The 44,321-nt window shown below is 66.2% G+C and carries 39 protein-coding genes; 14 read left to right on the top strand and 25 right to left on the bottom strand.

Annotation, left to right across the window (positions count from 1 at the left end; genetic code table 11):
- The first annotated feature begins 117 nt into the window (after positions 1 to 117).
- Both N5J29_RS17140 and N5J29_RS17145 read left to right on the top strand, forming a co-directional pair.
- A complete protein-coding gene (locus N5J29_RS17140; protein WP_053516953.1) occupies positions 118 to 1,809 on the top strand; it encodes a proline--tRNA ligase in 1,692 nt (563 codons plus the stop codon).
- A gap of 222 nt (positions 1,810 to 2,031) precedes the next feature.
- Entirely contained in the window at positions 2,032 to 2,412 is a 381-nt protein-coding gene (locus tag N5J29_RS17145; protein ID WP_053516955.1) for an H-NS histone family protein, read from the top strand.
- Between the two features lie 54 nt (positions 2,413 to 2,466).
- On the opposite strand, the gene N5J29_RS17150 is transcribed toward N5J29_RS17145, so the two are convergent.
- Positions 2,467 to 3,726, bottom strand: coding sequence for a threonine/serine exporter family protein (locus tag N5J29_RS17150; RefSeq protein WP_065182498.1), 1,260 nt, complete (start codon positions 3,724 to 3,726; stop codon positions 2,467 to 2,469).
- A 92-nt stretch (positions 3,727 to 3,818) separates the two neighbouring features.
- On the opposite strand from N5J29_RS17150, the gene N5J29_RS17155 reads away from it, so the two are divergent.
- From N5J29_RS17155 to N5J29_RS17170, 4 genes are read left to right on the top strand one after another with little or no spacing between them, the layout of a single operon-like run.
- Entirely contained in the window at positions 3,819 to 4,940 is a 1,122-nt protein-coding gene (locus tag N5J29_RS17155; protein WP_053516957.1) for an ABC transporter permease, read from the top strand.
- A gap of 1 nt (position 4,941) precedes the next feature.
- Positions 4,942 to 5,769, top strand: coding sequence for an ABC transporter ATP-binding protein (locus N5J29_RS17160; RefSeq protein ID WP_053516958.1), 828 nt, complete (start codon positions 4,942 to 4,944; stop codon positions 5,767 to 5,769).
- A 3-nt stretch (positions 5,770 to 5,772) separates the two neighbouring features.
- Complete coding sequence (locus N5J29_RS17165) at positions 5,773 to 6,699, top strand: MlaD family protein (RefSeq protein WP_053516959.1); 927 nt, start codon at positions 5,773 to 5,775, stop codon at positions 6,697 to 6,699.
- Positions 6,696 to 7,337, top strand: coding sequence for an ABC-type transport auxiliary lipoprotein family protein (locus N5J29_RS17170; protein ID WP_053516961.1), 642 nt, complete (start codon positions 6,696 to 6,698; stop codon positions 7,335 to 7,337). Before N5J29_RS17165 ends, N5J29_RS17170 begins: the two co-directional genes overlap by 4 nt.
- Positions 7,338 to 7,345: 8 nt before the next feature.
- Here N5J29_RS17170 and N5J29_RS17175 read toward each other — a convergent pair whose 3' ends face one another.
- The 7 genes from N5J29_RS17175 to rfbB form a co-directional block, all read right to left on the bottom strand.
- The gene (locus N5J29_RS17175) at positions 7,346 to 7,933 is read right to left on the bottom strand and encodes an alpha-ketoglutarate-dependent dioxygenase AlkB (RefSeq protein WP_164152899.1); all 588 of its coding nucleotides are present in this window, start codon (positions 7,931 to 7,933) and stop codon (positions 7,346 to 7,348) included.
- A gap of 48 nt (positions 7,934 to 7,981) precedes the next feature.
- The gene (locus N5J29_RS17180) at positions 7,982 to 8,614 is read right to left on the bottom strand and encodes a CoA transferase subunit B (protein ID WP_074901895.1); all 633 of its coding nucleotides are present in this window, start codon (positions 8,612 to 8,614) and stop codon (positions 7,982 to 7,984) included.
- Position 8,615: 1 nt separating this feature from the next.
- The gene (locus tag N5J29_RS17185) at positions 8,616 to 9,347 is read right to left on the bottom strand and encodes a CoA transferase subunit A (protein WP_053516964.1); all 732 of its coding nucleotides are present in this window, start codon (positions 9,345 to 9,347) and stop codon (positions 8,616 to 8,618) included.
- Positions 9,348 to 9,437: 90 nt separating this feature from the next.
- Positions 9,438 to 10,337: a dTDP-4-dehydrorhamnose reductase gene (rfbD, locus tag N5J29_RS17190; protein ID WP_164152898.1), complete on the bottom strand. Its 900-nt coding sequence runs from the start codon at positions 10,335 to 10,337 to the stop codon at positions 9,438 to 9,440.
- Positions 10,334 to 10,891 carry a dTDP-4-dehydrorhamnose 3,5-epimerase gene (rfbC, locus tag N5J29_RS17195; RefSeq protein WP_053516966.1) on the bottom strand — a complete coding sequence of 186 codons (558 nt, stop codon included), beginning with the start codon at positions 10,889 to 10,891 and terminating at the stop codon, positions 10,334 to 10,336. The genes rfbD and rfbC overlap by 4 nt, the downstream gene beginning before the upstream one ends.
- Positions 10,888 to 11,775 (bottom strand): glucose-1-phosphate thymidylyltransferase RfbA, encoded by an 888-nt coding sequence (gene rfbA / locus N5J29_RS17200; protein WP_164152897.1) that lies wholly within the window; start codon positions 11,773 to 11,775, stop codon positions 10,888 to 10,890. The genes rfbC and rfbA overlap by 4 nt, the downstream gene beginning before the upstream one ends.
- 14 nt (positions 11,776 to 11,789) lie before the next feature.
- The gene (gene rfbB, locus N5J29_RS17205) at positions 11,790 to 12,845 is read right to left on the bottom strand and encodes a dTDP-glucose 4,6-dehydratase (RefSeq protein WP_164152896.1); all 1,056 of its coding nucleotides are present in this window, start codon (positions 12,843 to 12,845) and stop codon (positions 11,790 to 11,792) included.
- Between the two features lie 259 nt (positions 12,846 to 13,104).
- Here rfbB and N5J29_RS17210 point away from each other — a divergent pair, with 259 nt between their 5' ends.
- From N5J29_RS17210 to N5J29_RS17230, 5 genes are all read left to right on the top strand, one after another.
- Positions 13,105 to 13,851, top strand: a complete 747-nt coding sequence (locus tag N5J29_RS17210) for an electron transfer flavoprotein subunit beta/FixA family protein (RefSeq protein WP_053516970.1) — start codon at positions 13,105 to 13,107, stop codon at positions 13,849 to 13,851.
- Positions 13,851 to 14,792, top strand: a complete 942-nt coding sequence (locus tag N5J29_RS17215; RefSeq protein ID WP_164152895.1) for an electron transfer flavoprotein subunit alpha/FixB family protein — start codon at positions 13,851 to 13,853, stop codon at positions 14,790 to 14,792. The genes N5J29_RS17210 and N5J29_RS17215 overlap by 1 nt, the downstream gene beginning before the upstream one ends.
- 143 nt (positions 14,793 to 14,935) lie before the next feature.
- Complete coding sequence (locus N5J29_RS17220) at positions 14,936 to 16,294, top strand: phosphomannomutase/phosphoglucomutase (protein ID WP_053516973.1); 1,359 nt, start codon at positions 14,936 to 14,938, stop codon at positions 16,292 to 16,294.
- 14 nt (positions 16,295 to 16,308) lie between these two features.
- Entirely contained in the window at positions 16,309 to 17,718 is a 1,410-nt protein-coding gene (locus tag N5J29_RS17225; RefSeq protein ID WP_065175349.1) for a mannose-1-phosphate guanylyltransferase/mannose-6-phosphate isomerase, read from the top strand.
- Between the two features lie 3 nt (positions 17,719 to 17,721).
- The gene (locus N5J29_RS17230; protein WP_164152894.1) at positions 17,722 to 19,152 is read left to right on the top strand and encodes a UbiA family prenyltransferase; all 1,431 of its coding nucleotides are present in this window, start codon (positions 17,722 to 17,724) and stop codon (positions 19,150 to 19,152) included.
- Positions 19,153 to 19,261: 109 nt separating this feature from the next.
- Here the strand turns inward: N5J29_RS17230 and N5J29_RS17235 are convergent, their stop codons facing one another.
- The 15 genes from N5J29_RS17235 to N5J29_RS17305 form a co-directional block, all read right to left on the bottom strand.
- Entirely contained in the window at positions 19,262 to 20,398 is a 1,137-nt protein-coding gene (locus N5J29_RS17235) for a glycosyltransferase family 4 protein (protein ID WP_164152893.1), read from the bottom strand.
- A 2-nt stretch (positions 20,399 to 20,400) separates the two neighbouring features.
- Positions 20,401 to 20,748 (bottom strand): EamA family transporter, encoded by a 348-nt coding sequence (locus N5J29_RS17240; protein ID WP_053516976.1) that lies wholly within the window; start codon positions 20,746 to 20,748, stop codon positions 20,401 to 20,403.
- A 61-nt stretch (positions 20,749 to 20,809) separates the two neighbouring features.
- Entirely contained in the window at positions 20,810 to 23,008 is a 2,199-nt protein-coding gene (locus tag N5J29_RS17245; protein WP_164152892.1) for a hypothetical protein, read from the bottom strand.
- Positions 23,009 to 23,102: 94 nt separating this feature from the next.
- Positions 23,103 to 24,005: a GDP-mannose 4,6-dehydratase gene (locus N5J29_RS17250; protein WP_053516979.1), complete on the bottom strand. Its 903-nt coding sequence runs from the start codon at positions 24,003 to 24,005 to the stop codon at positions 23,103 to 23,105.
- Positions 23,989 to 25,023 (bottom strand): GDP-mannose 4,6-dehydratase, encoded by a 1,035-nt coding sequence (gene gmd, locus N5J29_RS17255; protein WP_053516980.1) that lies wholly within the window; start codon positions 25,021 to 25,023, stop codon positions 23,989 to 23,991. The genes N5J29_RS17250 and gmd overlap by 17 nt, the downstream gene beginning before the upstream one ends.
- A complete protein-coding gene (locus N5J29_RS17260) occupies positions 25,020 to 28,700 on the bottom strand; it encodes a glycosyltransferase (RefSeq protein WP_164152891.1) in 3,681 nt (1,226 codons plus the stop codon). Before N5J29_RS17260 ends, gmd begins: the two co-directional genes overlap by 4 nt.
- On the bottom strand, positions 28,697 to 30,118 hold the full coding sequence (locus N5J29_RS17265; RefSeq protein WP_164152890.1) for an FkbM family methyltransferase: 1,422 nt from the start codon (positions 30,116 to 30,118) through the stop codon (positions 28,697 to 28,699). Before N5J29_RS17265 ends, N5J29_RS17260 begins: the two co-directional genes overlap by 4 nt.
- A gap of 9 nt (positions 30,119 to 30,127) precedes the next feature.
- Complete coding sequence (locus tag N5J29_RS17270; RefSeq protein ID WP_053516984.1) at positions 30,128 to 31,390, bottom strand: ABC transporter ATP-binding protein; 1,263 nt, start codon at positions 31,388 to 31,390, stop codon at positions 30,128 to 30,130.
- Entirely contained in the window at positions 31,387 to 32,181 is a 795-nt protein-coding gene (locus N5J29_RS17275; protein WP_111186692.1) for an ABC transporter permease, read from the bottom strand. The genes N5J29_RS17270 and N5J29_RS17275 overlap by 4 nt, the downstream gene beginning before the upstream one ends.
- A 37-nt stretch (positions 32,182 to 32,218) precedes the next feature.
- Positions 32,219 to 33,517 (bottom strand): glycosyltransferase family 4 protein, encoded by a 1,299-nt coding sequence (locus N5J29_RS17280; protein ID WP_239519823.1) that lies wholly within the window; start codon positions 33,515 to 33,517, stop codon positions 32,219 to 32,221.
- A gap of 8 nt (positions 33,518 to 33,525) precedes the next feature.
- Positions 33,526 to 34,698: a cystathionine gamma-synthase gene (locus N5J29_RS17285; protein WP_065175355.1), complete on the bottom strand. Its 1,173-nt coding sequence runs from the start codon at positions 34,696 to 34,698 to the stop codon at positions 33,526 to 33,528.
- A gap of 123 nt (positions 34,699 to 34,821) precedes the next feature.
- Positions 34,822 to 36,192 (bottom strand): pyridoxal-phosphate dependent enzyme, encoded by a 1,371-nt coding sequence (locus tag N5J29_RS17290; protein WP_053516986.1) that lies wholly within the window; start codon positions 36,190 to 36,192, stop codon positions 34,822 to 34,824.
- A 304-nt stretch (positions 36,193 to 36,496) separates the two neighbouring features.
- Positions 36,497 to 36,733: a YdcH family protein gene (locus N5J29_RS17295; RefSeq protein WP_053516987.1), complete on the bottom strand. Its 237-nt coding sequence runs from the start codon at positions 36,731 to 36,733 to the stop codon at positions 36,497 to 36,499.
- 324 nt (positions 36,734 to 37,057) lie between these two features.
- A complete protein-coding gene (locus N5J29_RS17300) occupies positions 37,058 to 37,942 on the bottom strand; it encodes an OmpA family protein (RefSeq protein WP_053516988.1) in 885 nt (294 codons plus the stop codon).
- A complete protein-coding gene (locus tag N5J29_RS17305; protein WP_053516990.1) occupies positions 37,939 to 38,304 on the bottom strand; it encodes a DUF4398 domain-containing protein in 366 nt (121 codons plus the stop codon). The genes N5J29_RS17300 and N5J29_RS17305 overlap by 4 nt, the downstream gene beginning before the upstream one ends.
- A 121-nt stretch (positions 38,305 to 38,425) precedes the next feature.
- On the opposite strand from N5J29_RS17305, the gene N5J29_RS17310 reads away from it, so the two are divergent.
- The 3 genes from N5J29_RS17310 (at position 38,426) to N5J29_RS17320 (ending at position 42,445) form a co-directional block, all read left to right on the top strand.
- The gene (locus N5J29_RS17310) at positions 38,426 to 39,553 is read left to right on the top strand and encodes a PilT/PilU family type 4a pilus ATPase (protein WP_053516991.1); all 1,128 of its coding nucleotides are present in this window, start codon (positions 38,426 to 38,428) and stop codon (positions 39,551 to 39,553) included.
- A gap of 131 nt (positions 39,554 to 39,684) precedes the next feature.
- Positions 39,685 to 40,968 (top strand): putative DNA modification/repair radical SAM protein, encoded by a 1,284-nt coding sequence (locus N5J29_RS17315; protein ID WP_164152889.1) that lies wholly within the window; start codon positions 39,685 to 39,687, stop codon positions 40,966 to 40,968.
- A complete protein-coding gene (locus N5J29_RS17320; protein ID WP_164152888.1) occupies positions 40,949 to 42,445 on the top strand; it encodes a UdgX family uracil-DNA binding protein in 1,497 nt (498 codons plus the stop codon). Before N5J29_RS17315 ends, N5J29_RS17320 begins: the two co-directional genes overlap by 20 nt.
- 32 nt (positions 42,446 to 42,477) lie before the next feature.
- On the opposite strand, the gene maiA is transcribed toward N5J29_RS17320, so the two are convergent.
- The gene (gene maiA / locus N5J29_RS17325; RefSeq protein ID WP_164152887.1) at positions 42,478 to 43,146 is read right to left on the bottom strand and encodes a maleylacetoacetate isomerase; all 669 of its coding nucleotides are present in this window, start codon (positions 43,144 to 43,146) and stop codon (positions 42,478 to 42,480) included.
- Positions 43,147 to 43,160: 14 nt separating this feature from the next.
- Positions 43,161 to 44,150 carry a fumarylacetoacetate hydrolase family protein gene (locus N5J29_RS17330; protein ID WP_164152886.1) on the bottom strand — a complete coding sequence of 330 codons (990 nt, stop codon included), beginning with the start codon at positions 44,148 to 44,150 and terminating at the stop codon, positions 43,161 to 43,163.
- Positions 44,151 to 44,321 lie beyond the last annotated feature (171 nt).

The following is a 44,321-nucleotide window of genomic DNA, read 5'->3' on the forward strand; positions in this document are numbered from 1 at the left end:
CGCTTTGGCATTTGACGTTGCGGTTGCTTGAAGCAGGTGCAGGGCGCAGCCCTGCCGATACCCTCCCCCCGCCCGGGCTGGCAGAATAGGGATCTCTGCCGTAGACCGAAGCCGACGATGCGCCTCTCCCAGTTCCACCTGCACACCACCAAGGAAACCCCCAGCGACGCGGAGCTGACCAGCCACCGCCTGATGCTGCGTGCGGGCATGATCCGCAAGCTCGCCTCCGGCCTGTACACCTGGTCGCCGCTGGGACTGCGCGTGCTGCGCAAGGTCGAACGCATCGTGCGGGAGGAAATGGATCGCGCCGGCGCCGTGGAGTTCCAGATTCCGACCATCCAGCCCAAGGAGCTGTGGGAGCAGACCGGCCGCTGGCAGAAGTTCGGGCCGCAGCTGCTGAAGATCAAGGATCGCAAGGACCAGGTGTTCTGCTACAGCCCGACCGCCGAGGAAGCCGCATGCGACTTCGCGCGCAGCGAACTGTCCAGCTACAAGCAGCTGCCGGTGAACTTCTACCAGATCCAGACCAAGTTCCGCGATGAGATCCGCCCGCGCTTCGGCGTGATGCGTGCACGCGAATTCCTGATGAAGGACGCCTATTCGTTCCACCTGCACGATGAGTGCCTGGTGCGCGAGTACGAGAACATGAAGGCCGCCTACAGCCGCATCTTCACCCGGCTGGGCCTGGACTTCCGCATGGTGCAGGCCGATTCCGGCGCGATCGGTGGCGACGCGTCGCAGGAATTCCATGTGATCGCCGATTCGGGCGAGGACGCGCTGGTGTTCTCCACCGGCTCGGACTACGCGGCCAACATGGAAGCGGCGATCGCCGCGGAACCGGCACCGCGCGCGGCAGCCGGCGAGACGATGCGCAAGGTCGAGACCCCCACCCAGAAGACCTGCGAGGACGTTGCCGCCCTGCTCGGCATCGCCCTGCAGCGCACGGTGAAGTCGGTGGCGCTGATGACCGCCGAAGGGTTCGTGCTGGTGCTGGTCCGTGGCGACCACGAGGTCAACGAGATCAAGCTGGGCAAGGTTGCCGGCCTGGAAGAGCAGCGCTTTGCCAGCGAAGCGGAGATCGCCGAGTACCTGGGCAGCGTGCCCGGCTTCCTCGGCCCGGTTTCACCGGCCAAGGCGATCCGCGTGGTGGCCGACCGCGAAGTGGCGGCGATGTCCGATTTCGTGGTCGGTGCCAATGAAGCGGGCTTCCACCTGGCTGGAGTCAACTGGGGCCGCGACCTGCCGGAACCGGAAGTGGTCGATATCCGCAACGTGCGTGCCGGTGACCGTGCGCTGGACGGCGGCGAGTTGAAGATCGCCCGTGGCATCGAAGTCGGCCACGTGTTCCAGCTTGGCCGCAAGTACGCCGAAGCGCTGGACGCGACCGTACTGGACGAGAACGGCAAGGCCGCAGTGATGGCAATGGGCTGCTACGGGATCGGCATCTCGCGCGTGGTCGCTGCCGCGATCGAACAGAATCATGACGATGCCGGCATCATCTGGCCGGACGCGATGGCGCCGTGGCAGGTGGTGGTGTGCGTCATCAACCCCAAGGGCGATGCCGCTGTGGCCGAAGCCGCTGCCGGCCTGCTGCAGGAACTGCGCGATGCCGGTCTCGATGCCGCGCTGGATGATCGCGGGCTGCGCCCGGGTGCGATGTTTGCCGACATGGAGTTGATCGGCATCCCGCATCGCGTGGTGGTCAGCGAGCGCGGCCTGGCGGCCGGCACGTACGAGTACCGCTCGCGACGTGCCAGCGAAGCCGAAAGCCTGGATAAGGCTACCCTGCTGCAACGCCTGCAGGGTTGAGTGACCGGACCGGGGCATGCCCCGGTCTTTTTCTTTGTACCGGCGGTGGGCCGGTGAATATGCAGCTGGACATAATCCGGTCAAAATGGTCACGATGCAGTCTGTCCATCGCCATACCCTGACCTGCATGATTTGTACTGGATTTAATTCATCATTATCCTGTGCGCCGACGCCACGGACCGGCTCGTCCCTGTCCCTTATTAGTTTCCGGAGTAACCGTAGATGAGCATCGACCTGACCGGCCTGTCGGCACGCGAGCTGGGCGCATTGATCCGCACCGCGAAAAAGCAGCAGACCATCGTCGCCAAGCGTCGCCCGATCGCCAAGGTGCGGGCCCAGCTGAGCAAGCTGGCCAAGACCGAGGGTTACACCATCGAGGAGTTGTTCGGTACCGCTACCACGGCTGCCAAGCCACGCGCCCGCAAGGCAGCGGCGCCGTCCAAGACCGCCGGCCGCAAGCTCGGCAAGGTCGCCCCGAAGTACCGGAACCCGGCCAACCCGAAGGAAACCTGGACCGGCCGTGGCAAGCAGCCGCGCTGGATGGCCGAGCTGACCGCCAAGGGCAGCAAGAAGCCGGAAGATTTCCTGATCAAGAAGGCCTGAGGCCGGATCGGAAAGAATGAAGAACGCCGGCGCAAGTCGGCGTTCTTCATTCCATCACAACGTCTTGCGCGCCGGCATCAAGAGGTTGCCGAACAGCAGGCCCGCCACCAGCGCCATCACCACGTTGAGCACGGTCAGGAACACGCTCTGGCCGGCACCGACATCCTGCTGCTGGACGAGCGTCAGCACGCCACGCAGGCTGGTGCTGCCAGGGACCATCATGATGATGCCCGGCAGGCGGATGATCGCACCCGGACGCCCGGCCAGCCGACCGAACAGGTTGCCGCCGGCGGTCAGCACCATCGCCGACAGGAAGATGCCTGCCGGTGCCCCCCAGGCGTGCCCGCCAAACTTGGAAATGGCATAGCCGGCCACGGACGCGGCAATCACCCAGGGATAATCGCGACGGCTGGCCTTGAACAGCATCGCGAAGGCGAAGGCCGCGGTCAGCAGCGACCCCCACTCCACCCACGGTCCCTGCGGTCGCGAGGCACGGATCACCGGGTCCAGGCCCAGCACATCGGCCAGGGTCACCGCGATCATCGCGCCGACGCTCAGTTTCATGATCGTGGTCAGCGCACCGGCAAACCGCGCGGTGCCTGACACCCAGTGCTGGCTGGCCAGTTCGTTGACCGCATTGGTCAGCGACATGCCGGGCAGCAGCACCACCAGCGAGGCGATGATCACCGTGTTGAGGTTGAGCGCGCCGACAAACGAAGCGATCAGGGTGGCAACCAGGCCGGCCAGCAGCGCGGCCAGCGCCTCGGCGGCCTCGCGGGTCGCCGGGCGACGGTCGGTGACCATGCCGAGCAAGCCGATCATCAGGCCGATGACACCGGCGGTGGCGATGTCCAGCCAGGGCAGCTTCCACATGCCGGCGACACCGGCCGCGCCGAGCGTGAACGAGAGGATGGTGCGGAGCTTGCCGCGACGGCCGGGATCCTTGTCCAGCTGACGCAGCGCGGTGTGCCCCTGCGCGATGCTCATCCGCCCGTTGGCCACTTCCTCGGCGATCCGGTCGGCGACACTGAGCTTGTGCAGGTCGTTCTCGCCCGGTGCCAGGCGGATCACGCGGGTGATGTCGCTGGAGCCGATCGCCTGGGCCGGGTCGCTGAAGCTGAGGATGATGCCGGTGGGGTTAGACCACGGTTCACAATCGAGATCGAGCTGTTTTGCCAGTGCGACCACGGCCGTTTCCAGACGCTGGGCCGTGGTGCCGTAGCTGTGGAGGCGGCCGGCGATCTCGGAAACGAAGGCCACGCGCTGCGCGTAGGTGGCCTGGGGCGTGGGGATCGTGTGAGCGTCTGCGGACATGCGCCGTAGTATTACCTAGGCCGGGCCCCGCCGGAGGAATTCATCCTGGTTTAACGCGAAGCACAATACAGAACGGTTATGCTGCGACCCGAATGGCCCACGTGACCCAGAACCTCGCCCCCCAGCTCGAACAGGACGCCCACGACCCCGGGCTGATCCGCCTGTCCGGCCACTGGACCTTGAAGACCGCGCTGGCCGCGGCCGAGGTGCTGCGCGCCGTTCCCGACAAACTGACCGGCATTGACGCCACGGGCATCGAGCAGCTCGATTCGGCCGGCGTACTGCAGCTGTTGCGCGTGGCCCATCGCGCCGACCTCGGCGAGGATGCGCTGCAGTTCCGGCCGGATCACCAGGCACTGGTGTGCACCATCGAGGAAGTGGCCGACGACCGGCCCAAGCCCAAGCGCGACTTCGGCGTGCTGGCCGCGCTGGAACGGCTGGGCGTCAGCATGCATGGCACCGGCCACAACATCGTGGCCCTGGCCAGCTTCCTCGGCGAGGCGATGGTCAAGACCGCTCGCCTGGTCAAGCAGCCGCGGCGCTTCCGCCTCACCGCCACCGTGCACCAGATGGAGCAGGTGGGCCTGGACGCCGTGCCGCTGGTGGCGCTGCTGTCCTACCTGGTCGGTGCGGTGATCGCGTTCCTGGGCTCGACCATCCTGCGCGACTTCGGCGCGGAGATCTACGTGGTCGAGCTGGTCAACATCGCCTTCCTGCGCGAGTTCGCCGTGCTGCTGACCGCGATCGTGCTGGCCGGCCGCACGGCAAGCGCGTTCACCGCGCAGATCGGCGCGATGAAGGCCCGCGAGGAGATCGATGCGATGCGCACGCTGGGCCTGGACCCGATCGACCTGCTGGTACTGCCGCGCCTGTTCGCGCTGCTGGTGACCCTGCCGCTGCTGACCTTCATCGCGATGATTGCCGGCCTGGCCGGCGGCATCACGGTCGGCGCGTTCGATCTGGACATTCCGCCGCAGATGTACATCGCGCGGATGCACGACACGATGGAGGTGCGGCACATGCTGGTCGGCCTGTCCAAGGCGCCCGTCTTCGCGGTGGTGATCGGCCTGATCGGCTGCCTGGAGGGCCTGAAGGTCACCGGCACCGCGCAGTCGGTCGGCGAGCGCACCACATCCAGCGTGGTGCAGACCATCTCGCTGGTGATCATCATCGACGCCTTTGCGGCGTTGTGGTTCATGCATATGGACTGGTGACATGAACACGACCTCCGGTTCCGGCACCTTCGAGATGCGTGATGACGATGGCCATGACCTGGCCATCCGCGTGCGCGGGCTGGTCAACCGCTTCGGCAGCCAGACCGTCCATGAGGACCTCGACCTGGACGTGCGGCGCGGCGAGATCCTCGGCGTCGTCGGCGGCTCGGGCACCGGCAAGTCCGTGCTGATGCGCTCGATCCTGGGCCTGCGCGTGCCGGATGAAGGACAGATCGAAGTGCTCGGCCGCGATGCGCGTGCCGACGATGCCGAAAGCCGGCTGCATATCGAGCGCAACACCGGCGTGCTGTTCCAGGATGGCGCGCTGTTCTCCTCGCTGACCGTCGGCGAGAACGTGCAGGTTCCGCTGAAGGAGCATCATCGCGACCTTCCCGAACGCTGGCACTACGAGCTGGCACTGCTGAAGGTGAAGCTGGCCGGCCTGCCCGCCGATGCGATCAACAAGCTGCCCTCGCAGCTGTCCGGCGGCATGCGCAAGCGTGCCGGCCTGGCCCGCGCGCTGGCACTGGACCCGCCGCTGCTGTTCCTGGACGAACCGACCGCCGGCCTGGACCCGATCGGCGCGGCGGCCTTCGACCGGCTGATCAAGACCCTGCAGGAAGCGCTGGGCCTGACCGTGTTCCTGATCACCCATGACCTGGACACGCTTTACGCCATCTGCGACCGCGTCGCCGTGCTGGCCGACCACAAGGTGATCGCCAACGCACCGCTTGCGGAAATCGAGAAACTGGATCATCCGTGGATCCAGGAATACTTCCACGGACCACGTGCGCGTGCCGCGCGTGGTGAACAGATCGAGAGTGCCTGAGCCATGGAAACCAAAGCCAACTACGTGCTGATCGGCGCGTTCACCCTGATCACCGGCCTGGCCCTGCTGGCCTTCGGCCTGTGGGCGGCCAAGTACTCATCCGACCGCACCTGGCAGGAATACCGCGTGGTGTTCCGCGAGGCGGTGACCGGCCTGTCGGTCGGCAGCCCGGTGCAGTACAACGGCATCGCGGTCGGCTCGATCATCGAGCTGAACCTGGTACCGGACGATCCGCGCCAGGTGGTGGCGCGCATCCGCCTGAACTCCACCACGCCGGTGAAGACCGATACCCGTGCCAAGCTGGCGATCACCAGCCTGACCGGTCCGTCGATCATCCAGCTCAGCGGCGGCACGCCGCAGTCGCCGGCACTGACCACGGTCAACAAGGACCCGGCGCCGATCATCCCGACCACGCCTTCGGCACTGCAGAACATCACCGATGTGGCCAACCGCATCGTCGAGCGCATGGACCAGATCCTCAGCGATCGCAACGTGGCGTCGATCAACGCGACCCTGGCCAACCTGGAAACCATCAGCGGCGGACTGGCCGACCGCGACCAGGGCACACAGGCGCTGCTGCTCAGCGCGCGCGATGCCGCACGCAGCCTGGACACCACGCTGAAGACCACCAACGGCACCATCGAGCGCCTCGACAGGAACCTGGTGCAGCAGCTGCCGGGCATCATCGACAAGCTCGACGCTACCCTGGTCAAGCTCGATTCGGCTGCCGGCAATGCCGATTCGATCCTTGGCGAGAACCGCGCCGCGATCAACAGCTTCGCCAATGACGGGCTCGGCCAGCTGGGCCCGACCCTGACCGAACTGCGTGGCCTGATCCGCGACCTGCGCCGGGTCAGCGACCGCCTCGAGAACAACCCCGCGCGCTATCTGCTCGGCCGCGATGCCCCGAAGGAGTTCGAACCCAAATGAGCCCGACCCTCTTCCCGCGCCTGCTGCTGCCAGGCCTGGCCCTGGCGCTGCTGTCGGGCTGCTCGATCCTCGGCAGCGGCGACAAGAATCCCGTCACCCTGTACTCGCCTGCCGTGCAGGTGAAGGTCGATCCCAGCTGGCCCCAGGTCGCCTGGCAGCTGGTGCTGGCCAAACCCAGCGCGGCGCGCATGGTCGACAGCCCGCGCATCAACGTGCGTCCCACGCCATCGGAGCTGGAGATCTACAGGGGCGCCAGCTGGGCCCAGCCGGCCACCGACATGATCGAGGACACGCTGCTGCGCGGTTTCGAGGACTCCGGCCGCATCAACGGCGTGGCCCGCACCGCCGCCGGTATCCGCGCCGATTACAAGCTGTCCACGGACATCCGTCGTTTCGAGTCGGACTACCAGGGCCAGACCACGCCGACGGTGGTGATCGAACTCAATGCCAAGCTGATCCACGTGGCCGACCAGCGCGTGGTCGCTGATCGCACCTTCCGTCAGGCGCAGCCCGTTGGCAGTACCGATGTGCCGGCGGTTGCGGCGGCGTTCGAACGTGGCCTGCAGCAGATCGCGCAGGACGTGGTCGGCTGGACGCTGGTCAGTGGGCAGAACGACAGCGCCGCAGCACCGCGCTGATCCCCCGCTCAGCGCGGCGTGATCCAACGGAATGTCAGGTTGATCCGCTCGCCCTGGGCCCGCGCCATCTTCGGCAACGCGTGCTGATAGAAGCGCTGGGTGCTGCCGGCCATCAACAGCAGATCGCCATGGCCCAGCAGGAACTCCGCCTTGCGTGCCGGCTCGTCGCGTCGTCGCAGCAGGAAACGCCGCGCCGCACCCAGGCTCAGTGAAGCGATCACCGGCGCCGGTCCCAGTTCGGGTTCGTCGTCGCTGTGCCAGCCCATGTAATCGCCACCATCGCGGTATCGATTGAGCAGCACGCTGTTGAACCGGCCGATACCCTCTTCCTGCAATCGCAGGCGCAGCGCCTGCAAAGCCGGCAGCCAGGGCCGCGGGACGAACTCGGCGCCGGAATACCGGTAGCGCGCCTGCGGATCGCCGATCCAACTGCTCAGCCGCGGCGAATCCACCCAGTGACCGAACATCCGGATGCGGTGCACATCCCAGGCCACCTGTTCGCCCAGCGTCCGCTGCAGCGCATCCGCCCGATCCGGCAGCAGCCAGCCCGGAACATGACGGACGTCGGCATCGGGCAGCTCGTGTGGAAACAGCATCGGGATCGCCAGGCAGTGTCGGGGCGGCACGAGGCCGCCCCGCCGGACTCAGGCACGCCGGAACGGCACGCCGGTCTTTTCCTTCAGTTCGTCCTCGCCAACCCCCGGCGCGGTCTCCACCAGCACCAGACCGGCATCGGTCACGTCGAACACAGCCAGATCGGTGATGATGCGGTCGACCACGCCCACGCCGGTCAACGGCAGCGTGCATTCGGCCAGCACCTTGTGCTCGCCGTTCTTCGCGGTGTGCTCCATCAGCACCACCACGCGCTGCACGCCGGCCACCAGGTCCATCGCGCCGCCCATGCCCTTGACCATCTTGCCGGGCACCATCCAGTTCGCCAGATCGCCCTTGTCGGTCACCTGCATCGCGCCAAGAATGGCCAGGTTGACGTGACCGCCACGGATCATGGCGAAACTGTCATGGCTGCCGAAGTAGCTGGCACCGGCGCGCGCGGTCACGGTCTGCTTGCCGGCGTTGATCAGGTCGGGATCGACCTCGGCTTCGGTCGGGAACGGGCCGATGCCAAGCAGGCCGTTCTCGGATTGCAGCCACACGTCCACGCCTTCGGGAATGTGGTTGGCGACCAGGGTCGGCAGGCCGATGCCCAGGTTCACATAGGCACCGTCGGTCAGTTCACGGGCGGCGCGGGCCGCCATCTCATCGCGGGTCCACGCCATGTCAGTTGCCCTCCGCACGCACGGTGCGCTGCTCGATTCGCTTTTCAGGATGCGCGTTGTGCACGATGCGATGCACATAGATCCCCGGCAGATGCACCTGGTCCGGATCGATCGCACCGACCGGCACCACCTCTTCCACTTCGGCGATGCACACCTTGCCGGCCATCGCGCAGGCAGGATTGAAATTGCGCGCGGTCTTGCGGAACACCAGGTTGCCGGCTTCGTCGGCCTTCCACGCCTTCACCAGGGCAACGTCGGCACGCAGCGCGGTTTCCAGCACATAGTGCCTGCCGTCGAATTCGCGGGTCTCCTTGCCTTCGGCCACCACCGTGCCGTAGCCGGTGGCAGTGAAGAAGGCAGGAATTCCGGCGCCGCCGGCACGCAGGCGCTCGGCCAGGGTGCCCTGTGGATTGAATTCCAGCTCCAGCTCACCGGCCAGGAACTGGCGCTCGAACTCCTTGTTCTCGCCCACGTACGACGAAATCATCCTGCTGATCTGGCGTGTTTCCAGCAGCTGGCCCAGGCCAAAGCCATCGACACCGGCGTTGTTGGAGATCACGGTCAGGCCCTTGACTCCACTGTCGCGCAAGGCTGCGATCAGTGCCTCGGGTATGCCACACAGGCCGAAGCCGCCGACGGCCAGCGTCTGGCCATCGGCGACCACGCCCTCCAGCGCCTGGGCCGCGCTGGCATAGCGCTTGCTGCGCTTGCCGCCGGTATTGGACTTGTCCATCGCTTTGCTGTCCCACACGGTAAGGATGCCCGCATTCTAGCGGCACACCCGCATCCGGCTGGGATGCGCCGCAGCAATTGCGGCGTGCCCTCAGCCGCGCGCGATCGCGGCCATGACCTGCTTCAGGCCGTCCTGCCACGGCGGCAGCACGATGCCCAGCGCCTGCTGCAGGGCGCTGTTGTCCAGCACCGACCAGGCCGGCCGCCGCGCCGGGGTCGGATACTCGGCACCCGGAATCGCTTCAACCACCGGCGCCCTGTGCAGGACACCCGTTGCCAGCGCTTCGGCGAAGATCGCTTCGGCGAAGCCGTGCCAGCTGGTCTGGCCACTGGCGGTGAGATGCCAGGTGCCGGAGAGCGCGGCAGGATGCTGCAGCGCGAGCGCGGTGACATCGGCGATCAGCGCGGCCGGCGTCGGCGTGCCGATCTGGTCGGCCACCACACGCAGATGGTCGCGCTCCGCGCCCAGGCGCAGCATCGTGCGCAGGAAGTTCGCGCCATGCTCGGCATACACCCACGCGGTACGGAAGATCAGGTGGCGGCCGCCGGCAGCGCGCACGGCGTCTTCGCCATCGCGCTTGCTGGTGCCATACACACCCAGCGGCGCGGTCGGCTCGTCCTCGCGATAGGGCGCGGAACCTTCGCCGTCGAACACGTAGTCGGTGGAGTAATGCACGAACGGCACGCCCTGCGCCTGGCACCAGCGCGCGATCACGCCCGGCGCCTGCGCATTGGCGGCGAAGGCAGCTTCGATGTCCTGCTCGGCGCGATCCACGGCGGTATAGGCCGCCGCATTGACCACCACCGATGGCTGCACGCGATCCAGCAGCGCCGGCAGGCTCCCGGGCTGGCCGAAGTCCGCCGTCTCGCAGGGGCTGCCATCAGGGAGCCGGCCACTGCGGGTGGTGGCGACCACCGGCCCCAGCGGCGCCAGCGCGCGCAGCAGCTCCTGGCCGACCTGGCCGTTGCCACCCAGCACGAGAACCGTCATGGCGCGAAGACCGGCAGACGTTCCTCGGCGATGTCCTTCAGGAACGGCGCATGTTCGTCCTTGGGCGAGAGCGTCGGCGCGCCCACCGGCCAGTCCACTGCGATGTCCGCGTCGTTCCAGCGCACTCCGGCATCGGCTTCCTTCACGTACACATCGGTACACAGGTAGTGGAACAGCGCGGTGTCGGACAGCACGGCAAATCCGTGCGCGAAGCCTTCCGGAATCCAGAACTGGCGCTTGTTCTGCGCGCTCAGCACCACTGCTTCCCATTGACCGAAGGTGGGCGATCCGCGGCGGATATCGACAGCCACGTCGTACACCTCGCCTTCCAGCACGCTCACCAGCTTGCCCTGCGGTCGCGGCCACTGGTAATGCAGGCCGCGCAGCACGCCCTTGCTCGATGAGGAGACATTGCTCTGCACGAAGCGGTCGGGCAGGCCCAGCTGGCCGAATCGCGCCGCATTCCAGCCTTCGAAGAAGAAGCCGCGCTCGTCACCGAACACCGCCGGTTCAATCACCACACATCCCGGCAACCGGGTTTCAATCACTTTCACGGAACCACTCCACGCAATGCGAGTGTGTGCAGGTACTGGCCGTAGCCATTCTTGATCAACGGGGCGGCCAGCGCTTCCAGCTGCTCGGCATTGATCCAGCCCTGCCCGAACGCCACTTCTTCCGGACAGCAGACCTGCAGGCCCTGGCGCGTCTGGATGGTCTCGATGAAGTTGGACGCTTCCAGCAGCGACTGGTGAGTGCCGGTATCCAGCCATGCATAGCCACGCCCCAGCGCCTCCAGATGCAGGCTGCCCGCACCGAGATAGCGCTGGTTGAGATCGGTGATTTCCAGCTCGCCGCGCGGCGAAGGCCTCAGCTCGGCCGCATAATCGCTGGCGTTGCCATCATAGAAATACAGGCCGGTGACCGCGTAGTTGGAACGCGGGTTCTGCGGCTTTTCGACCAGGCCGACAACCCGGCCGTCCTTGTCGAATTCGGCCACGCCGTAACGCTCGGGATCGTTGACCCAGTAGCCGAACACGGTCGCGCCATCGGTGCGGGCATCGGCACGCCGGAGCACGTCGCGCAGGCCGTGGCCATGGAAGATGTTGTCGCCGAGCACCAGGCAGCTGGGTTTGCCGGCGACGAACTCGCGGCCGATCAGATACGCCTGCGCCAGCCCATCCGGACTGGGCTGCACGGCGTACTGGATGTCCATGCCCCACTGCGAGCCATCACCCAGCAGCTGCTGGAACAGGGCCTGCTCATGCGGGGTGTTGATGATCAGCACTTCCCGGACGCCGGCCAGCATCAGCACGCTGAGCGGGTAGTAGATCATCGGCTTGTCGTACACGGGCAACAGCTGCTTGCTGACGCCCTTGGTGATCGGATACAGCCGGGTGCCGGTTCCGCCGGCGAGGATGATGCCCTTGCGCTGGGTCATGACGTCTCCTGGGTTCAGGCCGTAGTGCCGATGCGCTGCAGGCGGTAGCTGCCGTCAAGCACGCCCTCGACCCAGTCCTGGTTCTCCAGGTACCAGTCAACAGTGAAGGCGATGCCCTGCTCGAACGTGTGCGCCGGCTGCCAGCCCAATTCGTTCTTCAGCTTGCTGGCATCGATCGCATAGCGACGGTCATGGCCGGGGCGATCGGCCACATGGGTGATCTGGCTGCTGCGCGGCTGCCCGTCAGCGCGCGGACGGCGCTGGTCCAGCAGAGCGCAGATCGCATGCACCACCTCGATGTTCTGCCGTTCCGAATTGCCGCCCACATTGTAGGTCTCGCCCACCCGGCCCTTGGCCAGCACGGTGCGGATCGCCTCGCAGTGATCTGACACGAACAGCCAGTCACGCACCTGCCTGCCGTCGCCGTAGACCGGCAGCGGTTCGCCGGCCAGCGCCTTGGCGATCACCAGCGGGATGAGCTTTTCCGGGAAGTGGTAGGGGCCGTAGTTGTTGGAGCAGTTGGTGGTCAGCACCGGCAGCCCGTAGGTGTGGTGGAACGCACGCACCAGGTGATCGGACGCGGCCTTGGACGCCGAGTACGGCGAGTTCGGCGCGTACGGGGTGGTCTCGCTGAACGCGCCGGTCTCGCCCAGCGTGCCGTACACCTCGTCGGTGGACACATGCAGGAAGCGGAACGCTGCGCCGCGCTCGGCCGGCAACGCCTTCCAGTAGTCGCGCACCGCTTCGAGCAGGCACAGGGTCCCCACCACATTGGTCTGGATGAAGGCCCCGGGGCCATCGATGGAGCGGTCGACGTGGCTCTCGGCTGCGAAGTTCAGCACCGCATCGGGCTGATGCTCGGCGAGCAGGCGGGCGACCCGCTCACGGTCGCCGATGTCCCCGTGCACGAACACGTGGTCCGGATTACCTTCCAGGCTGGACAGCGTCTGCAGGTTGCCGGCGTAGGTCAGTGCATCGAGGTTGACGACCTTGACGCCACGGGCCACGGCCTCGAGGACGAAATTGCCGCCAATGAACCCGGCGCCGCCGGTGACAATCCAAGTTGGCACTACCCGTTACTCCTGTTCGATCAAGGCTCCCGCGCCGCCTGGCAGTCGGGTGCAGCGCAGCAGGATACATCGGGCCCACCTTTACCACTGCCTCTGACGGGTGAACAGAGCCCCTTCCCTGAGGGAGCATTAGTGCGCCGCAGCACAACCATACGCATTCGCATGGTTGCCCCAAGCCAGCTAGAATCAGGATCCCACCCCCGAACCGGTTGCTGTCAGGACCGGACGTTCTCCCTGTTACTGAAGGACCCCGTACCAGATGAAAATCCTCGTCGCATACAAGCGCGTGGTGGACTACAACGTCCGCATTCAGGTCAAGCCGGACGGTTCCGGCGTGGTCACCGATGGCGTCAAGCTGTCTCCCAATCCTTTCGATGAAATCGCCCTGGAAGAAGCCCTGCGCCTGCGCGACAAGGGCATCGCCACGGAGGTGGTGGTGGCCACCATCGCCCCGGCCGACGCCCAGGCGCATCTGCGCAACGGCCTGGCCATGGGCGCCAACCGTGCCGTGCACGTGGTCACCGACCAGGCCATCCAGCCGCTGACCGCCGCGCGCACCCTGCTCAAGCTGGTCGAGAAGGAGCAGCCGGACCTGGTGATCCTCGGCAAGCAGGCCATCGACGATGACGCCAACCAGACCGGGCAGATGCTGGCCACGCTCTGGGGCCGCCCGCAGGCGACCTTCGCCAGCAAGCTGGACATCGCCGATGGCAAGGCCACGGTGACCCGTGAGGTCGACGCCGGCCTGGAAACACTGGAAGTGGATCTGCCGGCGGTCGTCACCACCGACCTGCGCCTGAACGAGCCGCGCTTCATCAAGCTGCCGGACATCATGAAGGCCAAGGCCAAGCCGCTGGAAACCCTGCAGCTGGCCGACCTCGGCGTTGAAGCCGCCGACACCTTCAAGACCACCCGGTACGCTGCGCCGTCCAAGCGCAGCAAGGGTGTAATGGTCAAGGACGCGGCCGAACTGGTGGCCGCACTCAAGCAGAAGGGGTTGCTGTAATGAGCAAGATTCTCGTCATCGCCGAGCACCACGACGGCAAGCTCAACGCCGCCACCGCCAAGACCGTCAGCGCCGCCGCTGCCATCAGCGGTGCCAGCATCGACGTGCTGGTGCTGGCCGCCGATCCGACGGCCGTCGCCACCGAGGCCGCCAGGATCGCCGGCGTCGCCAAGGTCCTGACCGTGGCCAACGCCGCCAACGCACAGGCCCTGGCCCAGGTGCTGGCGCCGCAGATCGCACAGCTGGCCAAGGGCTACAGCCACGTGTTCGGCCCGTCCACCACCTTCGGCAAGGACCTGATGCCGTGCGTGGCCGCCCTGCTGGGTGTCAACCAGGTCTCCGACCTGATGGCCGTGGAAGGCAGCCACACCTTCAAGCGCCCGATCTACGCCGGCAACGCCATCATCACTGTGGAAGCCCCGGCCGACCAGGTCGTGGTCGCCACCGTGCGTGCCGCGTCGTGGCCGGAAGCCGCGCAGGGCGGCAGCGCTGCCATCGAATCGGCCAGCGTCGATGCGGCACTGCCGACCCACACCCGCTTCGTCGGCCTGGCCGCCGGTGCCAGCGACCGTCCGGACCTGCAGAGCGCCAAGCGCGTGGTCTCCGGTGGCCGTGGTGTCGGCTCGGAAGAGAACTTCAAGGTCGTCTTCCAGCTGGCCGACAAGCTCGGCGCCGCCGTCGGCGCCTCGCGCGCCGCCGTCGATGCCGGCTACGTGCCCAGCGACCTGCAGGTCGGCCAGACCGGCAAGATCATCGCGCCGGAGCTGTACGTGGCCGTCGGCATCAGCGGTGCGATCCAGCACCTGACCGGCATCAAGGATGCCGGCACGATCGTGGCGATCAACAAGGACGGCGATGCGCCGATCTTCGAGATTGCCGATATCGGCCTGGTCGGGGATCTGTTCACGATCCTGCCGGAACTCGAGGCCGCGCTGGGCTGAGCGCCCGCCCGGGGTGCCGCGTAATCAACAGGTTACGCGGCATTCCCTTCCTTCTGGGGCCCGCAGGGACGCTGGCCTGGCTCACCCGTCCTTGCAGTGCCTGTCGCTATAATCCGGGGTCAACCCGTGTAAGGACTGCATTGATGACGCTCCCGTGTTTCAAGGCCTATGACATCCGTGGCCGCGTTCCGGATGAACTGGATGAACGCCTTGCCCGCCGCATCGGCGCCGGCACTGCCGCGTTGCTGGGCCCGGGACCGGTGGTGGTGGGACACGATATCCGCCTGAGCAGCCCCGCCCTCCTGCAGGCCGCCATCGAAGGCCTGACCGCCAGCGGCCGCGATGTCATCGACATCGGCATGTGCGGTACCGAGGAGGTCTATTTCCAGACCTTCCACCGCAAGGCCGCCGGCGGCATCATGGTCACCGCCAGCCACAACCCGATGGACTACAACGGGATGAAGCTGGTGCGCGAGGAGTCCAAGCCGATCAGCGGCGATACCGGCCTGTTCGACATCCGCGACTTCGCCGCCTCGGAGGCGCCGCTGGGAACCGGCCAGGGCGAGGTCCGCCAGGACACCGACAAGTCCGCCTACATCCAGCACCTGCTCGGCTACGTCGACGTGGCCGGCCTGAAGCCGCTGAAGATCGTCACCAACCCCGGCAACGGTGGCGCTGGCCTGGTGATCGACGAACTGGCGCCGCACCTGCCGTTCGAGTTCATCCGCATCCAGCACGAGGCCGATGGCAGTTTCCCGAATGGCATCCCCAATCCGCTGCTGCCGGAGAACCGTGCGGCAACGCGCGATGCCGTGCGCGCGCACGGTGCCGATTTCGGCATCGCCTGGGACGGCGATTTCGATCGCTGCTTCTTCTTCGACGCCGACGGCAACTTCATCGAGGGCTACTACCTGGTCGGGCTGCTGGCGACGGCACTGCTGGCCCGCCAGGCGGGCGGCAAGATCATCCACGACCCGCGCCTGACCTGGAACACCGTGGAAATGGTCGAGCAGGCCGGCGGCGTGCCGATCATGAGCAAGACCGGGCATGCGTTCATCAAGGAGCGCATGCGTGCCGAAGATGCCATCTACGGCGGCGAGATGAGCGCCCACCATTACTTCCGCGAGTTCGCCTACTGCGACTCGGGCATGATCCCGTGGCTGCTGATCGCGCAGCTGGTTTCCACGACCGGCAAGTCACTGGGCGAGCTGGTGGCCGATCGCATGAAGGCCTATCCGTGCAGCGGCGAGATCAACTTCCGTGTCGATGATGCCAAGGCGACCGTGGCGCGCGTGCTGGCGCATTTCCAGCAACAGCAGCCGGTACTGGACCATACCGATGGCGTCAGTGCGGATTTCGCCGACTGGCGCTTCAACCTGCGCAGCTCCAACACCGAGCCGCTGCTGCGCCTGAACATCGAAACCCGTGGCGATGACGCCCTGCTGCGCGAACGCATCGCCGAGCTGACCGCCCTGATCGGCGGCACGCCGGCAAACCATTAACCGAAGGACGCACCATGAATCCCATCGTTCCCGTCATTCTTTCCGGCGGCTCTGGCACGCGTCTGTGGCCGCTGTCGCGCGAAGCGTATCCGAAGCAGTTCCTGCCGCTGGTCGGCAACGACACGATGCTGCAGGCGACCTGGAAGCGCGTTGCGTCGATTGCCGGCGCGGCACCGATCGTAGTCGCCAACCAGGAACACCGTTTCATGGCGGCCGAGCAGCTGCGCGAATGCAAGGTGCTGCCGCAGGCGCTGATCCTCGAGCCGGTCGGCCGCAACACCGCGCCGGCGATCGCCATCGCCGCGCTGCAGGCACTGTCGGCCGGCGATGACGCGCTGCTGCTGGTGCTGCCGTCGGACCACGTGGTCCGCAACGAGGCGGCGTTCCATGCCGCGGTCAAGCAGGCCGCCGTCGCGGCCGAATCCGGCAAGCTGGTCACCTTCGGCATCGTGCCGACGGCGCCGGAGACCGGCTACGGCTACATCAAGGCCGCCACGGGTGAAGGCGTGCGTGCCGTCGACCGCTTCGTCGAGAAGCCCGACCTGGCTACCGCCGAACAGTACGTGGCATCCGGCGAGTACTTCTGGAACAGCGGCATGTTCCTGTTCAAGGCCTCGCGCTACCTGAAGGAACTGGAGACGCTGCAGCCGGCGATCCTCGCCGCCTGCCGCAATGCGCTCGACAAGGCCGCACGCGACAACGACTTCATCCGCCTCGACGCCGAGGCCTTCGCTGCCAGCCCGAACGACTCGATCGACTACGCGGTGATGGAAAAGACCGCCGATGCCGCCGTGGTACCGCTCGACGCGGAATGGAATGACGTCGGCTCGTGGTCGGCATTGTGGGAAGTGTCCGACAAGGATGCCGACGGCAACGCCTGCCATGGCGATGTCATCGCCCTGGACTGCAAGGACAGCTATGCCTATGGCAACCGCCTGATCGCGATGGTCGGCCTGCAGGACGTGGTGGTCGTGGAGACCGACGACGCCGTGTTCGTCGGCCACAAGGACCGCGTGCAGGACGTCAAGGAGATTGTCGGCCGGATCAAGCGCGAGGGCCGCAGTGAAGCTGCCGCGCACCGCAAGGTGTACCGTCCGTGGGGCGCCTACGATTCCATCGACAACGGCGACCGCTTCCAGGTCAAGCGCATCACCGTCAAGCCGGGCGCGACCCTGAGCCTGCAGATGCATCACCACCGCGCCGAGCACTGGATCGTGGTCAGCGGCACGGCCGAGGTGACCCGGGGCGACGAGGTCATCCTGCTGTCGGAAAACCAGAGCACGTACATCCCGCTGGGTGTCACCCATCGCCTGAAAAACCCGGGCAAGCTGCCGCTGGAGTTGATCGAAGTGCAGTCGGGCAGCTACCTGGGCGAGGACGATATCGTTCGTTTCGAAGACCAGTACGGCCGCGCGGGAGGCTGATCGGTGAGTGCTTCGGGTGCCGGCCGTTCGAGGCCGTTGTGTGTTGATCTGGACGGCACCCTGCTGCGCAGTGACCTGTTGTACGAGACCTTCCTGAGGATGCTGGCACGGCAGCCCTGGATGCTGTTCGTGCTGCCGTTCTGGCTGCTGCGTGGCAAGGCGCACCTGAAGCACCAGCTGGCGGTGCACGGTGCCGGCGATCCGGCACTGCTGCCGTACGACCCGCGCGTGGTCGAACTGCTGCGGACCAGCAGTGATCGCAGGCGGGTCCTGTGCACGGCATCGGACGCGGCACTGGTGGAGCCGATCGCGCGCCATCTGGGCGTGTTCGACGACGTGTTCTGCAGCGATGGACACACCAATCTTGCCGGCCATCGCAAGGCCGATCTGCTGGTGGAGCAGTTCGGCGAGCGCGGTTTCGACTACATGGGCAACGCGCGGGTCGATCTGGCCATCTGGAAGCACGCGCATTCGGCCTGGGTGGTCAACGCCAGTGCCGGTGTCGCCCGCGCTGCGGCGCACTGTTCGGAGCTTGCCGCCCACTGGCCCCGCGAAGGCGGCGGCCCACGCGCCTGGCTCAAGGCGATGCGTGTCCACCAGTGGCTGAAGAACGTGCTGGTATTCGTGCCATTGCTGGCGAGTCATCGTTTCCTGGAGCTGGAGACCACGCTCAACGCGGTGCTGGCGTTCATCGCCTTCGGGCTGTGCGCATCCGGCGTGTATCTGTTCAATGATCTGCTGGACCTCGACTCGGACCGGCAGCATCCGCGCAAGCGCAAGCGCCCGTTCGCCTGTGGCCGGCTGGATCTGCGTTCGGGGCTGCTGGCCACGCCGGTACTGACCCTGGCCGGCTTCCTGCTGGCGGCCATTGTCGCCCCTGCATTCCTGCTGGTACTGGCCATCTATTTCTGCCTCACCCTGGCCTATTCCCTGCGGATGAAGCAGGTGGTGATGATCGATGTGGTGATGCTGGCCGCGCTCTACACCATCCGCATCGTCGGCGGTGCCGCGGCAATCGACGTCACGCTTTCGTTCTGGCTGCTGACCTTCTCGATGTTCATCTTCCTCAGCCCGGCCATGCTCAAGCGCTACACCGAACTGCGCATGACGCTGGCCAGCGGCAAGGAGAAGCCCAGCGGGCGTGGCTACCACGTCGAGGACCTGGGACTGGTACAGGCCCTGGGTACCGCGTCGGGCATGGCGTCGGTACTGGTGCTGTGCCTGTACATCAACGCGCCGGAAAGCCAGGAGCTCTACGGGCATCCGCTGTTCCTGTGGCTGCTGTGCCCGGTCCTGCTATACTGGATCTGCCGCACCTGGCTGCTGGCCCACCGTGGACAAATGCACGACGACCCGGTCGTGTTCGCAGTGAAGGATCCCGGCAGCCTGATCACGGTGCTGGTGGGTGGCCTGTCGGTACTGGCGGCGATCTGAATCAGGCACATCACGGCTGCGCCACCGGCGCGCAGCCCGTCATTCGAGCGCGGGGAATGACGGTGCCAGCGCTGCCCGCAGGCAGCGCTGGCAACCCGGCCAGGTGGGATCAGGCCGGACGCTCGGACCCGGTACGATCCAGCAGCATGGCTTCCTGCAGGTCGTAGAAGCGCCGCAGCGGATAGGCCTGCAGTGCCTGTGCGCGTACCTCGGCACGGCTTGCCGCATCGCGGCTGGCCATCAGGCGCAGCATCGCTGCCGCCAGTGCCGGTGCATCGCCGACCGGCACCACTTCGCCATTGCCGGTGTTCTGCACGATGGTGCGCACGCCCGGCAGGTTCGACGCGATCACCCGTGAACCACTGAGCATCGCCTCCAGCTGCACCATGCCGAACGCTTCATAGCGGTTGACGCTGGGCAGTACCAGCACATCGAGCTGCGCATAGAACGCCTGCAGTTCCTGTTCGCTGACGCGACCGCGCACGTCGACCGCATCCCCCAGCGCGGCGATGCTGCCGTGGATGGCATCCATGATGCCGCCGCCGGCGATGTTGTGGGTATCCCCGACCAGCACCAGGCGGACACGGTCGCCATGCAGGGCATGGACCTGGCTGAAGGCCTCCAGCAGGACGGGCAGGCCTTTCTCGGCGACGAAGCGGCCCACGAAACCAAAGCGGAACACCCCGTCGGTACTCGCCGGGCGATCCTGCCAGGGCATCGCCTTCATCGGCGCCAGCACTTCATGCTGCTTGTGACGGATACCGGACAACCAGGCCGATGAGCTCGCGTAATCGTGGGTGAGCACCCCGACATCACGGGCGCGCCGCGTGGCCAGCCAGCAGGACACACGGGTCACGTTCACCGCCAGCCGGTCCAGCAGTCCACCCACCACGGCCATGTCGCACTGGTAGTTCACCACCAGCTTGCGGGCCGGGACCAGCAATGACAGCAGGCCCGACTCCAGCATCGGCATATGCAGGTTGACCACATCATGCTGCCGCGCCAGTCGGCGGAACCAGGTGATGAACTTCCAGCTCAGGACGCCTTTGTGCATGCGGGCGAACACCGGTGCGCGCACCACGCGCACGCCGTTGATGGTCTCTTCCACCGGCAGGGATGCATCGTGCTGGGTGGTGAGCACGGTGACCTCGTGGCGATGGGACAGGTCCTCGGCAAGCATCCGCGCGAATTCAGTCACCCCGCTCATGTAGGGCGTGTAGTAGGTCAGGACGATCAGGATCTTCATGCTCAGCTCGCGCTCACCAGTACCACGCCCAGCACGATCAGGCCGATTCCGGCCATGCGCAGTGGGCCGATGTGCTCGCCCAGGAACAGCACGGCAAGCACCGGTGTCACCACGTAGGTCAGGGCGATCATCGGCTGCAGCTTGGTCAGTGGCATGTACTTGAGCAGCACCACCCACGACACCAGCGGGATCATCTGCAGGATGAAGCCGGTCACCAGTGGCAGGTTGAACGCAGACGACAGCATGGGCAGGAGGCCGTCGGAATAGGTGACACGCCCTGCCCCGACCTTCAGCAGGACGGTTCCACAGGCGCCGAGGATGACCAGGCCGAAGACGATCAGGAGTTGCATGGGAGACCTCTTGCGCCGTGGCCGTGGCCCGACGCTGTTCGATGGATGATTGCGAAGACCGTCATTCTGCCGGCTCGGCAGGCACGCCGCAGCTGATGCGGGCGTGGGACACGTTGGCGAACAGAGGCCGGGGATCGGTTGATAGACCCAACGCCTGCGGCGACGCAACCGGCCAATCCGGCGCGAGGACGACCACCGAGCTGCCGCCGGCCAGCGACAAACTGACCTCGCCCTGGTGCCCGTCGACGGTTGCTGCTTCCACACCGTTGACGGTCACATGGATACGTCCCTCGGCGGGTGGCTGCAGCAGATCCAGATCAACCTGCAGTCGTGCGTCCGCACATCCTTTGGGCACGAAGGTTTCAAGGCTGAAGGCGCCGCGGGTCCAGCAGTGATCCTGTTCGCAGGTGTGCCAGCCCGTACCCGCCTGGGCCAGCGGCAACTGACCGGACTGCAGCGAGAACAATGCGAATGTGGGATCTTCCAGGAGCGGGGCAGTACCCGGCGGCAGCGCTGGGCCCGTCCCGGGCTGCCTGAGTACCAGCAGCCAATCGGGTGATTCGGCACCGCGCAGGCTGTCATTGAACAGGGCATCGCTGTACCCCACCGGAGCGTCGCCACGGTCGGCAATGCGCGCGCGCACCCCGCGCCGATGCAGCTCCAGCACAGCAAAGTCCTGCTTGACGTAGCGCTCCGGCCCGTTGACCCCGGACGTGTCGATGACAACCTCATCGCCCTTCTGCGGCAGCCTGATCGCTTCCGAGAGGGCATGGGTGATACCCGAAGGCACATGCGAGACCAGGATCGATCGCGAACGCACGGCGTAGGCCGCCGACAGCGCCCCCAGCGTCGCCATCAGCAGCAGTACCACACCTGTGCGGCCGCGACGGCGCGCATGGCGCAGCAGAAGCCAGCTCAACAGCGCCACCCATGCCGGCCCGAGCACCTGCACCAGCTTGTGCTCGCCATACTGATAGCCATGGCTCTGCACATAGGCAACCAGCACCATGCTGGCTGCCAGCAAGCCGACGAAGAACCGCCAGCGTCCTTCCCGGATGGAAAGCCATGCAGTGGACGCCATCAGCACCAGCCCGAGCATGATGGCTTCCGGATTCACGGCAGGTTCGCCGGTCATCAACAGGCCGGCGAAGGGAGCCGACAGCCACCAACCCCAGAAGGGCTGCCGGATGTACCAGCTGGGCCACGACGACTGCGCGACGATGCCACTGACCTGGGCATAGGATGCCATCAGCTCGGGCAGCATCCGGTTGAGGACGATCGCGCAGGCCAGCATCGCCAGCAGGCCGCCCAGCAGGAACACCCGCCAGGAACGCAGCCACATGGCCGTCACCAGTACGGCCAGGGCCACGATCATGCACGCATGCACCGCCGCTTCGCCGTATGCCATGCCGGTACAGCCCGCGGCTGCACCCAGCATGATCCACTTTGCACCCAGCGACTGCATCGGCGTAAGTGCCCACAGCACGATCATCATCAGCAGGGCGCCCGCCATCGCCGTACCGATGTTCTCGTTGACCACCGCAAGCATCATGCCGGTACCCAGCATGCACAGCACCGCCAGCAGGAAGGCCACCGCGGTTCCCCGCGGCCAGCGACGCGCGCCGCCGAAGCGGCCTGCCATCGAGGGCAGCATGCCGAGCACCGGGAACAGTGCGGCGGTGCCGATCATCGCCCGCACCTGGTTTGGGCCTGCCTCCGGCACGAAGCTGGACGCCAGTGCCAACAGGCTGTACGCCCCATTGCGCTGCACGATGCAGCCGTTGCCGATGAACTGCATGCCCTGACCGCATTGCCCCAGCGCCCACTCGCGGGCCACCGTGGCCTGCTCGACCCAGAGCGGGTGTTGCATGGCCCATTTGGCACCGCCGTAGAAGAACACCAGATCATGGTTGGTGCCTTCAAGCATCCACAGATGCCGGGAGGCGAACATGAGATTCCACCATGCGACCAGCAGAACGCCCGCAAGCAGACTGATCGTGAACGCCCAGATCGACGCATGGGCGAGCGGATCGGCGAAGCCACGGCGAAGCGCCATGAGGGCTCCCACGGCCCCGCTGATCAGGAAACAGGGAAACACCACGTAGCCGGGCAGCCACGCATTGGCATTCATCAACAGAGCCAGTACGCACACGCTCGCAAGCAGCAACGCCTGGACCGGCCCGATCCGCCGCAGATGCGGGCTCACGCGGATGCCGGCGACGGCCAGCAGAGTCGAGCTGCCGATGACAGCAAGACACATCGCCAATACCGGCGCAATCAGTTGCCAGACATAATGCACTGCGTGTTCTCCCTGCACTGAAGGCGGGATCCGCCGAAGCGGACCCCGCGCTCTTTCAGGCCTCCGCGCGGGCCTGGTACATCCAACGAAGCGTCTCGCCCAGATCGAAGTCCGGCAATGAGCCGACCGCGGCCCGCAGCTTGCCGTTGTCACCACGCAGCGACTTGACCTCGTTGGCGCGGACGAAGGCGGGATTCACTTTCACTTCGATGTCGCGGCCGGAGATGCCACGCATGCGTTCGATGACCTCATGCAGCGAATGCTCCTGGCCGGAGCAGACGTTGTAGGTCTGGCCATTGCCCGGTAGTGCCAGCAGGCCTTCGTAGGCAGCGGCCACGCCCCGCACGTCATTGAAATCGCGCGAGACATCGGTGTTGCCCAGCTCGATCACATCGGCACCGCGGCGGAAGTGCGCCACGATCTTCGGAATCAGGAACTTCTCGTCCTGGCCCACGCCGGTGTAGTTGAATGGACGCACCAGGGTCAGCGGAAGCTGATCGATCCACAGCGCCGCCATGGCCTCCATCGCCATCTTGCTGACCGCGTAGTCGTTCTGCGGCGAAAGCGGCGCCTGCTCGTCGAGCACGCCGGACGCGTTGCCGTAGACATTGGCACTGCTGGCCAGCAGTACATTGCTCGGCGCCTCGTCCAGAGACGCCAGCGCTTCCAGCAGATTGCGCGTACCCACCACGTTGACCCGGTAGATCTCGTCGGCATCACCGTGGGCGACGAACGAGATCGCAGCCAGATGGACCACGCGCTGCGGACGCACTCTGGCGACGTGCTGCTTGAGCGCAGCACGGTCGAGCAGATTGACCGACGTTGCGGTGTCGCCGGAATGCAGATCATGCACATCGCAACCGGCAGCACGCAGGCGCTCGATCACGTAGCGCCCGGTGAACCCGGACGCCCCCGTGACCAGCACGCGCTGGCCTGACAACTCAGAACGAGAAGCCACGCTCGTTCCTCTTGAGGTCAGCCTCGACCATCATCTGGCACAGCTGTTCCAGGCTGGTCTGCGGCTTCCAGCCAAGGATGCGCTCGGCCTTTTCCGGGTTGCCGATCAGCAGATCGACTTCGGCCGGGCGGTGGAACTTCGGATTGATGCGCATCACGGTCTTGCCGGTGGCGGTGTCCACCGCGACTTCGTCCACGTCCTTGCCCTTGAACTCGACATCGATGCCGGCGCCCTTGAACGCCATCGCCACGAAGTCGCGCACGGTCTCGGTACGGTTGGTGGCCAGCACGAAGGTGTCCGGCTGCTCGGCCTGCAGCATGCGCCACATGCCTTCCACGTATTCCTTGGCGAAGCCCCAGTCACGCTTGGCGTCCAGGTTGCCCAGTTCCAGGACGTCCAGCTGGCCCAGCTTGATCTTGGCAACCGAGTCGGTGATCTTGCGGGTCACGAACTCGCGCCCGCGCAGCGGGCTTTCGTGGTTGAACAGGATGCCGCTGGAACCGAAGATGTCGTAGCTCTCGCGGTAGTTGACAGTGATCCAGTGCGCGTAGAGCTTGGCCACGCCGTACGGGCTGCGCGGGTAGAACGGGGTGTCCTCCACCTGCGGCACGGCCTGCACCTTGCCGAACATTTCCGAGGTCGACGCCTGGTAGAAGCGGATCTTCGGATTGACCAGGCGGATCGCTTCCAGCAGGTTCAGTGCACCCACACCGGTGATCTGCGCGGTGGTGGTCGGCTGGTCGAAGCTGACGCCGACGAAGCTCTGTGCGGCCAGGTTGTAGATCTCGTCCGGCTGGATCTTCTGCACCATCGCCAGCGACGTGCCGAGGTCGGTCAGGTCGTACTCCACCAGGTGCAGGTTCGGGTGGTTGGTCACGCCCAGCTCATCCAGGCGCCAGAAATTGACCGAGCTGGTGCGGCGGTAGGTGCCGTGCACTTCATAGCCCTTCTCCAGCAGCAGCTGGGTGAGATAGGCGCCGTCCTGACCCGTGATGCCTGTGATGATTGCCTTCTTCATTGCTTCTCGTCCTGATGATTGAGTGTATTTGCAGCCAGAACCTGCCGACGCGTGCGGAGGATCTGTCGAGCCATGGAGTCCAGACGGCGGGCCAGCGCAGGATACCGGTGTTCGGCGCGCCATTGTGCGGCACGCTGCTGCACTTCGGCCAACACTGGATCGCCGTCACGGCTGGCACGCAGCAGTTGCCGCAGACCGGCCGCAAGATCGGCCGGGGAGGTCCCGGGCAGACGGTGAACGACGTCGCCGACGTTGTCGAAGATCGCCAGCGGCGTGACGGCCACCGGGCGGCCTGAGGCCAGCCCGTAGCGGACTGCCGCGCTGGAGGATTCGCCGGTGCCCTGGTATGGGAACACCACCACATCGGCCTGCACCAGCTCCTGCATGCTCTCCTGGTCACGCAGGAAACGGGTCACCATCCGCACACGCGACTGCAGGCCGTGCTGCACGACGCGCGCCACCGCCTGGTCGATCTGCTGCCGCGAGACATCCACCGGATACTCGGCATTGATCATCGCCAGTTCGACGTCCACGCCCTGGGCGACCATCAACGCAACAGCGTCGATCAGTTCCAGCAACCCCTTGTGCGGCAGGAAGAAACCGTAGGAAACGACGCGCAGGCGTGCGCCCGTGTTTGCCGCCGCCGGCTCAGCCGGTTCCAGGATGCCGTGCGGGAACATCGCGGTGTTGCGCTCCACGCCGATGTCCTTGAGACGGTTGAGGTCGTGTATGGAGTGCACCAGCACGCGATCGCAGCCGGCCAGTGCCGGCCCCAGGTCGCGCAGCCGCTTGCGCGGATTCTCCGCGGCATCAACGGTTGCATGCATCATCACGATCAGGCCCCTGCCGGCCGCCTGCTGCCGCTCAAGGAAGGCCGAGAACGCGGGGAAGTCAAAGAAGCCGTACTGGAACTGGATGATCAGCGTGTCCAGCTTCAGGCGCTCGATCTGCTGTTCCAGCCGCTCGAGCATGTCGCCTTCGCCCTGCCGCCAGCAGCGGACAACCTCTGGCCCATCGCGGAACGTGCGGTCATCGGCCTCGGCCGCCAGGATCGCCACCGGCGTTCCGCCGCTCTCCACGAGATAGCTGGCGTAACTGGCCACGCCGCAGCGCGTATTCCAGGTCGTGATCCAGCCGACGCGCGCATCGGGCAGCGTCGGCTGCGCCGCGAACGCGCGTACGTCCTGCTCCAGTCTCCGCGCGGCATCGGACCACGTGAAGCGCGACTTCAGAAGTCGCCGCGCGGCCTCGACCTTGTCCCGCACACGCGCCGGATCGGCGCCGTGCACCTCACGCATTGCGGCGGCCAGCGCGTCGACATCGGGTTCGGCCCAGACCGAATTGCGCAGATTGAAGTGGGTCTGCGCCGGAACGAAGCGGTAATCCACCATCCAGGCGGTTTCTTCGCTGCAGAAATCCAGCTGCCCCCCCCAGTTGGTGGTGATCACCGGCAGGCCGCCCAGCATCGCTTCGGCCAATGGCAGGCCAAAGCCTTCAGCCCGGCTCGGCGCCAGCAGCGCGTTGCAGCTCGCGTACAGATGCTTGAGCTGGGCGTCGCTCACGTCCTCCTCGATGATGTGCACGTCCGGATAATCCGGGTTGTCGCGGCGTGCGTCAGCCAGCCAGCGATGCACTTCATTGTGTGGATTGGCGAAGGTCTTGATGACGAGGCTGACATCGTCGGCGGCGCTGAACGCCTTGCCATAGGCCAGAAGCATCGCGTCCACGCCCTTGCGCGGGAAGCACGAGGACACGTGGAGGAAGCGGAACCCCCTGCCCGGCACCGGATAGGTCGCATCGGCAACAATCTGCTCCCAGTGATCCACGCCGTTCCAGCAGACGCCAAGGGGAACCGACACGCCGTTATCCACCATGATCTTCTCGACATGATGCGAAACGCAGGAGATCCCCTGCAGGCTGTCATTGAACTCCTCGACCCACTCCTGCGGAAAACCGCTCTCCTCCCAGGGATAGGCGTGCAGCAGGTTCATCCTTGCGCGTGCATCGGCAACCCGTGGCGGATACAGCAGCCGGCTGGTCACATCGGCCTGGTCGGCCGGGATCGCGGCCACGGCAGCATGCAGCGCCGCCACGCGCGGATTGCGCGCAAGGAACTGCGGTGACGGATCGAAATCACCCGGGCCCTCGGTCGAATGCAGACCCACGCGGTGGCCACGATCGGCCAATGCTTCCGCGAGGCAACGGTTCACCAGGGCCAGGCTGTAGCTGCTGTCGAATGGCCCTTCCACGCGCCAGGACAGCGACGCGGGCAGCTCACCGCCGCGTGCGAGCGCCTCGTTGGCCGCCATTCCGGAGGAGATCAGCGCTGCCGCCTGCTGCAGTTCGAAGGGTTCCGGCTCGCAGCCGACGTCCAGCCCACCCACCGCCTGGACCAGGGTGCGGTAGCCGGCGTCGAGTGCAGGCGACGCGGCGACCCAGCGGCGATCGCGTGGCGCACGACGCGATGCGACCGCTTCCATGGCCTGCAGCGCGGCCTTGGCCGAATTGTCCCACGAGAACTTCGCCGCCTGTCGGGGAGCATGGGCACGCAGGGAATCGGCGAATGCGGTGTCAGTCAGGACGTTCTGCATGGAGCGGGCGATCGAAGCAGGCTCCGTTGGATCGAACAACGCATCTTCACGACCGATCACCTCGGGGATGCTGGTCGTGCCTGAGCCAATGGTCGGTGCTCCGCAGGACATGGCCTCCAGCGCGGGCAGGCCAAAGCCTTCATGCAACGAGGGGAACACGAAGGCCGCCGTCGCGCTGTACAGCGCAATCAGCTCTTCGTCGGTGATATAGCCGGTGAACACCACCTGGTTGCTGACGCCGAGCTGCGCTGCCAGCGCATCGAAATTGCGGCGGTCGTGCTCGGACACTTTGCCGGCGATGACCAGCTGCGTCGACGCACGTACGGCAGGATCCATCAGGGAGAATGCCCGCAGCAGACCCTCTGCATTCTTGCGCGGCTCCATTGCCCCGCTGTACATCACGTAGCGGCCACGCAGGCCGAAGCGCTCGCGGAACAGGGTCTGCTCGCGTTCGCCGATGACCATCGGCACGAAGTGCGGCGAGATTGCCGAGGAGATGTTGACCACACGCGCCGGATCGATATCCAACGCCTGCAATGCCTCCTGCCGCGCGTGCTGGGAGATCGACAGCAGCAGGTCGGCGCGCTTGAGCGACTCGACCTTGTCCATGTACCAGGACCGGACCCAGTCCGATGCCAGATAGACGTCGGGATTGAGCAGCGGAATCAGGTCATAAAGGGTCAGCGCAGTCGCCGCCCGTACGCCCGGCAACTTGCCGATCGAGCCGACCGCACCGCCCTGGGAACCTTCGAACAGGCTGGATACGTGGATGAAGTCGGGCTGGAGGCCATCCAGGAACGCTTCCCACATCAGCTCGGATGCACCACGCCGCCACGCATCCGCGGCGTTCGGCCAGCCTACCCGGCTGAAGGCATCGAACTGACGGATCCGTTCCTGCGGGACCAGGCCATCCAGGGCCTGGCGGATGTCGCCGATGCCATCGGGGAAGGTGCCGTTGACCGCCACCCAGATCTCATGGTCGCCCGCATTGCGGGCCATCGCTTGCGCCAGCGAGGTCGAATAGCGCCCGATGCCCCGGAATCGGCTCTCGGTCTGTGCACCCTGCAGGTCAATCAGCACTCTCATCGGGCAGCCCTTTCATTCCTTGAACGCTTCAGGTCTTCCAGCACGCGCCGGGCCCGTCGATCCAGATGGACGACAGTGACTTCGTGCTCGTTGCCCTCCATTGCAGCCAATCGCGCCCGCTCGATCTCGAACAGCTGTTCGCTGATGGCGATCTTCTGCAGGCGCTGGTGAAGGAAGGGAATGCGCGTAACCAGGGGCTTGGCCAGGCGTCGCAGCCACGGTGCGGCCATGGCGACCTTCAGCGCGCGCACGACCGCCGGCCGCAGCGCACGTTTCATGCGGCCCAGCACGCTGGACGACAGGCGTCGGCGCACTGCCCGGAACGGCCGCGTGAGCTGCCACGAACGGCTGCGTTCGATCGCATCCAGCTGCGCGCGCAGCTGCTCATGCGCCAACCACCAACGATGGGCCTCGTGCTTGCCCTTGGTGACCTGCTCAGTCAGCTCGTGCAGTTCGGCCAGCGCCTTCCTGTCGAGCAGGCTGCGCTCACGCTCATGCTTGCTCACCAGTTCCCGCTGGGCCACTGCCATCGCACGGACCGCGCCTTCGTGCTCGCTGCGCAGCCTTTCCATTGCCCGGGCGTTGTGCTCGGTTGCCTCGGCGGATTCTTCCTGCGCCCGCTGCAGTGCCGCGTCCAGATCCTGGATCCGCTCGTTCAGTTCGACCTCGCGTCGATCCGCCAGCGTCTGCAGTTCGTGATAGGCCAGGTTGATCTGCGAGCAGAACTGCGAGCCCGAACTCAGACTGAAATCATCGAACACATTGGGTCCGCTCCCGAATGCCGCATCCAGTTCGGGATGCTGCGCACTGGCGTAGAACCGGTTGAGGCCGTCGAAATAGACGAACCGGTACCCCTTGTCGAGCAGGATCGGTTCCCAGTTCTGGTGGGATTGTTCCGAACTCAGCGGACGCGTGCTTTCCACCACCACCAGCCAGGGCAAGCGGGTATCGCGCTGCCAGCCGCGCAGCACCAGTTCCTCGGCGCCCTCGACGTCGACCTTCAACCAGTGGATGTCGGTGGCTGGCACCTGCTCCAGCACGGTGTCCAGCGTCAGCGCCGGCACACGCACGTCGGAGACGTTGAAGCCCGCCTCCCGATGTTCGGCAGCGATGGCCGGATCCGTGGTGCTCAGGCCGGTATCGGCGATGTTGAAGAACTGCAGTATCCCGGGTTGATCGCTTACGGCAACCTGCAGCACCACCTCATCCGGCCGGCGATCGCGCAGCAGGTTGGCATACTGCGGCGTGGGCTCCACGTGCACACCGCGCCAGCCATGCTCGTAGAACATCCTGCTTACCGAGTCGGTATCGGGGCTCTGTGCGCCCACATCGACATAGCAGCCATTGACCACATGTGACAGCGCGCGCCAGAGCATCACGTCTTCGAAATTCTGCGCGTAGGAAATCAGCTTTGACATGGTTGTCCGTCAGTCCGCCTGCACACCATCGGCCGATGCGCGGCTGCGTTCGACGCTGAAGGCAGCATCAAGCCAGTTCGATCCGATGAACGTGGTCCTGTCGGCATTCATCACGTCGAACACCAGCAGGTTGTCCACCCACTCGAAGTTGTCGACCATGTGCGTTTCGGTGCTGACCAGCGCCGGCGACACCGAGTAGGAACCCGGGCCCAGCGTACAGGTGAAGTCCAGGTGGTAGACCACCTGTTCTCCGCCCCGTACATCTCGCTGGACCTGACCGGTATGCCAGGTATTGCTGCCCCAGATGATGTGGCCCTGCTTGTCGCGCAGCATGAACCCCAGTACCAGGCTGGGCAGGTCGGCACTGACCTGTGCCTTCAGTTCAAGCCGGAGCTTCTGGCCAACGGTTGCCAGCTTGACCTCCTGGCTGCTTTCGCCATCGAGCAGTCGCAGCGATTCCACGCGGGCCTGGCCGGTCCCGCTCCGGGTAGTCACCCAGCCGGATTTGCCACGGCGCTGCTCGACCGCAAGCGTCTCGTTTTCCTTCTTCGCGATCAGCGCGTTGTAGAAATCGATGACCTCGTCCGGCTCGCCATCCTTCAGCACTCGTCCCTTGTCCAGCAGGATCGCGCGGTCGCACAGTGCCTTCACGTCGCTGAGGCTGTGCGAGACCAGCATGATCGACGTGCCCTCCTCGCGGAAGCGACGCATGCGGTCGAAGCTCTTGTGCTGGAAGTAGCTGTCGCCGACCGACAGGGCCTCGTCGACGATCAGCAGGTCCGGGGTGAATGCAGTGGCGACGGCAAACGCCACGCGCACCTGCATGCCGCTGGAATAGGTACGCACGGGCTGGTCGAAATACTCGCCCACTTCGGCGAAGGCCTCGATCTCCGGCATCGCGGCTTCGATCTGCTCCTGCGAGTAGCCCATCAGGCCTGCGGAGTGGAACGCGTTCTGGCGACCGGTGAGGTCGGGGTTGAAGCCCATGCCCAGCTCGAGGATCGCCGCAACGCGGCCGGTCCGCGTCACCTGGCCCTCGGTGGGCTGGGCGGTGCCGGTGATGAGCTTGAGCAGGGTGCTCTTGCCCGCGCCGTTCTGGCCGATCACGCCCACGGCTTCGCCGGGCGCGATGGTGAAAGACACATTGCGCAGCACCCAGTTCTCTTCCTTGGGCCGCGTCGGCACACCGAACCAGCGGGCCGCGCGCAGCCACTCGCTCGTCCAGACGCGATACGCCTTGCCGACGTTGTCGACCTTCAGTTCACCACTCATAGCGCATCCACCATTTCCGGGCTGGCACGACGGAACATCACCAGCGAAGCCAATGCCAGCACCACCGTGGCGATCATCAGCCACAACAGGTCACCCCAGACCGGCGGCTTGTCGAACAGCAGCACGTTCTGGTAGCTGGTAACCAGCGGCAGCAACGGGTTGAGCCGGAAGATCGCCTGCACGCGCTCGGGCAGAATGGTGATGTGGTAGACGATGGGGGTCAGCCAGAACAATGCCTGCAGGACCACCGGGACGACCTGGCCGATATCGCGCATGAACACGTTGAGCACGCCCAGCAGCAGGCCCAGCGCCATCGAGAAACTCAGCGTCAGCAGCATCAGCGCCGGCAGCCACAGGGCCTCGGCAGTTGGCATGTGGCCCATCACCGCGAACACCGCGAAGATCGCCACCAGCAGCAGCACGTTGTTGACCAGCATCGTGCCACCGGCGATGAACGGCAGGCAGATGCGGGGGAACGACATCTTCTTCATCAAGTTGCCGCTGTCGACGAACAGGTTCACTGACTTGCCGATGGTCTCGGAGAACATCGTCCAGCACAGGGTGCCGGACATCAGGTACAGCGCGTAACCGTACTTGTCATCGATGCCCGGCAGCTTGGCGGCCAGCACCTCGGACAGGATCGTGGCGAAGATCAGCACCTGCATCAGCGGGTGGATGATCATCCACAGGGCGCCCAGGCGGCTGCGGATGAAGCGCAGCCGCAGCTCGTTCTTGATCGAGGAAAAAATGAAATAGCGGTAGTTCCACAGGGCTTTCAGCATACCCAGCATGTCCAATCCTCGTGCCCGGTGGGGGTGGTTCTTGGGTTCATCGGTCGTGTCGTTCCAAAGACTGCAATCGAGCGCGCATGGCCGTTGCGGCGGCCTGCAGGCTCATGGTTTCCAGGATGTCGCTGCGTGCCTGCGCGCCGATCTGCTGCGCCAGGCCCGGTTCACGGGCGAGCCGGCGCATCCACGCTGCCGCGGCCTGCACGTCGGCCTCGGCCCAGGTGCCGCCATCGGCGAAGGGATACTCCCCCGGGCGGATCGGCACCGTGCGGAACGGCACCAGGCAGCTGTTGCCCTCGTTCATGAAATCGAGATTGCCCGACCAGGCGGTGGCGATCACCGGCTTGCCACGGGCCATGCTCTCGGCCAGTCCGAGCCCCAGCCCTTCCGCGCGGTGCAGCGAGACATAGGCATCGGCAGTTTCCTGCAATGCGTGCAGCTGCGCATCGTCGAGCACCTGGTCGCGTACCAGGATGCGCGGATCGCCGGCAGCCTGCTGCATCAGCTCGCGCAGCCGCTGCGGATGGCGGAAGCCGTTGCTGCACTTCATCACCAGCTGCACGTTGTCCGGTGCGCCATCGAAGGCCGCGCGGAACGCCGCCAGCACCGCCCACGGATTCTTGCGGTGGATCGACGAATTGAAGTCGAAGCTGCACAGGAACACGAAGGCGTCGTCGTCCAGGCCGAAGCTGGACCGGGACAGATCCGCGCCGGGCTGCGGCACGATCGGATGCGGAATGCGCACCACCGGCTTGCCGGTCGCGCGCCGGAAGGCATCCTCGACGAAGCGGGTGGAGACCCAGACTTCGTCGACCTGCTCCAGCGTTCGCTGCCATGCGGCCGGCACGGTATCCAGTTCCCAGAACCAGAACGCGATGGTGTAGGTATCGCGCGGCAGGCGGGGCGCCAGTTCACCGAACAGGTCCGGATTCACGAATACCAGGTTGAATGGATACGGCGCGCCCCGTCCAAGCTGGCCGGACAGGCTGTGGTCATTGCACGCGTGCGGGATGCGGAGGGCGGCATCGTTCACCGCAACCGGATATCCCTCACCCAGCAGGGCACGGGCATACATCCGTGCCGCCTGCCCCAGGCCGAACTGGCCGTGGATGTAGCCGTACAGATTGACGCCCGGCCCCAGGGTGGGATCGGTCGGCGGGAAGACCAGCGCTTCACCGCGCGCGTCGCCAGCGGCCGGTGCGGGCAGCGCGGGGAAACGCGCCTGCTCCAGTCCGCGGGCAAGCCACCAACGGCGCAGCCCGCCCAGGCGGGCGCGCAGGGCGTGGACGATGCGACGTGGCGCCCGCGTCCCTCCCCGGCTTTCGTCGTTGCTGGCCATGGTGCGGCTCAACCCAGCGCCCGTTCCAGGTCCAACTGCAGGTCGCCCAGGTCTTCCACCCCCACGCTCAGGCGCACCAGCGCATCGCTGATGCCCAGCTGCTCGCGGCGCGCGACCGGGATCGACGCATGGGTCATCACGGCAGGATGGTTGACCAGGCTCTCCACGCCGCCGAGCGATTCGGCCAGGGTGAACAGCTCGGTCTTCTCGCAGAAGCGCTTGGCCGCCTCGAAACCGCCCTTGAGGACGATCGAGACGATGCCGCCGTAGCCGCCCATCTGGCGGGTCGCCAGGTCGTGCTGCGGGTGCGAGGCCAGGCCGGGGTAGATCACCTTGTCCACCGCCGGGTGCTTTTCCAGCCATTGGGCCAGGGCCAGCGCATTGGCGCAGTGCGCCTTCATGCGCAGCGGCAGGGTCTTCAGGCCACGCAGGGCCAGGAAGCTGTCGAACGGCCCCTGCACGCCCCCCACCGAGTTCTGCAGGAACGCCATCTGCTCGGCCAGTTCGGCGTTGTCGCCGACCACGACCATGCCGCCGACCATGTCCGAATGCCCGTTGAGGTACTTCGTGGCCGAGTGCAGGACCAGGTCCGCACCCAGTTCCAGCGGACGCTGCAGCATCGGTGAGGCGAATGTGTTGTCCACCACCACGATCAGGCCGTGGCGCTTGGCGATGGCGGCGACCGCGGCGATGTCCACGATCTTCAGCATCGGGTTGGTCGGGGTTTCGATCCACACCATGCGCGTGGCCGGCGTGATCGCAGCCTCGAACGCGGCCAGGTCGGTCAGATCGACGAAGCTGAAGTCCAGCCCGGCGGTACGACGGCGCACGCGCTCGAACAGGCGGAAGCTGCCGCCGTAGATGTCATCCATCGCCACCACGTGGCTGCCGGCGTCCAGCAGTTCGATCACGGTCGAGCTGGCGGCCATGCCGGAAGCAAAGGCGAAACCGCGGGTTCCCCCCTCCAGCGAGGCGACGCAGCGCTCATAGGCAAAGCGGGTCGGATTGTGCGTACGCGAGTATTCGAAGCCCTGGTGCTCGCCCGGGCTGGACTGCGCATAGGTCGAGGTGGCGTAGATCGGCGGCATCACCGCGCCGGTGCTCGGATCGGGCGACTGGCCGCCGTGGATGGCCAGGGTGGCCAGGGCGAGCGCGCGATCCTGGGAAGAAGCGTTGGACATGTTGATTCCTGATGGGCACCGGTGGACGGTGCCGTCGAAGGAGCGGAAGTCTATCAGCGCGGCCTTAACAACCTTTGACGCGAATAAACGTGAATTCAGCTGCGATCGTCTGCGATCTTCGCGTTACTGAACGCGACGCCGCAGGTAGTTGAGCAGATCGATCCGGGTGATCAGGCCGAGGAAGGCATTGCCGTCCATGACGATCGCCACCTGGCCACGGTCGAACACGGGCAGCAGCGCTTCGATCGGCGACTTCACGTCCAGCCGGTCCAGCTTGCTGACCATGGCCGTGGCCACCGGATCCCGGAAGCGCGCCTCGTCGCCGTAGACATGCAGCAGTACGTCGCTTTCATCGACGATGCCGACCAGCTGGTCGCCCTCCATCACCGGCAGCTGCGAGACGTCGTACAGCTTCATCCGCTGGTAGGCGGTGGTCAACAGATCATTCGGGCCGATCACGACGGTGTCGCGCTGGCCGTACGGGCGCAGGATCAGGTCGCGCAGGTCGCCGTGCTGCGGGCGCTCGAGGAAGCCGTTGTCCAGCATCCAGTAGTCGTTGTACATCTTCGACAGGTACTTGTTGCCGGTGTCGCACACCAGCACCAGCACCTTCTTCGGCGTGGTCTGCTCGCGGCAGTACTTCAGTGCGGCGGCGAGCAGGGTACCCGTGGAGGAGCCACCGAGGATGCCTTCCTTGCCCAGCAGTTCGCGTGCGGTGTGGAAGCTCTCAGCGTCGCTGATGGCATAGGCCTTGGTGACACGGCTGAAATCGGAGATCGAGGGCAGGAAATCCTCGCCGATGCCTTCCACCAGCCAGCTGCCCGACTTGTCATTGAGCACGCCATCGTTGATGTACTCGGCCAGGATCGACCCGACCGGGTCGGCCAGCACCAGCTCGGTCTTCGGCGACAGCGTGGCGAAGGCGCGCGACAGGCCGGTCATGGTGCCCGAGCTGCCGCAGCCGAACACGATGGCGTCCAGATCGCCGCCCATCTGCTCCAGGATCTCCGGGCCGGTGCCGAATTCGTGGGCGGCCGGATTGTCGGGGTTGCCGAACTGGTTGATGAAGTAGGCGCCCGGCGTCTGCTCGGCGATGGTCTTTGCCAGATCCTGGTAGTACTCCGGGTGGCCCTTGGCCACGTCCGACCGGGTCAGACGCACTTCAGCGCCCATCGCCTTCAGATTGAAGATCTTTTCCCGGCTCATCTTGTCGGGAACGACCAGGATCAACTTGTAGCCCTTCTGCTGGGCGACCAGGGCCAGGCCCAGTCCGGTGTTGCCCGCGGTGCCCTCGACCAGCGTCGCGCCCGGCTTCAGGTCCCCGCGCTTCTCCGCTGCCTCGATCATCGACAGGCCGATGCGATCCTTGATCGATCCACCCGGGTTGGCGTTCTCGAGCTTCAGATAGAGCTCGCAGACACCGGTGTCCAGGCGCTGGGCCTTGACGATCGGGGTCTGGCCAATGAGTTCGAGGACGGAAGAATGGATGGGCATTCGCAGGACTTTCGGTTCGCGCCACACAGGGCCGGACAGATGATTATCCGACGGATGGCGCTGAAAGTCAGGTCAGTCCGGGCATGGGCGCGACGCTGCCGGAAAAGGGATGCGGACGGCCCCGGATCGACGAGGAGACCGGTACCGTCCGCATCGATGAGACAGGGACGTGCGGGCCAAGGCACCACCGCCTGTGGTGCCTTGGCGCGGCCGCCGTCATCGGCGGTACCGCGACGCCAGGGCGCGAGCGCCTGGCCGGGCCTTCTGTGGCCGGATCACGCCGTTCCGGGCGTGACGAGGTGCGTCACAGCGTGGCGGACGTCGTTGGGAGCGGTGTTTCGTACATTCGCAGAAGTCGTTGCTTGGCCAGCAGCTTCTCACGCTTCATGCGACCCAGGGTGACATCATCGATCGGGAGTACACCCAACTCCGCGTCCATGCACTTCTTGTTCAACTTGCGGTGCTGGTCATGGAGTGCCCTGAACTCCGGATCACGCGCGCGACGTGCGTCGATCTCGCTCTGGGGCTGATCTTCAAACATGATGGACCTCCTTCGACAGATACGCGAACGCCCCGGCCGCAAGGCACGGGGCGTTGTTCATGGAGGAGCGCCGTTCGATGGCTGCATGGGTGCGCACAACGACCTGCGGCACTGGCCTGCGCACGTCGGTCTGCTGCGGTTCGCGCCCTGCTTGCATCGGCCCGGCCCTCCCATCGTCCGGTCCGCGGCATTGCGTCCCGGACGATTGACCCTACGCCTGCTCCGGGCGGGGTACAAGACCCCTGCGACAAAAAGACCGAACCCCGCCGGGGCGGGGTTCAGGCTGAATGCTCAACGCAACGAAAAACAAACAATATCAATCAATTACGGGGCGATGATGACCTCGGCCGAGCGCGCCCGGGTCGACGCCGCCTTCTTGCCGCTGATCTGGATGCGGTTGCTGGCGACACCGCCCGCCACCAGTGCATCACGCAGGGCCTCGGCGCGCTTCTGCCCGACGCCGTTGGCGCTGTCGTAGGCCTCGATGCGCAGCCGGCCCTTCTTGCCGATGTTCAGGTACTCGGCCAACGCCTTGGCCTGGTTGCGCGCCCCGGCGGACAGACTGGAGCCGCCCGCTCCGAAAGCATCACCGGCGAAGGTGAAGACCTCGCCGCGTCCGTCGAACTTCGAGCCCGGCAGCTTCTGCCCGGACACCAGCTCGGCCTCCTCGCGGGCCAGTTTCGCCGCATTCTGCTGGGCCGCGCTCAATCGCTGCTGCTGCTTGCCGGCCACGCTGGTCAGGGCGTTCTCGGCGTCCTGTCGCGCCAGCGTCTCGGCCTCGGCAGCCTGACGCAGGCGTTCAGCTTCCTCGGCCTGCATCTGCGCCTGCATGCGCAGCTGTTCGGCCTCCTGGCGGGCGCGGGCGGCATCGCGGCGGCTCGCCTCGATCAGCAGGTCACTGCGGGTCCGCTCGAGCCGATCGACCTCACGGGCGGCCAGGGCCGCGCGTACGGCGGTCTCGGCGATCTCGACCCGGCGCTGGGCCAGGTAGGTCGCCAACTCCTGGTCGCGGCGCTTGGCCTTGTCCAGGGTGGCAATGGCCTGCTGGGCCTGCATGCGCTCGAAGGCGCCCAGTTCGGCGGTGTCCGGATTGGCCTGGATGGCCATCAGGCGCTGGCTCAGCTGGGCCACCACGGGGTTGTCGGCCGCCAGGGCAAGGGTCGGCAGAGCCAGCAGTACGGCCAGGGTTGCGGCGTTCACGGGTTTCACCGGCGGTCCTCCCCGGTCGAGAGCTGGCGCTGCAGCTGGTTGACCTCGTTGCGGCGCAGCTGCAGCTGCGCGGTGGCAGTGGCCTCCTCGCTGCGGGCGCGGGCCAGGTCGGCATCGGCCGCCGCGCGCAGGGCCATGGCCGGGGCGTTCTTGCGTTCGCGGCGATCGCCAGCGGCGCGCTGCGCCTGCTCCAGGCCCTGCCGGGCCAGATCGATCAGGTCCGGGGCGTACTGGTCGGCATCGGCCTGGGTGGCCTTGTCCACCGCCTGCCGGGCCTGGGCCAGTTCCAGCGCACCGTCCTGCGCCCAGGCGGGGGCAGACAGTGCGAATGCAAACGCCATCACATACAGGCCGTGGCGCATTCGTGCGAAGCTAGGTCGTTTCATTGGGGAGGCCGTACCGGTTGTCGGTTCACGGCCATTGTCGTCAAGCCAGCGCCGTGCTTGCAACGGGCGCCGGCAGTTTCGTTGGGGAAAATTCGCGATGGATATCGGCTACTTCCTGAAGCTGATGACCGAAAAGAACGCCTCGGACATGTTCCTGACCACCGGAGCACCGGTCTACATCAAGATCGAGGGGAAGCTTTACCCGCTGGGCAACACCGGCCTGCCGCCCGGCATGGTCAAGAAGATCGCCTATTCGCTGATGGACGAGGGCCAGGTGCCGCAGTTCGAGCGCGAGCTGGAGCTCAACATGGCCATCGCCCTGGCCGATGCCGGCCGTTTCCGGGTGAACGTGTTCAAGCAGCGGGGCGAGGTCGGCATGGTCATCCGCGCCATCCGCAGCCGGATCCCGAGCATCGAGGAGCTGAACCTGCCGCAGGTGCTGAAGGACGTCATCATGACCCCGCGCGGGCTGGTGCTGGTGGTGGGGTCCACCGGTTCCGGCAAATCGACCTCGCTGGCGTCGATGATCGACCATCGCAACAGCACCACGACCGGACACATCCTCACCATCGAGGATCCGATCGAGTACCTGCACAAGCACAAGATGTCCATCGTCAACCAGCGTGAAGTGGGGCTGGACACCCATGCCTTCCACAATGCGCTGAAGAACGCGATGCGCGAGGCACCGGACGTCATCCTGATCGGCGAGATCCTGGATGCCGAGACGATGGAAGCGGCCATCGCCTTCGCCGAGACCGGCCATCTGTGCCTGGCCACGCTGCATTCCAACAATGCCGACCAGACCATCGAGCGGATCCTCAACTTCTTCCCGGAAAGCGCGCACAAGAACGTGCTGATGAACCTGGCGCTGAACCTGCGTGCGGTGATCAGCCAGCGCCTGGTGAAGAACAAGGACGGCCGCCGTCTTCCAGCCACCGAGGTGCTGATCAACACCCCGATGATCCGCGACCTGCTGCGACGCGGCCAGGTGCACGAGATCAAGGCCGCGATGGAAGCCTCGCTGGAAGAAGGCATGGAGAGCTTCGACCAATGCCTGTTCCGGCTCGCCAAGTCTGGCGTGATCGAGCAGGAGGAAGCCTTGCGCGCTGCCGATTCGCGCGACGGCCTGGCGCTGAAGTTCCGCCTCTCCGAAGGCAGCAGCGGCGAGCACGACCCGTACGCCGACTATTCAGCAGGCCAGCCGAGCATCACCCACGGCTTCTGATCCACCCCCGCCGGGCCATGCCCGGCGGGGGTGCCAGTGCATCGGTAGCGCCGGGCCATGCCCGGCGGCAGATCCTGAAGAGTTCAGGGGCTGTCTCACCCAATGAGACAGCCCCTGCGTAGCGTGCCGCCATGGACACCCTCCGCAAGCTGGCCATTCTTGCCGACGCCGCCAAATACGACGCCTCCTGTGCTTCCAGCGGGTCCGGCAAGCGCGACTCCCGGACCAGCGGTGGCATCGGCAGCACCGAGGGCATGGGCATCTGCCACAGCTACACGCCGGACGGCCGCTGCGTGTCCCTGTTGAAGATCCTGCTCACCAACTTCTGCGTCTACGACTGTGCGTACTGCATCAACCGCGTCTCCAGCAACGTGCCACGCGCGCGTTTCAGTGTGGATGAGGTGGTCGCGCTGACCCTGGATTTCTACAAGCGCAACTACATCGAGGGCCTGTTCCTTTCCAGCGGAATCATCCGCAATGCGGATTACACGATGGAGCGCCTGGTGGAAGTCGCCCGCCGGCTGCGCGAGGAACATCGCTTCGCCGGCTACATCCACCTCAAGACCATTCCCGAAGCATCGCCGGAACTGCTGGCAGCGGCCGGCCGGCACGCCGACCGTCTCTCGATCAATGTCGAACTGCCCACCGAGGCCGGATTGACGAAACTGGCTCCGGAGAAGACCGTCGGCTCGATCCGCGGCGCCATGGGCGAGCTGCGCTGGCGCATCGAGGAGGCCAAGGAGGCCGGCAAGGCATCGCGCGCGATCACCGCGGGCGCGCCGCGCCGGACGCGAGCGAAAGCCCCGCGCTTCGCACCGGCGGGGCAGAGCACGCAGATGATCGTCGGTGCCGATGGCGCCAGCGACAGGCAGATCCTCTGCAGTGCCGACAATCTGTACGGAAGTTACCGGATGCGCCGCGTCTACTACTCGGCCTTCAGCCCCATTCCCGACGCCAGTCTGCAGTTGCCGGTACAGCCGCCGCCTCTGCAGCGCGAGCATCGGCTGTACCAGGCGGACTGGCTGCTGCGCTTCTATGGCTACGGCGTGGAAGAGATCACCGACACCGCGCAGGGGGGCATGCTGGATCTGGACATCGATCCGAAGATGGCCTGGGCGATCCGCCATCCCGAGCGCTTCCCGGTCGACCTCAATCGTGCGCCGAAGGAACTGCTGCTGCGGGTTCCCGGGCTCGGCGTACGCAATGTGAAACGCGTGTTGATGGCGCGCCGCCATGGCCGGCTGCGGGTGGCGGACATTGCGAGGCTGAAGGCACCGATGGGCAAGCTGCTGCCGTTCGTGCTGCTGGCTGACCACCAGCCACGCAAGGCGCTGGAGGATCCTGTGGCATTGCGTGCGCGTTTGGCGCCGCCGCCCCGCCAGGGATCGCCGTTCGATGCACCGCCGGCGGCCTGACGCCCAGCGCTGGTCGCTGCGGGTCGATCCCCCGTGGTCGCTCGATGCCTGGCGGGGTGCAGCGCGCGAAGCGCTGCTGCGCGGACTGTCGCCCGAGCAGCTGGACTGGTTGGAAAGCAGCGCCGGGTCGTTGCTGGATGCTCCTGCAGCGACCCAGGCCCCGCTTCTGGAAACGCCCTCCGTGCCACATGTGCCGAGTGCGTTCCTTGAGCTGGCCTCCACCTGCCTGTGCCATGCCGATGCGCAGCCGATGCCACTGCTGTACCGGCTGCTGTGGCGGATCGTGCACGGCGAGCGCGCGCTGCTCTCCAATCCAACCGACGCCGATGTGCTGCGCGCGATGACGATGGCGCAGGCGGTCCGCCGCGACACGCACAAGATGAAGGCGTTCGTGCGCTTCCGCGAGATCCCCGGCGAGCAGGATGCCTTCATCGCATGGTTCGAGCCGCAGCATCGGATCGTCGACCGGGTCGCGGCGTTCTTCGCACGCCGCTTCGCTGGCATGCGCTGGGCCATCCTCACCCCCTACCGGAGCGTGCACTGGGATGGCCAGGCGCTGTCCTTCGGCGCTGGCGGGCACCGCGAGCAGGCGCCGGCGGAGGACGCACGCGAGACGCTCTGGCAGACCTACTACGCAAGCATCTTCAATCCCGCACGCCTCAACACGCGGATGATGCAGCAGGAGATGCCTGCCCGGTACTGGCGGCACCTGCCCGAGGCGCAGCTGCTGCCCGGGCTGATCCGCGATGCTGGCGACCGCGTGCAGGCCATGCACGATCGCCCGGCGCAGCCACCCCAGCGGCGGATTCCATCGCGGCAGGCGACATCCCCGGTCCCCTCACCCTCCAGTGATCTGGCTACCCTGCAGCGCCAGGCAGCGGGCTGCCGGCAGTGCCCCCTGTGGGAGTCCACCACGCAGGTGGTGTTCGGTGAAGGGCCTGGCGATGCACGGGTGATGCTGGTCGGCGAACAGCCGGGCGACACCGAGGACCTGTGCGGACGCCCCTTCGCGGGACCTGCCGGCGCGCTGCTGGACCGTGCCCTCTCCGAGCTGGGTATCGCCCGCTCCACGCTGTACCTGACCAACGCAGTGAAGCATTTCCACCACGAGAGGCGCGGCAAGGTGCGCCTGCACAAACGTCCGCAGGGCCGCCATGTGCAGGCCTGCCGTCCGTGGCTGCTCGGCGAGATCGAGCGGGTGCGGCCGGAGATCATCGTGTGCCTGGGCGCAACGGCGGCGTCGGCGGTGTTCGGCAGCCATTTCAGCCTGACGCGTGATCGCGCCCGTTGGCACACCCTGCCGGATGGCACCCGTGGCTCTGCCACGGTGCATCCCGCATGGGTGTTGCGGCAGGCCGACGAGGTCCGTCGAGAAGACGCCTACCGGCTGTTCCGCGATGACCTGCGGCAGTTGCTCATCGGGGATGCGGAATCCACAGGGCGTCGCCCCGCGCTGCCACCAACCAGCGAGGGGTAGCGCCGGACCATGCCCGGCGATCGCAGCGGCAATCAGGCCGCGTCGACCTGGTTTTCGGGGCGCGCACGCTCGAATGCGTCCAGCGCCTGGCAGGCGGCTTCGATGCGGCGCAGGGTCGGATACGGCGACAGATCCAGACCAAAGCGATGTGCGTTGTACACCTGTGGCAGCAGGCAGATGTCGGCCAGGCCGGGCCGGTCGCCATGGCAGAAGGTGCCGGTGTCGCTGCTCCCGGCCAGCAGGGTTTCCAGGGCCGCAAAGCCTTCGGCGATCCACTGCAGCGTCCACTGGGTGCGGACCTCGGCGGACAGGTGCAGGCCGCGTTCCAGATGCTGCATCACCCGCAGGTTGTTCAGCGGATGGATGTCGCAGGCGACCAGCTGCGCCAGCGCACGCACGCGGGCGCGGCCGGCCGCATCGGCCGGCAGCAGCGGCGTCTGCGGAAAACGTTCGTCCAGATACTCCAGGATCGCCAGCGACTGGGTCAGCACCTGCCCATCGTGCAGCAGGGTCGGCACCCGCTCCTGCGGATTGAGGGCGCGATAGGCTTCGCCGTGCTGTTCACCACCGTCACGCAGCAGATGAACCGGTCGCGCCTCCCAGCGCAGGCCCTTCAGCTCCAGGCCGATGCGCACGCGGTAGGCGGCGCTGGATCGCCAGTAGGTGTACAGCACGATGCCGTCGTCGACCGGGATTTCCATCGCCGCCTCCATCCTCAGGGCCTGGCCGCCTGCTCGATGCGCTGCTCGATCGCACCGAAGATGCTGTTGCCGGCGGCGTCGAACATTTCAATCCGCACCACGTCGCCGAACGACATGAACGGTGTGCTCGGCTTGCCGTCGCGCAGGGTTTCCACGGTGCGCTGCTCGGCAAAGCACGACGCGCCCTTGCTGGTGTCCTCGTTGGCGATGGTGCCGGAGCCGACGATGGTCGCCGCGCCGAGCGGCCGGGTCCTGGCCGCATGCGCCACCAGCTGGGCGAAGTTGAACTGCATGTCCACGCCTGCCTCTGGCGCACCGAACCACGCACCATTGATGTGGGTGACCAGCGGCAGGTGCACCTTGTTGTCCTGCCAGGCGTCACCCAGTTCGTCAGGGGTGACGAACACCGGCGACAGTGCCGAGCGCGGCTTGGACTGCAGGAAGCCGAAGCCCTTGGCCAGCTCACCCGGAATCAGGTTGCGCAGCGAAACGTCGTTGACCAGACCCACCAGCTGGATGTGGCCGGCGGCCTGCTCCGGGGTGACCGCCATCGGCACGTCGTCGGTGATGACCACCAGTTCGGCCTCCAGATCGATGCCGTACTCCTCGCTGACCACCTTCACCGCGTCGCGCGGGCCGTAGAAACCGGCACTGGTGGCCTGGTACATCAGCGGGTCGGTGTAGAAGCTTTCCGGAACCTCGGCCCCGCGGGCGCGGCGGACGCGCTCGACGTGCGGCAGGTAGGCGCTGCCATCGACGAATTCATAGGCGCGCGGCAGGGGCGCCGCCAGCGTCTGCGGGTCCAGGTCGAACACGCCATCGGCGTCACCGGCGTTCAGTGATTCGTAGAGCGCGTTCAGGCGCGGTGCGACACGGCTCCAGTCCTCCAGGGCCTGCTGCAGGGTGGCCGCGATGCCGGTGGCGCGGACGCCGTGGCGCAGATCACGCGAGACGACGATCAGGGTGCCGTCGCGGCCGCCTTCCTTCAAAGAACCAAGCTTCATGGGTGGGTGTCCGGAGTCATGGGCAAACAAGTTTCAAGTGTAATCAAATATGGGGCGGCGCCAAGCTGCAGCGCCGCATCGCTCCACCCTACCGTAGCGGGGGTCAGGCAGGGCTGCGCCCTGCACCCGCAGAGGCCGAAGCCACGTCAACGTCAACGTCAAAAGCGGGCT

This window comes from Stenotrophomonas sp. GD03680 (genome assembly GCF_029844625.1).
In the GTDB taxonomy this organism is placed as follows: domain Bacteria; phylum Pseudomonadota; class Gammaproteobacteria; order Xanthomonadales; family Xanthomonadaceae; genus Stenotrophomonas; species Stenotrophomonas maltophilia_P.

Bases quoted from the DNA above. Each gene is read 5' to 3' on its own strand.
- N5J29_RS17150 (WP_065182498.1), bottom strand. From the start codon at position 3,726: ATGTCCGCAGACGCTCACACGATCCCCACGCCCCAGGCCACCTACGCG.
- N5J29_RS17185 (WP_053516964.1), bottom strand. From the start codon at position 9,347: ATGGACAAGTCCAATACCGGCGGCAAGCGCAGCAAGCGCTATGCCAGC.
- N5J29_RS17175 (WP_164152899.1), bottom strand. From the start codon at position 7,933: ATGCTGTTTCCACACGAGCTGCCCGATGCCGACGTCCGTCATGTTCCG.
- gmd (WP_053516980.1), bottom strand. From the start codon at position 25,023: ATGAAGAAGGCAATCATCACAGGCATCACGGGTCAGGACGGCGCCTAT.
- N5J29_RS17180 (WP_074901895.1), bottom strand. From the start codon at position 8,614: ATGGCGTGGACCCGCGATGAGATGGCGGCCCGCGCCGCCCGTGAACTG.
- N5J29_RS17315 (WP_164152889.1), top strand. From the start codon at position 39,685: ATGGACACCCTCCGCAAGCTGGCCATTCTTGCCGACGCCGCCAAATAC.
- N5J29_RS17330 (WP_164152886.1), bottom strand. From the start codon at position 44,150: ATGAAGCTTGGTTCTTTGAAGGAAGGCGGCCGCGACGGCACCCTGATC.
- N5J29_RS17275 (WP_111186692.1), bottom strand. From the start codon at position 32,181: ATGCTGGGTATGCTGAAAGCCCTGTGGAACTACCGCTATTTCATTTTT.
- N5J29_RS17215 (WP_164152895.1), top strand. From the start codon at position 13,851: ATGAGCAAGATTCTCGTCATCGCCGAGCACCACGACGGCAAGCTCAAC.
- N5J29_RS17210 (WP_053516970.1), top strand. From the start codon at position 13,105: ATGAAAATCCTCGTCGCATACAAGCGCGTGGTGGACTACAACGTCCGC.
- N5J29_RS17305 (WP_053516990.1), bottom strand. From the start codon at position 38,304: ATGCGCCACGGCCTGTATGTGATGGCGTTTGCATTCGCACTGTCTGCC.
- N5J29_RS17145 (WP_053516955.1), top strand. From the start codon at position 2,032: ATGAGCATCGACCTGACCGGCCTGTCGGCACGCGAGCTGGGCGCATTG.
- rfbD (WP_164152898.1), bottom strand. From the start codon at position 10,337: ATGACGGTTCTCGTGCTGGGTGGCAACGGCCAGGTCGGCCAGGAGCTG.
- N5J29_RS17170 (WP_053516961.1), top strand. From the start codon at position 6,696: ATGAGCCCGACCCTCTTCCCGCGCCTGCTGCTGCCAGGCCTGGCCCTG.
- N5J29_RS17295 (WP_053516987.1), bottom strand. From the start codon at position 36,733: ATGTTTGAAGATCAGCCCCAGAGCGAGATCGACGCACGTCGCGCGCGT.
- N5J29_RS17280 (WP_239519823.1), bottom strand. From the start codon at position 33,517: ATGGCCAGCAACGACGAAAGCCGGGGAGGGACGCGGGCGCCACGTCGC.
- N5J29_RS17160 (WP_053516958.1), top strand. From the start codon at position 4,942: ATGAACACGACCTCCGGTTCCGGCACCTTCGAGATGCGTGATGACGAT.
- N5J29_RS17225 (WP_065175349.1), top strand. From the start codon at position 16,309: ATGAATCCCATCGTTCCCGTCATTCTTTCCGGCGGCTCTGGCACGCGT.
- N5J29_RS17240 (WP_053516976.1), bottom strand. From the start codon at position 20,748: ATGCAACTCCTGATCGTCTTCGGCCTGGTCATCCTCGGCGCCTGTGGA.
- N5J29_RS17260 (WP_164152891.1), bottom strand. From the start codon at position 28,700: ATGAGAGTGCTGATTGACCTGCAGGGTGCACAGACCGAGAGCCGATTC.
- N5J29_RS17165 (WP_053516959.1), top strand. From the start codon at position 5,773: ATGGAAACCAAAGCCAACTACGTGCTGATCGGCGCGTTCACCCTGATC.
- N5J29_RS17310 (WP_053516991.1), top strand. From the start codon at position 38,426: ATGGATATCGGCTACTTCCTGAAGCTGATGACCGAAAAGAACGCCTCG.
- rfbA (WP_164152897.1), bottom strand. From the start codon at position 11,775: ATGACCCAGCGCAAGGGCATCATCCTCGCCGGCGGAACCGGCACCCGG.
- N5J29_RS17270 (WP_053516984.1), bottom strand. From the start codon at position 31,390: ATGAGTGGTGAACTGAAGGTCGACAACGTCGGCAAGGCGTATCGCGTC.
- N5J29_RS17220 (WP_053516973.1), top strand. From the start codon at position 14,936: ATGACGCTCCCGTGTTTCAAGGCCTATGACATCCGTGGCCGCGTTCCG.
- N5J29_RS17320 (WP_164152888.1), top strand. From the start codon at position 40,949: ATGCACCGCCGGCGGCCTGACGCCCAGCGCTGGTCGCTGCGGGTCGAT.
- N5J29_RS17155 (WP_053516957.1), top strand. From the start codon at position 3,819: ATGGCCCACGTGACCCAGAACCTCGCCCCCCAGCTCGAACAGGACGCC.
- N5J29_RS17285 (WP_065175355.1), bottom strand. From the start codon at position 34,698: ATGTCCAACGCTTCTTCCCAGGATCGCGCGCTCGCCCTGGCCACCCTG.
- N5J29_RS17235 (WP_164152893.1), bottom strand. From the start codon at position 20,398: ATGAAGATCCTGATCGTCCTGACCTACTACACGCCCTACATGAGCGGG.
- N5J29_RS17290 (WP_053516986.1), bottom strand. From the start codon at position 36,192: ATGCCCATCCATTCTTCCGTCCTCGAACTCATTGGCCAGACCCCGATC.
- N5J29_RS17245 (WP_164152892.1), bottom strand. From the start codon at position 23,008: ATGTGTCTTGCTGTCATCGGCAGCTCGACTCTGCTGGCCGTCGCCGGC.
- N5J29_RS17140 (WP_053516953.1), top strand. From the start codon at position 118: ATGCGCCTCTCCCAGTTCCACCTGCACACCACCAAGGAAACCCCCAGC.
- maiA (WP_164152887.1), bottom strand. From the start codon at position 43,146: ATGGAAATCCCGGTCGACGACGGCATCGTGCTGTACACCTACTGGCGA.
- N5J29_RS17265 (WP_164152890.1), bottom strand. From the start codon at position 30,118: ATGTCAAAGCTGATTTCCTACGCGCAGAATTTCGAAGACGTGATGCTC.